This window comes from Desulfofundulus sp. JL263-se (assembly GCF_056316025.1).
Map to the genome: position 1 here is coordinate 2105001 of NZ_CM149993.1, position 57671 is coordinate 2162671.

The window sequence follows — 57671 nt, forward strand, 5'->3', positions numbered from 1 at the left end:
ACCACGGATCTTTGCACTCGCAGTCTGACTCCCAAGGTCCAATATCCGGCATTCGGAGTTTGATTGAGTTCGGTAACCCGTGAAGGCCCCTAGCTCAATCAGTGCTCTACCTCCGAATATCACCCCTTGAGGCTAGCCCTAAAGCTATTTCGGGGAGAACCAGCTATCTCCGGGTTCGATTGGCATTTCACCCCTACCCACACCTCATCCACCGCCTTTTCAACGACGGTTGGTTCGAGCCTCCACGCGACTTTACTCGCGCTTCACTCTGGACATGGGTAGATCACCCGGTTTCGGGTCTACTCCGGCGGACTTATGCGCCCTCTTAAGACTCGCTTTCGCTGCGGCTCCAGACCTCTGGCCCTTAACCTCGCCCGCCAAACGTAACTCGCCGGTCCGTTCTACAAAAAGTACGCCGTCACCCAGCACTCAACCCAACACTTAAGTTGAGTGCCCGGGTTTGGTAAATACTCCCCAAATCAACACTCTGTTCCCTTAAATGCTTGGTTGAGTGCTGGGCTCCGACTGCTTGTAGGCATACGGTTTCAGGTTCTCTTTCACTCCCCTCCCGGGGTGCTTTTCACCTTTCCCTCACGGTACTATCCGCTATCGGTCGCTAAGGGTATTTAGCCTTGGGAGGTGGTCCTCCCCGATTCCCGCGGGATTCCCCGTGCCCCGCGGTACTTGGGATCCTCTCCAGGTTAATTCGCCCTTTCGCCTACAGGGCTTTTACCTTCTCCGGCGGAACGTTCCAGTCCACTTCGGCTAGAACTCCTTAACCCCTTCGGAGAGTCCCGCAACCCCGGCAGCTGCATGCCGCCGGTTTAGGCTGGCCCCCTTTCGCTCGCCGCTACTCAGGGGATCGCTCTTGCTTTCTTTTCCTCCGGGTACTTAGATGTTTCAGTTCCCCGGGTGCCCCTCCCGCACCTATGTGTTCAGTGCGGAATGATACCGGTTTGCGGTACCGGGTTGCCCCATTCGGAAATCCACGGGTCTTCGCCTGCTTGCGGCTCACCGTGGCTTTTCGCAGCTTGCCACGTCCTTCTTCGGCCCTTAGCGCCCAGGCATCCACCGTACGCCCTTATTAGCTTGACCTACGGTATCTTACCTTCTCTACTGTGCAGTTCTCAAAGAGCATTTGGTCTCTCAAAACCGAACAGTGAACCCCGGTCTCTTAAGCCCCCCTCTGTTTCCCGCTCTTTCGCAAAAACTCCTTAGAAAGGAGGTGATCCATCCCCACCTTCCGGTAGGGATACCTTGTTACGACTTCACCCCAATCACCAACCCCACCTTCGACGGCTGCCTCCCTTAAAAGGGTTAGCTCACCGGCTTCGGGTGTTGTCGGCTTTCGTGGTGTGACGGGCGGTGTGTACAAGGCCCGGGAACGTATTCACCGCAGTTTGCTGACCTGCGATTACTAGCGATTCCGCCTTCATGCAGGCGAGTTGCAGCCTGCAATCCGAACTGAGACCGGCTTTTTGGGATTCGCTCCGCCTCGCGGCTTCGCTGCCCTCTGTACCGGCCATTGTAGCACGTGTGTAGCCCAGGACATAAGGGGCATGATGATTTGACGTCATCCCCACCTTCCTCCGTCTTGTCAACGGCAGTCCCTCTAGAGTGCCCACCCTCCCGTGCTGGCAACTAGAGGTAGGGGTTGCGCTCGTTGCGGGACTTAACCCAACATCTCACGACACGAGCTGACGACAACCATGCACCACCTGTCTCCGCGCCCATAGTATCACTATGGAAAACCGTATCTCTACGGCTGTCGCGGGATGTCAAGCCCTGGTAAGGTTCTTCGGGTTGCGTCGAATTAAACCACATGCTCCACCGCTTGTGCGGGCCCCCGTCAATTCCTTTGAGTTTCAGTCTTGCGACCGTACTCCCCAGGCGGGGTGCTTATCGCGTTAACTACGGCACTGATGCCTCAGCGACACCAACACCTAGCACCCATCGTTTACAGCGTGGACTACCAGGGTATCTAATCCTGTTCGCTCCCCACGCTTTCGCGCCTCAGCGTCAGGTCCAGGCCAGAGAGCCGCCTTCGCCACTGGTGTTCCTCCCAATATCTACGCATTTCACCGCTACACTGGGAATTCCACTCCCCTCTCCTGCCCTCAAGCCGAGCAGTTTCAAGAACACTCCTGCGGTTGAGCCGCCGGCTTTCACCCCTGACTTGCTCGGCCGCCTACGCGCGCTTTACGCCCAGTAATTCCGGACAACGCTCGCCCCCTACGTGTTACCGCGGCTGCTGGCACGTAGTTAGCCGGGGCTTCCTCCAGGGGTACCGTCACCTCTTCTTCCCCCTGGACAGAGCTTTACGACCCGAAGGCCTTCTTCGCTCACGCGGCATCGCTCCGTCAGGCTTTCGCCCATTGCGGAAAATCCCCCACTGCTGCCTCCCGTAGGAGTCTGGGCCGTGTCTCAGTCCCAGTGTGGCCGGTCACCCTCTCAGGCCGGCTACCCATCGTCGCCTTGGTGCGCCTTTACCACACCAACTAGCTAATGGGACGCGGACCCATCCAGAAGCGGCGCTCCCGCACCTTTCCTTCTACTGCCATGCAACAGTAAAAGCTCATCCGGTATTAGCACCGGTTTCCCGGTGTTATCCCGGTCTTCCGGGTAGGTTATCCACGCGTTACTCACCCGTCCGCCACTAGGCACTCCCCCGTCCGTCCCGAAGGACTTCCAAAGGCTGCCCCGTTCGACTTGCATGTGTTAGGCATGCCGCCAGCGTTCGTCCTGAGCCAGGATCAAACTCTCCATTTATTTATCCGGAAAGTTTAATCTCTTACCTCCAAGGGCTCTATCAAAACCAGGGTCACTGTTCAGTTTTCAAAGACCTTTTCCCTCCCCTGCCGGCTTGCCGCCGGCAGTAATATAATTTATCAAAATCTTCTTCTTTAATCAAGTGGTAATTTTTGTTTGAGCTACTTGCTTTGTAAAACACTTCGGGCGTCTGGCAAGATAAGATTGGCAACGGGCCAAAGTAATTTGAGCCCTGATAGCACAGGACGCTTACCTGATATTAGTTCAATTGACACAACCCCCCATAGAATACCTAAAAAAGGACGCACTTACCCTTCTTTTGCTATCCCTTCTTTTTAAAATTTTAGATTTCTTAACTGGGAACCCGGTCAGGCCACTTTGACCAGGCTGCGCAAATTTATCCCGCGTTTTTCCCGTATCTGCCTCATGGCCAGCGCCAGCATTACCGCCAGGGCCAGCGAACAGCGTAAATTCATTTTTGCAAACCCCGAATAAAATACTTCTAAAACCCAAAGGCTTCATCCAGGCGTGCATTCACTCTTTCTACAGCCGTACGTTTTTTGTAGGTTGCCTTCCGGTAGAAACGGCTGTATACGTAAGACGGCGGAACCGCCCGTTCTCCCAGCCACGGGTCAAATCCGCAAATCTCCCGCAGCTGCGCGTTCCGCAACAGCTCGCACCGCAGGCTCTCTATGGACGGGTGCTGGTATATAATCCCTGCTATTACTGAATTCCAAACTGCCCGTATCGGATAATCATCCCGGCCATTACCGCGTTCCTGCTCCAGTTTGCACATTAATTCTTCATCGGGCAGGTTGCGAAAGACCAATACCAGCCGCTTTAAATCACCAAGTTCTTCTATTTCCTGCTTTTCTTTGTTTTGCTTTTTGTTTCTTCTTTTCTCTTTAATTTCCTCCTCTGGGGTCAATTTTGGTATTTCTACTCCTAACCATTCCAAAAACCCGCTTATATCCTGGATTGGGTTGGAGTAAAATGTTTTGTTTGATACCCTAAAACTGACTATTTGTGCTTACTTCCGGACAGCGCAATTGGCTCTTTTCCTAACCTTAACCTTAGCTTAATCAAAAAGAAGCCGGAACATCGGCTTCCCGAAAAATTCTACCTCGAAATTATAACGGCCTCATCAGGATATTGGCTAAGACGTTTTAGTCCCTGGGAGGTAATCACAAAGGTATTTTCTATACCCACAGCTCCCTCATTGGGGAAGATAAACTTTGGTTCCAAAGCAATCACCATTCCCTCTTCTAAAATCATATTCACCCCCCGGGCAATAACCGGCAACTCATTCAGCTCCAGGCCAACTCCATGAGCAATAAAAGAAACCTGCTCTTTGCATCCCATAAAGTATTCCTGCAGGTGATACTTACGTGCAATGTTATAAGCCATCTCATATATTTTGCTACCCAAGACGCCCGGTTTAGCCGATTCCGCCACCGCTTGTTGAATTTCCAAAGCTACCTGGTGGGCCCTGTTTAACCTCTGATTCAATTTTCCTAAAACGTATAATCTGGTCATATCCACCGCATAACCGTACATCGCTCCCACGTAATCTACTAATATGGGTTCGTTTTCTTGCACTACCCGGGCACCCGTACCAAAGGGAAAAGCGGGATAAATACCCGGTCCACCCAAAGGGCCGTCAAAGAAACTGGGTATACCTCCACTTGGGCCGGAAAGTAAACAACCGTAGTGAAAATCCTGATTAAAACCACGCACCCGAACCAGCCCTTGATGTCCTTCCCTTCGCAACCTAGCTTCCAATTGGCCAGCCAAATTAACCTCAGTTAAGCCCGGGCATATGAAATTGGGGATTGTAGCAAAAACTTTATCCATCATAGCATTGGTTTCTTGTAGTAATTTAATTTCAAAATTGGATTTGATTGCCCGTAATTTCTTTATTAAATACGAGCAATCCATTAATTTTGCAGATGGAAACAACTTTTGCAATTTAAAATAAATAGATGCCGGTATTACATCCATTTCTATTCCTAAATAACTTATATTCTTGTGACCACTATCCTCCATTACTGAAGGCACCTGTTTAATGCTTTTAACGGGTACCACCTTATCTAGAGGAGTTATTCCTTTAACCCTTTCCATGCTGCGACGAACCATTAAAAGGGGCTCACCTTGTACCGGAATATAAAGAAAACTATTTTGAAACGTACCCGTAAAATAAACCAGATCAGAAGATTGCATTATAAGCGCCCCGTCCATTTCGCTTTTTGCCAGTTGTCCTTGAAAGGCAGTAATACGTCTATTTATTTCTTTCCGAGAAATAATTTTGTTAACCAGCATGTGCCACCACCCCTTATACTTAAGAAAACATAAGGACGACCTTAAAGGTCGCCCGGCAACTGTATCGAAAATGTTCATTACCGGCCCTTAAATTCCGGTTTTCTCTTGGATAGAAACGCCGAAATTCCTTCATCCCTGTCTTCTGTGGTAAACACGGCGGCAAATAAATTTGCCTCGTGAATGAAAGCTTTTTCCAGATCCATTTCCAAGCCCTCATTAACGGCTTCCTTGCTTAACTGTACGGCAATAGGCCCGCGGCTGGCAATTTTCTTAGCCATATTAGTGCAGAAATTCATAAGTTCTTCCGGCGCCACTACATGGTTAACAAGCCCCATCCGGAAAGCAGTATCAGCATCATACATATCAGCAGTAAACAATATTTCCTTTGCCCGGCCGGGCCCCACCAACCTTGTCAACCTTTGGGTACCACCAAACCCAGCAATAAGACCCAGGTTGACCTCCGGCTGCCCAAACTTGGCAGTTTGGGATGCAATGCGAATATCACACGCCATGGCCAATTCACAGCCACCGCCGAGGGCAAATCCATTAACGGCAGCAATAACCGGTTTGGGCAAATTCTCAATTTTACTGAAAACGGACTGTCCCAGGCGGGAAAACTTTCTTGCCTCCATGGGAGTTAAATTTTGCATAAATGCAATATCTGCACCGGCCACGAAGGCCTTTTCTCCGGCACCGGTAATAATAACAGCCTTAATTTCATCATCACTTGCCAGTTGGTCCAAGGCTTCATCCATTTCCCGCAGCGTCTCTTCATTCAAAGAATTAAGAACCTTGGGACGATTAATGGTCAGAACAGCAATATCCTCTTTCTTTTCTAATAATATATTATTCCATGCCATTAAGCGACACCTCCGGAACTAAACATGAAATGCTTATTCGTATACATAAAACCCGCGTCCGGTTTTACGCCCCAGCCAACCGGCAGCTACATATTTACGCAAAAGCGGACAAGGACGATACTTACTGTCACCAAATCCCTTATGCAGCACTTCCAAAATATAAAGGCAAGTATCCAGGCCGATAAGGTCTGCCAAGGCCAGGGGGCCCATAGGATGGTTCATGCCCAGTTTCATAACTTGGTCAACTGCTTCCGGAGTAGCAATACCTTCCCATACACAGTAAATGGCTTCGTTAATCATGGGCAGCAGAACCCTGTTGCTTACAAATCCCGGAGCATCATTGACCTCCACGGGTACCTTACCCATTTTTTCACTCATACTCTTTACCACGTTAAATGTCTCATCAGAAGTGGCAAGACCACGGATAACTTCAACCAGTTTCATTACGGGAACGGGATTCATAAAATGCATACCTATAACCTTTTCCGGCCGTTTGGTTACTGCGGCTATTTCGGTAATAGGCAAGGACGAAGTATTAGTGGCCAGAATGGCATGAGCAGGAGTAATTTCATCCAAGTCCTTGAATATTTTACTCTTGACATCCATGTTTTCCACGGCAGCCTCTATTACCATATCTACATCCTTAGCGTCCTGAAGGCTTGTTGAGGGCTTGATACGCTTCAAAATAGTATCTTTTTCTGATTCTTCAAGCTTACCTTTACTGACACTTTTGGTTAAATTCTTTTCAATAACAGCCATACCTCTATTTACGAACTCATTTTTAATATCATTAAGAATAACCTCACAACCTGCGGCAGAAGCTACCTGAGCGATACCGGAACCCATTTGCCCTGCACCAACAACCATAATTTTTTTAATATCCATTAAATATCCCCCTCCATTTGTCCTAGATTTTTCTATATTATTTTCAACTAATGTTTTCTACAACCATCGCTGTACCCTGACCGCCGCCGATACATAAAGTAGCCAGTCCATACTTACTTTGGCGACGTTTCATTTCATATAATAAGGTAACAAGAATACGCGCTCCGCTGGCTCCTATGGGGTGGCCCAAGGCCACTGCCCCGCCGTTAACATTAACTTTATCAGTGGGAAGCTCAAGTTCCTTTATTACAGCCAGCGCCTGGGCTGCAAAGGCTTCATTAGCCTCAACCAGGTCAAGGTCCTGTACCGTCAGTCCCGCCTTGGCAAGGGCTTTACGGCTGGAAGGTATAGGACCCAGGCCCATATATGCAGGATCTACCCCCGCAGAAGCCGTTGACCTGATGCTGAACAATGGCTTAACGCCCAGCTCTTCTGCCTTTTTAACCGACATAACCACCACTGCCGCAGCACCGTCATTAATACCGGAAGCATTACCCGCAGTGACGGTTCCGTCCTTTTTAAAGACAGGTTTTAACTTTGCCAGTGCTTCCAGCGAAGTATCCCGGCGGGGCCCCTCATCAGTATCGAAAATTACCGGGCCCCCCTTTTTCTTGGGAACACTAATGGGTAAAATTTCATCTTTAAACCTGCCGGCATCAATGGCAGAAATGGCCTTCATATGGCTATCCAAAGCAAAGGCATCCTGTTCTTCCCGGCTTAACCCGTACTTTGCAGCAATATTTTCCGCAGTAATACCCATGTGTACATCATTAAATGCACACCATAGGCCATCTTTTATCATAGCATCTATAAATTGGGTATTTCCCATTCTACAGCCCCACCTGGCCTTCTCCACCAGATAAGGAGCTAAACTCATACTTTCCATTCCGCCGGCAACTATAACTTCGGCTTCCCCGGCCATTATCAGTTGAGAAGCTAACCCCACGGCCCTTAAACCGGAACCACAAACTTTATTTATGGTCATGGAGGGAACTTCTTGTGGAATTCCCGCCTTAATTGCAGATTGCCTGGCCGGGTTTTGCCCTAAGCCGGCTTGCAGCACATTACCCATAATAACTTCATCAACCAACTGGCCATTGATACCAGCGCGGCGAAGGGCTTCCTTAATAATCTCCTTACCCAGTTCAACTGCCGGGATCTGAGCTAAGGCTCCACCAAATCTACCTACCGCAGTTCGCACCGCGCTGACAATTACAGCTTCAGCCACCGTATTCCCTCCCTAGTAGAATAAAAGCTGCCGGAACCTCCGCAGGTACATAAAGAGCCAAAGGAGGGTTAGGGTGCACAGGCCTTCCTTTCCGGGAGAACTCCGGCAGCTTAACTTATGAACTTTTTTCCAGAGACTACCGGAATAAACCCGGTCCCTTATTACTTCACCCCTAACCCATTATTTTCTTAAACTCTTCTGTCAATAAAGGCACCACTTCAAATAAGTCTCCTACAATGCCGTAGTCGGCAACTTTAAAGATATTTGCCTCGGGGTCTTTGTTGATGGCCACTATGCACTTGGACGACCCCATGCCGGCCAGGTGCTGTATGGCGCCGGAAATACCGCAGGCAATGTAAAGAACCGGGGAGACCGTTTTGCCGGTCTGGCCCACCTGCATGCTGTGGGGAACCCAGCCCGCGTCAACCGCAGCCCTGGATGCGCCTACGGCAGCGCCCAGCACGTCGGCCAGCTCTTCTAAAATCTTGAAGTTCTCGGGCCCCTTCATGCCGCGGCCGCCGCTGACTATTATGTCGGCCTCGGTAAGCTCGGGACGCCCCGATACCTGACGCACTATGTCTTTGATTTGCTGGCGAATGTCTCCAACTTTGGGAGTTACTTTTATGATTTCGGCGTCTTTTTTGTTTTCCTGGGCCGTGAAGGCATTGGGGCGGATGGTTGCCATTACGGGACGGGCCTCGGGACAGCGGGCCTTTACGAATGCTTTGCCGGCGTATATGGGACGGGTGAATACCAGCTGCCCGTCTTCCAGGGCCATGTTTATACAGTCGCTCATCAGGCCGGTTTCCAGCCGCTGGGCCACCTGGGCCGCCAGGTCCCTGCCGAATACGGTGTAGCCCAGCAGGAAGGCGTAGGGCTCTTTTTCTTTGATTAAGTCGACAATTACATTGGTGTAGCCGTCGGTGGTGTAGTTTTCAAGGGCATTGTCTTCAAGGAGGAATATTTTGTCCGCGCCGTAGTCGCCAAGGGAAGGGGCCAGGCCGGCAATGTCTTTGCCTGCCAGCACCGCGCAAAGCTCCTGACCCAATTCATCCGCTATTTTGCGGGAAGCGGTTAATATTTCATAGCTAACTTTTTTTATTTTGCCGTCAAGGTGTTCTGCAAATACCCAGATGCCTTTTGCCATTTACATACCCTCCCAGTCTTTGCTTAGATTATTTTTGCTTCTTCATGCAGCAGCCTGGCCAGTTCGCGGGCAGCGTCGGGGGCCTCTCCTTCGATTATTTTGCCTGCCTTGCGGGGCTCGGGCAGTAAGTAGGAGAGTGCCTGTATTTTGCTGGTGACGGCGTCTACCCCCACGCCGGCAGCTGTTTTTTTGTCCATGGGTTTTTTCTTGGCTTTCATGATGCCCTTCATGGAGGGGTAGCGGGGTTCGTTCAGTCCTTTTTGGGCTGTTATGACGGCGGGAAGGGGTACTTCGATTATTTCGCTGCCGCCTTCAATTTCCCGGGTGACAATTGCCTTGCCGTCCGCCACTTCCAGCTTAATTGCCATGTTTACTACCGGAAGGCCCAGTATTTCCGCCGTCCTGCCGGCAACCTGGGCGGAGCCGTCGTCAATGGCCCTCCAGCCGCCGAGGATTATGTCATATTCCATGCTGCTTAAGGTTTTGGCTAAAATGGTTGCCGTGGCGTATTCGTCCATTTCTTCCGCGCCGGGGTCCACCAGCACGGCCTTGTCGGCGCCCATGGCCAGGGCCTGGCGCAGCGCATCCTGCACTTCCGGGCCGCCTATGCTGACTACTGTAACTTCGCCGCCGTATTTCTCTTTGAGCCTGAGGGCTTCTTCCACGGCAAATTCATCGTAAGGATTGATAATTAAGCTTACGCCACTGCGGTCGATCTTACCGTCGCCGGTTAATTTGATTTTTGCTTCGGTGTCAAAGGTTTGCTTGAGGCATACTACGATGTTCATGGGCTTCCTCCTTTGCTTAGTGTATTTGTCTTTTTGTACTGTCCCGCGCAGCTTGACCTGAAAACCAACCTGGCCGCGTTTCACTCTTATTCTTTACGGATAGGGACTTTTTCGGGTTAGTTAATTCATTTCTTACTTTTGGATTATAATTAATTAACTGATAACATTCTTAAAAGCATTATTTATTAAGTAAATTTTTACTTAAGTAAATTACTTGAGATAACTATACGCTGAACTTCACTGGTGCCTTCATAAATTTCAGTAATTTTTGCATCACGCATCATACGCTCCACGGGATACTCTCTGGTATAACCGTAACCGCCAAATATTTGTACAGCCTTGGTGGTAACCCACATGGCGGTTTCCGAAGCATAAAGTTTGGCCATAGCCGCCTCTTTACTGTAAGGCAGATCATTATCTTTCAACCAAGCAGCCTTATAAACCATGAGCCTTGCTGCTTCAATTTGGGTATGCATATCAGCAAGCATCCACTGTAAACCTTGGAATGAGCCGATGGGCCTGCCGAACTGCTCTCGGGTTTTGGCATACTCTAGGGCCTGGTCAAAAGCCCCCTGGGCAATACCTAAAGCTTGGGCGGCAATACCTATCCGACCACCGTCCAGAGTTTTCAAGGCAATCTTAAATCCTTGGCCGTCCGGACCTAACATATTTTCCTTGGGAATACGGCAATTCTCGAAAACCAGCTCGTAGGTATACGATGCCCGGATTCCCAGTTTTTTCTCCTTCTTCCCAAAGGTAAAGCCCGGTGTACCCTTTTCCACGATAAAGGCGGCTGTTCCCCTGTGACCCTTGCTCTTATCGGTGGAGGCAATTATAACATAAACATCGGCCCTCCCACCATTGGTAATAAAAATCTTGGTGCCGTTAAGAACATATTCATTACCATCTAACTTAGCACTTAACTTTACTGAACCGGCATCGGAACCGGCGGAAGGCTCGGTAAGTCCCAGGGCACCGACCTTTTCTCCGCTGGCCAACGGCACAAGATATTTTTTCTTTTGCTCTTCCGTGCCAAATGCATAAATTGGCCAGCAACAAAGAGATGTATGTGCCGAAATGGTTACGCCCGTAGAAGCACATATGCGGGAAAGCTCTTCCACCGCAATGGCATAGGAAAGGTTATCCATTTCCGCTCCACCGTATTCCTCAGGAAAGGGAATCCCTGTAAGACCTATTTCAGCCATTTTATCCCAAAGGCTCCAATCGAATTCCTCTTTTTCATCCATTTCGGCGGCCTTAGGGGCAACCTCTTCTTCAGCAAAATCGCGCACCGTTTTGCGTAAAAGTTCTTGCTCTTCAGTAAGCTTGAACTCCACACCCATTCCTCCTTTCAGTATTTATAGGGACTATTTCTGCCCCAGTTATTGATTTCCTGGCTTTTGCTTAATTAGCTTAGCAAGAAATATACCAACTATTTAGAAAACTTCGAATATAAATATCAGGCCAGATGTACCGTGATTCCTTTAAATAAGGTAAAACCTCATAAAATAAAATTTTTGATTATAAATATAGACAGATTTTTTTACCATTATAGCTTTTCCTTTAATATGAATACCACTGGTAAGCCCTAATAATACTATTCTTTAAATGTCTACATAAAGACACATATAACAACTTACAAAATAATTTTCTCTTAAAATTTTAACTATTACCCCTTATCCTTATTCGGGCTTATAAAACATTTGAACTCGTGGTTTAAGATAACCATTTAATCCTACGTCATAGAAATTCTTAAAAAAAGCAGTGGCTTAAAACCACTGCTTTCCATTTTGCTTGTTATTTCTTTTTACCCCACTCTCTTTCCCTTAACTCAACACGCCGAATTTTTCCGCTAATAGTCTTGGGCAATTCAGAAACAAATTCGATTTTACGCGGATATTTATACGGAGCAGTATTCTTTTTAACAAAATCTTGCAATTCTTTAACTAATTCATCAGAGGGGCTGTAGCCAGGTGCTAAGATTATAAAGGCCTTAACAACCTCACCCCTTACCGGATCGGGACTCGATACCACAGCCGACTCGGCTACCGCCGGGTGTTCCAAAAGGGCACTTTCAACTTCAAAGGGGCCAATACGGTAACCGGAAGAAAGAATAACATCATCAGCACGACCTACAAACCATAAATAACCATCCTCATCCATAATGGCACGGTCACCGGTTACGTAAAAATCTCCCCGGTAGGAAGAAGCGGTTTTCTCGGGATTTTTCCAATATTCTTTAAAGAGTCCCACAGGCCGTTCCGGTTTAACCCTGACAGCAAGATCACCTTCTTGCCCCCGGGGAACCTCATTGCCACCATCATCAATTACCCTGACATCAAATCCGGGACTGGGTTTTCCCATGGAACCCGCTTTGACTTCCAGCGGCGGGAAGGTGCCCGCCAAACAGACACTTTCTGTTTGCCCATAGCCATCTCGAATCTTCAATCCAGTGTGCTTTTCCCAAACCTCAATAATTTCCGGGTTCAAGGGCTCACCCGCAGCTACCACGTGGCGCAGAGCCCTAAATTTATATTTACTTAAGTCTTCGAGCACAAACATCCGGAAAGCGGTAGGTGGACCGCACAAGGTTGTGATGGGATATTTTTCTAAGTGTTCCAAGGTCTTCTTGACATTGAAACCGATAGTATGATGAACAAATAAAGCCGCACCGCAATTCCAGGGCCCGTAAAAACTACTCCATGCCGCTTTGGCCCAACCCGTATCCGAGAGATTCCAGTGCAAGTCATCTGGTCCCAGGTCCAGCCAAAACTTACCCGTAACAATATGGCCGATGGGGTAACTGGCATGGGTATGAACGGTCATTTTGGGGTAACCCGTAGTTCCTGAGGTAAAATACAAAATGGCATTTTCGTCGGATTTGGTATTTTCAGTTTCAAATTCACTGGACGCCTTGGGTACTTCGTCAGCATAACTCAGCCAGCCATCCCTTTTACCCCCAACAACAATAAACGTTTTTAAAGTGGGACATTCATTGCGGACTTCGTCCACCTTGGGGGCATTATTAATATCGGTTATTACACATGTTGCTTCTGAAGTCTCAAATCGGTATTTTAAGTCCTTGGGAGTTAACTGAATGGTACCGGGACTGATTACTGCTCCTAACCGCAAACAGGCAATGTTAACCACCCACCATTCGATGAGACGAGGCATTACCACAATAACAACATCGCCTTTTTTTACCCCCTGGTTCTTAAGGACATTGGCCAATTTTCTGGATTCTTCGCACAACTGGGCGAAGGTTCTTTTTTCTTCGTTACCATCATCATCCACCCAGAACAAGGCCAATTTTTCAGGATCCTTGGCCCAATAATCCAGGACATCCCTGGCAAAGTTAAAGTATTTCGGAACTTCCCACTTAAACTCCTTATATGTTTTGTCATAATCGGTCATTTTTTGAACTTTTAAAAACACCGAAGGCTCCTCCTTTGCTTAAGTTTTTTAAGAGTTATCTGAAAATACTGAAATGCAAAAACTTAACCAGTTTTCAAACTTTTTTCTTTAAATGGCTATACCTCACCTATATAAACCGCTTTTAAAGGTTAGCATAAAATATAACAAAAGAGTATTAGAATAGAATTTGTTTACTAAAATTAACGGATTAGGTCTCAAAATTTTCTTTAAACCAGCATCAAAGCAAGGTTGTAAATTTAGATTGACATGTTACCTGTCGTATACAAACAAATTCAAAAGAGTAGAAAGTAATATAAATTTAAAAATATAAAAAATACCGACAGTAAAACTGACTAAAAAGAAGTTTTTAAGGAGGAAATATTGAAAAAAAATCGAAATGTACAGTATTCCTGTATTCTATGGAACAGGAGAGGAAATATGGGCAAGGATGCTGTCAGTATAAAGGGAACAAAAAGCGGACTGGTGATATTATTGGACTCAAACCGTAAATTCGAAGATTTAAAGCACCACCTCCAGCAGAAAATGGAGTCCTCCAAAGGTTTTTTTTCCGGAGCAAAATTTACTTTTTTTGCCGGACCGTATAAGTTAGTCCCGCATCAACAATATGAACTGGAATCTATTTGTAGGCAATATGGCCTGATACCCAACAAGGGACCGGTAGCACCTGAAATTGAGGCACTATATTCCCCGACCCCCAAAAGGAAAAATTATACTTCCACCCTTAACGCGGAACCCGCCCTCTTAATAAAGCGCACCCTTCGCTCGGGACAGTCTGTATCTCACCCATCCCACATTATAATATTGGGAAATGTACATCCCGGGGCAAAGGTAGAGGCAGGAGGTAACATCTTGGTAATGGGACATTGTGCAGGTACTGTTTATGCCGGCACCAAAGGAGATAAAAAAGCCATTATAACGGCTATTCATTTATCCCCCCAAGTATTAAGAATAACCAACCTTATACATTTAGGCCCCCCTCCCCGCTTAGGGAGCTGTGGACCGCATAAGGCCTTTATCAAAAATAATAAAATCATATTTACCACAAATGGATAATTAAAGCCGGGGTAGTCCCGGCTTTTTATATATCCAGAAAATCTTTGGCTAACAAAATTCCTATAATGGTTTTTGCATCATATATTTTACCTTCTCTTATCATCCGCAGCACCTCTGTAAAGGCTACTTTTTCCACTTCCACAAACTCATCCTCATCTAAATGTTGTTCCTTGAAACTTAGGTTCGAAGCCATAAATAGATGCATTTTTTCAGTAGAAAATCCCGGTGTCGAATAAAAGGTACATAATTTCTGCCATTTCCCTGCTTCAGCACCTGTTTCTTCACTTAATTCCCTTTGAGCACATTCCAAAGGAACCTCCCCTGGTTCTAATTTTCCGGCAGGTATTTCCAAAAATTCCTTTTCAGCAGGATAACGATACTGGCGTACCATTAATACTTCTTTTTCCGGGGTGAGGGCCACAATTGCCACCGCGCCGGTATATTCCACCACTTCCCGCTTACTGTAATTACCATTGGGTAATTGAACGGTATCCACCCGCAGATTTAAAATTTTACCCCGGTAAACTACCTCCGACGATATCTTTTTTTCCATCACTTCACTCAACCTTTCACATCCTTTATATCTTTTTTTTCATTTCGGATAAAACTAACCCAGGTAAAAGGGCATAATCTTCCGTATCCAAGTGGAAAGGAGCTGAACTATCAAAAAGAACGTTGCCCGTAGGAAGAAACTCATCATCCCCTTCCCAAATTACAAATGTTATAGGAATCTTGGGCAAAACCGGTACAGTTACCGCAGCGTCCCCCATATTTCTCCGTTTCCCCCCTAGACTCTCCCCTGCTTCCACCAACTTGGAAGGATTATTGCCAAAAATGCCGACCAATGGACGAATAGCACGGTTTGTAAATGGTTCTACATATATCATTCCTCCGGGAAGTTCTTTGAAGGATATTAATTTATCTTGTACTTGACCCGGTGAAGCATGAGTCAAATAATGCAACAATAATATTTGAACAGTCTGGTCTACTTCTTCTTTTTTTCCTACCATTTCCACAGAACCGTCGGGAAAATGTATATAATAATCTTGTCTTAGAAAGGGTACGATAAATCTTTTACGTTCAGGTTCATAAACAACCATTGAATTCCTAGCCATTTCCTCTGGCACCTTTTCAGCAAATTCCGCTTTAGCAACGGCATGCGCAGGTTCCAAGTTAATTTTAGCCATTCACATCCCTCCGTAATAAAAATTCCATACTCTCTTAAATTAGAGACAAAACGCAATTCACCCCCAATGTTCTCTAAAATAGTTGGGTTTCCTGCCTGCTTTAACAACATAAATTTGTAAAATACACATTATAAGCTAAAAATTCGTAATTCGCGGTTTTTGTTGGAATTTGCAAAAGGATTTTTTTTCAGATCCAAGAATAATTTAGAATATGTTTATATAAAACCTCTTTTAAACTGGGAGGATATGGGTATGGTCAAAATAGGTATACCCAGTGCTCTTTTTTATTATGTCTATTACCCCAAGTGGGAGGCTTTTTTTCGAACACTGGGTGCAGAAGTGATCTCTTCAGGCAAAACAACAAAACAACTCCTGGACGATGGGGTACGAGAAGCCCTGGCCGATGCATGTGTACCGGTTAAGATCTTTTTTGGCCATGCCCTCGCCCTTAAAGACAAAGTGGACTATCTTTTTATACCCAGAATAGTATGTACCAATAAAAAAACAGTTTACTGCCCCAAATTTCTCGGCATGCCCGACATGATTCGTCACGGCTTATCCGATATGCCGCCGCTAATTGACGTTCGGGTAGATACAAGATCACAACGATTCGCCATTTGGAAAGCATATCAACAAGTGGGTAAGTTCTTAGGCGCTAGCAAAAGAAAAATATTTAACGCCTATAGATTGGCAAAAAAGACATATCACCGCTTTAATAAGCTATTACTTTCCGGTTATCAGCCCAATGAAGCAATGTCCATTTTAAAAGGAAAAAATATTAGCTTCACCTTAAAAAAAGAAGAACAAGTTACTTTCGCCCTACTGGGTTATCCATATACCATTTATGATCCTTACATAAATGTACAATTAATTAGAAAACTGCAAAATATGGGTATTAAGGTAGTAACTCCAGAAAATGTTTCTCCCAAGACATTGAACAGGCAGAAAATGGAAATAAAAAAGGATCTATTTTGGACCTTTAGCGAAAAGGTAATGCGGGCAGCAAAATATTATTTTAAATCAGGTCTGATAGACGGTGCCATTCACCTTACAACCTTTGGGTGCGGCCCGGATTCCCTGTTAAACAACTTTATCGCCCGAGAAGCAAAAAAGTATCCCAACATACCCTTTATGACTTTAACCATTGACGAACATACGGGAGAAGCAGGGATTACCACCCGCCTGGAAGCTTTTACGGACATGGTAAAACGTAAAAAGAGAGGGATGTCAGTTGCCCAATAAAGTAACTTTTCCCCACATAGGGGAGTCCTACAGGGCATTTAAAATGTTGCTGGAAGACTTGGGAAATGAAGTGGTTCTACCACCTCGTCCCAGTCGTAAAACATTGAACCTCGGGGTGCAATACGCACCGGAATTTGCCTGTCTTCCCCTTAAAATTCTGTTAGGAACTTACATAGAAACCGCCGAAAAAGGAGCTAATCTTATTGTTACCACCGGGGGAGTAGGGCCCTGCCGGGCAGGACAATATGCACAGCTGCACAAGGAAATTCTCCGGGAACTAGGCTATGACTTTGACTGGGTTGTGTTTGAACCTCCCAAATTATATCCTTTAGATTTTTTACGCAACGTAAAAAAATTAAACGCCGCACGTCTTTCTTACCGGGCAATTTACCAGTGCATAAAAAGAGCATGGAAAAAACTTAAGGCTTTAGATAACTTGGAAAAACTGACTCATATTATCCGCCCCCGTGAACAAAAGCAAGGAACAACCACCCACATCTATAAAAAAGTTCTTACCTGGATCGATCAGGCCTATACCCTAAAGGAAATAGAAGAGGCCGAGGCCGCCGCGTTAAAAGAAATACAAAAAATTCCTCAAGACACCTCCCGCACCATTGTCAAGGTAGGGTTGGTGGGCGAAATTTATGTATTGCTCGAACCGGCCAGCAATCTGGAAATTGAAGAAACCCTGGGCAATTTAGGAGCAGAAGTGGAAAGGTCAATGTTCCTTACCGGGTGGACCAGGGATAATACCATAAAAGAAACGGCAGAAATACTCAGTGTTAAAGATGCTGCCGCTCCTTACCTTCCTGAACTCATCGGAGGACATGGCAGGGATACCATTGGACATACCATACTATATGCCAAGCGCGGCTTTGACGGTGTAATTCAACTGGCACCCTTTACCTGTATTCCTGAAATTGTAGCTAGGACAATTTTACCTGCTGTCAGCAAAAAGTATAATATTCCCGTTCTCACTTTCTTCCTAGACGAACAAACTGGAAAGGCAGGAATGGCAACGCGCCTGGAAGCTTTTGTGGACTTAATGAAAAGGAAAAAAGCTCAAAAGAATTTACGATTAACAACTGCATAATATCGTAAAAAATAAGCAGGAAGGGACCACTATGAAAGGATATCTCGGCATTGACGTAGGCTCAGTAAGTACAAATATTGTTGTTTTAAATGAAAATAACGAAGTAGTAGAAGGTCTTTACCTGCGTACCCGCGGTAAACCTGTGGAAACAATAAAATACGGGATGCAAAAAATAGCTGAGTCTTTACCTGAAGATATTTCCATCTGCGCTGCAGGTACCACCGGCAGCGGCAGGCACCTCGCCGGAGTGATGATAGGGGCCGATGTGGTTAAAAACGAAATCACCGCCCACGCAGTGGCAGCATCAACAATAGTACCCGATGTACAAACAGTCCTGGAAATAGGAGGTCAGGATTCAAAGATAATCATTTTAAGAAACGGCGTTGTAACTGATTTTGCAATGAATACCGTATGTGCCGCAGGAACAGGCTCATTTTTGGACCAGCAGGCTTCACGGCTGAATATTGACATAACAGAATTCGGCAAGTTAGCCCTGCAGTCTTCTAACCCCGTTCGTATCGCCGGGAGATGTACCGTTTTTGCAGAATCGGACATGATTCATAAACAACAGATGGGCCATAACTTAGCTGATATCATTAATGGACTTTGTGAAGCATTGGTACGTAATTACCTTAATAACGTGGGAAAAGGGAAAGAAATTTTACCCCCCGTGGTATTCCAGGGAGGAGTGGCTGCCAACGCGGGCATTAAGGCAGCCTTTGAAAGATTCCTGGGCATGCCGGTGCATGTTCCCAAGCATCACCATATTATGGGTGCCATCGGGGCAGCCCAACTCGCACGGGAAAGTATTGAGCAAAATAAAAATAAAACCAAATTTAAGGGATTTTATATTGCATCCTTGGATTATAAAACCAACAGCTTTGAATGTGATGGCTGTCCCAATGCTTGCGAGATTGCCGAAATTCTTGAAAATGGTAAAGTTATCGGCCGTTGGGGTTCCCGCTGCAATCGCTGGGACATTCTTGAGGTGGAATGATATGAGTTTGGAAGTGAAGACGGCTATTGCTTTAATAACCCAAATCTTCTTTTTGACTTTTATGGCCTGCTCTGGAATTTGGGTTGCCTTGGATGCAAAAAAACATGGCCGCCCTCCCGGTGAAGTTATCATATGGGGTATATTTGCCGCTTGTTTTATCTTTTTAGGAATGTTAGTTTATCTTTTTTGGCGTAAACATTTTTTTAAGCCTGAAAAATAACCCCCCATGGGGGTTTTTTTAATATACATATTTGTCTATATAAGTTTACATTCTCATCCTTTTTTATTTAAAAAAAAACCAAAAAACTTTTTAAACCTGGCTCCTTGGCTAAATGTGTATATTTTTTAATACACTCTAAAAAGTTACTAAATGACTAAAATTTAAAAAATATACTACTATTTGAGTATTTTTACTTACTTTATAACGTAACTGGTATAAATATTGCTGAGAATTTTAAATAGATAAACATTTCTAAACATTTTTAAAATATCAAGTTTAAAATATAAAGGGAGGTGTATATCCGTGTCACGCCCCCGCATTAAACAAGGCTTGGTACAGGTTTATACAGGTAACGGCAAAGGGAAAACTACTGCCTCCCTGGGCCTGGCCCTGCGGGCAATCGGTCACGGCTATAAAGTATTTATGCTTCAATTCATGAAAGGAAGTAAAGAATACGGTGAATTACGGGCCGCAGAAAAGTTTTTACCTAATTTAATTATAGTTCAAAGCGGGCTTGAAACTTTTGTCAGCAAAGAAAACCCCTCCCAATCCGACCAGGATATGGCCCGACAAGGCCTGGAAACTGCTAAAAAGGTTATCAGTGAAGGACACTATGATTTGGTAATTTTAGACGAAGTTAATATAGCCATGGACTACAACCTGGTTCCCGTCGATGAAATGCTGGACATAATCAAAAATAAACCTCCTCACGTAGAATTGGTACTTACCGGGCGATATGTGCCGGAAAAAATTCAGGAAGTCGCTGATCTGGTAAGTGAAATAACATTGATAAAACACCCCTTCTACCAAGGTATAAAAGCAAGGAAAGGTATAGAGTATTAAAAAGGAAGTGGGGATTTAAATGATTAATGTTGATAAGTTGTTGGCCGGAGACCGGCGAATGGCGGCGAGGGCGATCAGTATGATTGAAAATGAAGACGAAAATAAACAAAGTCTCCTTGCTCGAATTTTTCCATATACCGGAAACGCTTTTACCGTTGGTATAACAGGTTCTCCTGGAGCCGGAAAAAGCTCTTTAACTGATGTTCTTACCAAACAGGCACGGAAACAAGGATTTAAAGTAGGAATAATTGCGGTTGACCCAACATCTCCCATTTCCGGAGGTGCATTGCTGGGAGACCGCATTCGTATGCAAGAACACGCCCTGGACCGCGGAGTTTTTATACGTAGCATGGGCACCCGGGGATGTTTGGGAGGATTGGCCAGGGCGACAAAAGATGCCGTAAAAGTGTTGGACGCCTTCGGATGCGAGATTATTTTTATTGAAACAGTAGGTGTGGGACAAAGTGAGCTGGATATAATGCACTATGCCGATACTACTCTGGTAGTACTTACTCCTGGAGCCGGCGATTATGTCCAAACCATAAAGGCAGGTATTATGGAAATTGCCGATATTTTCGTAATTAACAAGGCCGATCTGGCCGATACCGTCAAAATAATCACCGATATAGAACAAATGCTGGATATGAGTCCGTACCATAATAACTGGCGGCCTCCAGTAGTGAAAACGATTGCCATAGAGGGAAAAGGCATACCGGAATTATGGAACATGATCCTAAAACATAGGGAATATATCAAATCAAGTGAAGACCAAAAGGAAAAAGCCCGGAAGAGAATTCAACAAGAAATTATGGAACTTTTAGAGGAAAAAATTCACTCCCAATTAGAGAAAAAATTATTTTCTAACGATAATGTGGAAGAAATGGTAGAAAAAATTTTAGAGCGAAATACAGATCCTTATTCTATAGCTAATCAGTTATTTAACCAGCTAATAAATATTTAGAATTTTAAAATAATAAAGAAAGGGGTTATAATAATGTCTTGTAACAAATTAAATGAAATAAAAAAAGGCAAAGAAAAATGGCTTGAAAAAAGGTCCAAAATGAAAGACCGGAATATTAAATTTGAAACGGTATCCGGCATGCCTGTTAAAGACCTTTATACCCCGGAAGATATCGCAGACTTGGATTACATGCGCGACCTGGGCTTTCCCGGCGAATATCCCTTTACCCGCGGAGTTCAACCCAACATGTACCGGGGACGTCTATGGACTATGCGCCAGTTTGCCGGATTCGGCACCGCAAAAGAATCCAACAAACGTTATAAATTTCTTTTAAGCAAGGGCCAAACCGGCCTTAGCGTGGCCTTTGATATGCCTACCATTATGGGTTATGATAGCGATCACCCCAGGGCCTCCGGTGAAGTGGGGCGCGTAGGTGTAGCTATTGATAGCCTTAAAGATATGGAAACATTGTTTGACGGCATCCCCCTGGACAAAGTAAGTACATCCATGACTACAAACGCCCCGGCAGCAATTCTGTGGTGCATGTATATCGCAACTGGAGAAAAACAGGGAGTATCTTCGGAAAAATTAAGAGGTACCATCCAAAACGATATACTTAAGGAATATATAGCCCAAAAGTCATGGATATTCCCGCCTGAACCTTCCATGAGACTTATAACTGACATTTTTGCTTATGCCAAGGACTATGTACCCAAATGGAACACCATCAGTATCAGTGGCTATCACATCCGGGAAGCCGGTTCCACCGCAGTACAGGAACTGGCTTTTACCCTGGCCAACGGATTTACCTATGTGGAAGCAGGAATCAAAGCTGGTTTGGATGTTGATGATTTTGCACCCAGACTCTCCTTCTTCTTTAATTCCCATATTGATTTCTTTGAAGAAATTGCCAAGTACCGCGCAGCAAGGCGTATTTGGGCCCGCCGCATGAAAGAAAAATACGGGGCCAAGAATCCCAAATCCTGGCTGATGCGTTTCCACACCCAAACAGCTGGCTGCAGTCTTACCGCCCAACAGCCTGAAAATAATATTGTTCGCACGGCCTATGAAGCTTTAGCTGCAGTCCTCGGGGGAACCCAATCTCTGCATACCAACTCCATGGATGAAGTTTTAGCCCTGCCTACGGAAAAGGCAGTACAAATTGCCCTGCGCACCCAGCAAATAATTGCCTATGAAACCGGTGCAGCCAACGTAATTGATCCGCTGGCTGGCTCCTATTACGTGGAAGCACTGACCAATAAAATGGAGGAAGAAGCTGAAAAATACTTTGAAGAAATAGAAAAGCGGGGCGGAGTACTGGCAGCAATTGAGCAAAACTATTTCCAGCAGGAAATCGCCGATGCAGCATATAGGTATCAGACGGAACTTGATAAGAAACAAAAAATTGTTGTGGGTGTCAATGAGTTTGTTGATGAAGATGAAGAATTGGAAATCGAACTCCTTAAAATCGACCCCGAATTGGAACGCCAGCAGGTGGAAAATGTTAAGAAGTTGCGCCGGGAACGTGATAATAACCGGGTTAACGACACCCTGGACGCCTTGAAAAAAGCCGCCGCCGGCACGGAGAACCTGATCCCATATATCCTGGAATGTGTCCGTGCTTACGCCACCTTGGGCGAGATAGTTGATACTCTGCGTGAGGTATTTGGAGAATATAAGGAAAAGCCAACTTTCTAAAAATTGACTATCCGGGAGGGAAAAATATGGCCAGAAAAATAAGAGTATTAGTAGCCAAACCTGGATTGGACGGTCACGATCGCGGTGCAAGGGTTATTGCCCGCGCCCTTAGAGACGCAGGCATGGAAGTAGTTTATACCGGCTTGCACCAAACTCCGGAGCAGATAGTTGAAGCTGCTATTCAAGAAGACGTGGATATAGTTGGTTTAAGCGTTTTGAGCGGCGCCCACATGACTCTGTTCCCCAGGATACGTGAACTTCTGAAGGAAAACGATGCCGAAGACATTATGATTATAGGCGGTGGCATTATACCCGAAGAAGATATTAAAGCCCTGATTGAGGGCGGGTGGGCGTCAAAAATTTTTACCCCGGGTACTCCTATCGAAGAAATCGTTAAATGGATAAATGAGAACGTTAAAGTTGATTAAGTATCAGAGCAGCAAAGGGCAATTGCCCCCTGGGCAGTTGCCCTTCATAATTAACAGCCGCAACCTTCAGCCTGCGGAATTTTAGATCTGGATATTTCTGCCAGTGATTTGAGGGCATAATCCACTTCTTCCGGGGTATTAAAATAAGAAAAACTAAACCTTACCAGTTTTTTTTCAAAAGTACCCAAGGTCTTATGGGCATCAGGGGAACAATGTAAACCTGCCCTACAGGCAATATTAAACCATTTGTCTAAAACTCCTCCCACATCTACCGAATTCTTCCCCTCCAGGGCAAAGGATATTACAGGTGCCTGTTTTTTTGGATCCCTGGGGCCGTAAACGTTAAGCCCCGCTATTTCTTCGGCCCCCTGAAGAAATCTTTTAACCAATCCCTCTTCATGCTCCTTTATACGCTCTATACCCACCTTTATAAGCCATTTTATGCCGGCCCTTAATCCTGCAATCCCAACTGTATTTAAAGTGCCGCTCTCATATTTTTCGGGCAAAACGTCAGGTTGGCCGGAGACATCGGAATAACTCCCCGTACCGCCCTCCCGCAAGGGCTCTAATTCAACATTATCCCCCATTAAAAGTACACCCGTACCCGGAGGCCCCATTAACCCTTTATGCCCGGGAATGGCCAACAGGTCAATGTTCATTTCCGCCATATTAATTTCAAATACTCCCGCCGTTTGGGCGGCATCCACAATGAAAGTTAAGCCCCTTTCTTTGGCAAGCCGGCCTATTTCCTTGATGGGCATTAATGTCCCGGTGACATTGGAGGCATGTAGGATAATGATTGCCTTTGTGCTTTCCTTCAAGGAATTTTCTACATCCTCAAGATTTATGGAACCGTCATTGGCACACGGAACTTTTGTAATGCTTACTCCTTTCTGGGACAATACATGCAGAGGGCGGGTTACCGAATTATGTTCCATAGAACTGGTAACCACATGGTCACCCGGCTTTAAAAGCCCCTTTATAGCCATGTTTAATGCATCGGTTGCATTCAGCGTAAATATTACCCTTTCCGGGCTGCCCGCATTAAATAGCTTGCATAGTAATTCCCGGGTATCTTCCACAACTTTATTCGCTTCCACGGACATCTTGTGCCCCGACCTGCCCGGATTTGCACCAATTCTTTTAAGAAATTTTTCCACAGATTCTATAACTTCCGGGGGCTTCGGCCATGATGTGGCTGCGTTATCAAAATAAATCACCGCAAACACCTCCGTTTAAGATTACTATTTGGTGCTACGGTGATGTTTATACAAGCTAAACGTTTATTAATCCCCGCCGGGCCAGCTTGGCTTTAACACTGGGGAAATAATCTAAATTAGTATGGGGTAAAAACTTGCTGCTTACAAATTTGTTCATAAAGACTTCATTGGCATTTAATTCAAAATATGTTATGTTTTTTGTTATATGTTCCAATTCCCTGCGTTTTTCTTCAGATATCAAAACAAGCCGCGCCCCCTCGCCGGCGCTGTTACCAAGCCTTACTATACGCTCCCGGGGGAGATCCGGATACAACCCTATTATTATGGCTGACTCCGGATCGAGATACTGGCCGAAGGCACCGGCAGCGTAAAAAGCCCCCAAATTTTCCAGGGAACACCCAACGCTCTCCAACAAAAGTTCCAGGGCCGCACTGACAGCTCCCTTGGTACGCATGAGGTTATTAATGTCACGCTGGGTAACAACTATGTCTTCGCCGGTGGCACTTTCTTCTTTGGGAACAACGATAAACCTGTCACCCTTTCTAAATTTCCCTGCCCTGTCCACTATTCCCGCCAAGAACAACTGGGCCAAGCAATCTACCAAACCCGAGCCACAAATTCCCCGCGCTTTCTCATTACCGATTACTCTATAAGAAACGGTCCCGTCCAGGGAAATGTTTACCTTATCCACAGCTCCCGGTCCCGCCCGCATCCCCCATTGGGCCACTCCTCCTTCCAGAGCCGGCCCGGCAGCTCCAGCACAAGCAACAAGCCACTCCTTATTACCCACTATCATTTCCCCATTTGTACCTATATCAACAAATAATGCAATTTCTTCTCGAGTATGCATACCACTCACAAGGACACCTGCCACAGCATCTCCACCAACGTAACTTCCTACACTGGGCAGACAGTATACAGGAGCATCGGGATTAATATTTAACCCGACTTCCCGGGCTTCCAAAAAGCCCGGGTTATTTACTACCGGTATATACGGGGCCATGCATATATTTTTCGGGTCAAGCCCGAGTAAAAAGTGAATCATGGTGGTATTTCCTGCAATTGCGGCACCAGCAATTTTTCGGAGCTTCAACTTATTACGCTTGCAAAGACGTTCATTAAGCCGGTTTAAAGTATGTATTATTGCCTTCCTCATCCTTTGCAGGCCGTCTTTTTCCCTCGTTAAGTATATCCTGGTTAAGATATCTTCCCCCAGGGCAACCTGTCCGTTATAATCAGCCTCTACGTCAATTATTTTCCCGTTTTCCATATTCACCAAGTAAACTACCACGGTTGTGGTTCCCACATCAATGGCCAGCCCGTAAAGGGGAATGCGGAAATTTCCCCTTTCTACACTAATAACTTTCCATCCCCTGCCCATTCTGCCCACAATAACAGTAATTTCCCAGTTTCCCGCCCGGCATTCCCAGGATATTTTATTCATGAGGTGCAGGGGAACATTTACCGTTCCCAACTCCCTTTCCAGCATTTGTCGAACCTTATCCACGTCCGCCTGGTTATTGGTAAGACTGGGCTGCTCAAGGACCAAAGAAATTTTCCGGCTCATGGGCTCCAAAGTAGCCTCTTGTATAAACCTATCCCTTAAAATGGTACTACCATTTTTACCCAAAATAGCACCTCGCAGGTTTAATTTTTTATTTGCATACTTTGATTTTAATTATATCATGTAAGTATTTTCTGTCGATTTTCGGACATCCCCGGCATCTCAAATTTGTAACTTATATTCCAAATCGTATGTATATAATTGTTCGTTTCTTTTTGCACAATATTAACACCTGTATAAAAATATCCCGGTCCTAGAAATCGAGTAGGAGGGGGTGATTAACCCCCGTCCTCTCACACTACCCAGCATGCGGGTCCGCACTGGGCGGTTCACCAAGTGCTACGAATAAAATGATAACGCTCGGTTAAACTTATGAGGCCCTGGGCCTGCCAGTAGGTAGTGTTCAGGGCATTGTTTAATGGGCCGCCGGTTATGCGCCAGTATCCCTTACGGGTGTTCGCCAGCTGGTGTGCAACCCATTCCGGGAGACCGAGGGCCCGCAATTCCCGGTAACGGGTGCGAACCCGTTTCCATTGTTTCCACAGGCACATGCGCAGGCGCCTTCGTAACCAGCCTTCAATATCCATTAATCTGTTGGACATGTCGGCCAGTGCAAAATACCTACCCAACCCATCAGGTACTGGTTAATCCGCTGGATGCGTTCTTCCATGCTTATGCTTTTGCTTCGAGAAGTTAGTTCCCGGATTTTGTCCTTCAGCCGCTTGATGGTTTGAGGGGCCAGGCGGATGCGCACTTGCCCCTTGATTTTGTACATGCTAAAACCAAGGAATTTGCGCTTCCATGGACGGTCTACCGCGCTCTTGGTCTCGTTTACTTTGAGTTTTAACCGTTTCTGCAGGTAGGCGGTTATGCTGGCCTTGACCCTTTCTCCGGCCCGGCGGCTGCGAACATAGATGTTGCAGTCGTCAGCATACCTGACAAAGCAGTGTCCCCGCTTCTCCAGCTCTTTGTCCAGGTCATCAAGTATGATGTTGGCCAGTAGCGGGCTTAGAGGCCCACCTTGTGGTGTGCCCTCGTCCGTTACCAGGACCAAACCATTTACCATGACCCCGGATTGCAGGTATAGCCGGATTAGTTTGAGTATGCGCTTATCTTTGACTTTGCGCGCCGTTTGGAGTTTTCTGCTGTCTTCGCATGTCTCGCGAACTTGCCAAGTTCATCCCTCCACCTGGTGTTCGGTCCTTCCCTGCTTTGACGTCTGGAGCAGGTACTATGACCTCTGCTGACTTCTGCCGGCTCAGCCGAGCCTCTCGACCCGGGTTACCCAGCACTCAAGTTCTGAGTACTGGGCATATCCGGCAGACCTCCCCGGGTTTTGGGGGAAATTTTCCAAGCTGAGTATGGCTTAAAAACGAAAACATTTTCGTGAAAAAATTCCCCCCAAAAAGAGCGATAACTTTCCTCCCACACCCGCCGCGTTTACCGCCATACCCCTTGGCAGCATTGGGCTTTGCCTTGTCTTGCAGGCTCGCCCGAATGTGACGGCCTCGCCCGCGGTTCGTGGTCCTCGGATCGGAATTTTGCCTCGGGCTTCCTTCGGATTCCACGTCGCCGTGGACACCCTTGCCGTTGGCTAGCGGTTGGTGCTGCCAACCCCCGCAGGGGACTTTCACCCCTAAGTTATCGCCCATGCCGGGCGCACAAGCATGAAGGAGATACCTTGAAAGGTATCTCCCGAGATTGCTGACAAACCCGGGTTTTGCCCCGGGTTTAACTTTACATTGCATATTTCAAGCTAAATTGCTTTTGCGAAAACTTTTGTATTATCCGAACCAGCAGTGGTAAAAAAGGAGGGTTACCCCTCTTCCAGAGATAATTTGCCATCTTTTTCATATTCTGACAGGCAGCTGTCAATAAGCACTGCTCCATAACTTTTGCTCTACCCCTATAACGGGCATAGCGTAACCCGTGGAGTTCTTTGGCATCAGCAAAACTCCGCTCAACAGTTTCTTTTCTTCTTTTGTATAAGGCTTTCCCCCGCTCACTGAGGCGGTTCTGTCTTACCCAGTCTTTGCTATCTTCCCAAACGTGTCGAGTAATTACTTTAGTATAGCTTTTGGAATGGGTGCATTTAGATAAATATTTGCAGATTTTGCATATCCGGGGGTCTGAAACATATTCCCGGAACCCCTGGCGGTTGGTGGTACGGTAGGTAAGTTTCTGTTTGGCAGGACATATATAGCAGTCATTTTCCTTATCATATTTGAATTGCCATTTGTGAAATAAGCCTTTCTTAGGATGGTAACGTCGATGGGCTATAACAGCAAAAATATCTCTTTTTTGCAGTTCATGGCATATAGGCATGGTTAAATACCCGGCATCCAGGGCTACTGCTTCCACTTCAAAGCCAAAGCGCTTTATCTGACGGTCCAAACGGCCTATGTAAGGTGCAGAATCATGCACATTTCCGGGGGTAACATATACGTCGGTAATCAAGCTTAGCTTTCCATCAACCGTTACGTGGTTAAGGTAATAAAAACCCTGGGGTTTGCCGTCCCTAACCATGTAGCCACTTTCCGGGTCCGTGGTGCTCACCCGTATTTCTTTGTTTTTTTCAAGTTGTTCTTCTTTTGGTTTCAACGGCTTTTTTCCATGCTTTTTTCTATCATCCTCCACTGAATGCTCCAGTTCTTCCAAATAAGCTTGAGTTGAACGTTTCACTTTTTTGAGTGTGAATTTATTTTTGTTGGCATTGGCCTTTAAATGTGTAGAGTCCGTAAATAACTCTTTTCCATCTATTAGTCCTTTCTTAATTGCTTGCATAACTATTTCATCAAATATTTCCTGACAAATATTTGTGCCATTAAATCTACGCCGCCGGTTCTGGCTAATGGTGGAATGATGAGGAACTTTATCTGTTAGGGAAAGGCCCAAAAACCAACGGTAAGCTATGTTAACCTCTATTTCTTTAACCAGTTGCCGTTCAGATCTTATGCCAAAGAGGTAGCCAATAAAAAGCATTTTAAAAAGCATTACGGGATCTACACAAGGACGACCGTTATCCGGGCAATATAGGTGTTTGACCTTTTCTCTTATGAAGTTAAAGTCTATGAAGCGACTTATTTTCCTCAGCAAGTGATCTTCAGGTACCAGTTGTTCTAGGCAAACAAGTTCCAGTTGTCCTTGGCGGTACTCTGGTTTTTTTAACATGTTTGTTCGCTCCTAATTCTTATTTACTCAATTTTACCATAAAATAAAAGGCTGTTGACTTGTTTTTGTCAACAGCCTCAGGAGATACCTTGAAAGGTATCTCCCTTGTTAAAATACCTGCCCGGTTTTACGATCAAATATGGAACAAAATTTTATAACCAAGCGAACTGCGGGATTTTTAAGCCGTGTCTCTAACCTTTTATATTCATCCCTGGCCCGGTTCAGCTCTTGTTGGGCCATGCGGAGAGATTTCTTAAGTTCTTCATTTCCCTCCAGTGCTCCCTTTAAATCGTTACTTAAAAGGTTAATCTCTTCCCGAAGTTTCTTTTCACCCTGTTCATTTAGTTCCCTGGTACGCTCCAATTTTTGTTTTAATTCCACAATTTCAGTTTGTAATTCCGCCACCCGGGTAGCGTGCATCTCCTTTAATTCAGCTATCTTGGCTTTATTTTCCCTATCCTTTTCCTTATATTTCTGAAGCTTGGTGAAGAGGGATTCTAAACTGGCTTGGCTCTTGACCAAATTTTCCTGTAACCGCTGTTTATCCACCTCCGCTTCCCTGGCCCGCTGCACCCAAAGTTTACATTGGTGAAGAATACTATTTGCTTTTGCCTCCGCCTTTTTAAGATGCTCTTTATACCTATAAATTTCTTTTTTACGCAGGGAAAGCAATAAATCTTTTTCGGCCAACTGTGTCAACAGTTGATTTTGTTGTTCTGATTTCTCCACTTTTTCAGCCAGGGCAACAGCCACTTCCCTATATGCCGAATTTACCTCTTGAAGCTGCTTTTGCAGTATCGCCACCTGATTTTTCCACCGTTCTCTGTCCCGGTGCCATCGCTTCCGCTGTCGCTCCAGGGTAGACAAAAATCGTTTAAGGATACTTTCATAAGCTAAATGAGATTGAGAATTATAACACCAAACCCCTTCCGCCACCTGTTCAAAATAAGGAAACTTTTTTAAAATCTGTTCAACTTCATTGAAATTAACCTCTCTCCAGGACTTTACAGCCTTATAAAGCTGTTGGGAGGACAAGCCGGTGGGGTGCATTTTTAAGGCTTTAATCACCAGCTGTTTGAGGGAATAACTGCTGTTTTCCACTTCCCACTCGGTCAGTCCCCAATAACCGTTATTTAATTGAATAAATCGCCCGTCGGATATCAAAGCGGCCTCTTCAGCCACTGTTTTTTTCTTCTTCTTTTTGCCGTTACCTTTTTGTATCTCTTTTAAACTCAGTGGTTTTTGCTTAGTAAGAAGCATGTTATAAAACTTATCATTTTCCCTGCTGCCATCCAGATTTAAATACCAACGGTTTTGCTCGTCACTATAAAAACAAGAATGTTGCTGCAAACACAATAAAACCTTTTCTGCAACCTGTTCCAGATTATAATCCTTTAACATCTGACGGTGCACATAAGGTGTAATTTCTTCCACCGTCATGGCCTCAAAGAAAAACAATGTCTTTTTTAATACATCCGTAAGAGAATGGAGTTGTCCTTCCAATACGTATCACCTTCCTCTTATTCCAATTAATTCCAAAATTAATATTTTACCTATTCTCGGGATAATATTGTTTTTCCTTCCCAAATATTGAAATAAAATACATTTTGTTTGTTTTTATAAAATTTTGAAAAACAACTTGTGCAATAAAATATTCTTACCATATAATTAATTAAATTGATAATGCTTATATTTCTTTTATCCCCGAACGAAAGTATGAGGGGGCAATGGGGGGATAAGGTGGTTAAGAAAATCCAGGTTAAAAGAGAAAATATTAGAACTAAATTAGGAAACGTTTACATTGAAGGTCCTGTTGATAGTAAATATATAATAAGCATGAATTTTGATGGAGGACTCAATAGTTTCCGTATACCTGAAAAACAACAAAAGGCACTGGCAGAAATTGCGGATTCTCCGGATGGGATAGTGTACATAATTAGAAGTGGACAAACGATTGTAGGATATGTAAGCTTTCACGAACCAGACCCTTTTACTCGGTGGAGCAAACACCCAAAGGCCCTAGAGCTAGGCGCCATAGAAATTAGTCCCAAATACAGAAATAATAAATTAGGGGTAAAATTATTAAAGTTTGCCTTTTCCAATCCCATTATGGAGGAAAAGGTAGTGATTACCACCGAGTACTGCTGGCACTGGGATTTGGAGAATACAGGCCTTGACATATGGTCGTACCAAAAAATGCTGGCAAAGGTTTTTGGCGTGGTAGGAATGGTAAAATTCGATACTGATGACCCCGATATCCGCGAACATGCTGCCAATGTATTGATGGCAAGATTTGGTAAAAATTTAACAACCCATGATATCGAACAATTTAAAAAACTTCAGTTTATTGAAACCTAGCAAATTCTTCCCTATTAAAAAAGGAACTGCCGGCTTTTCATCCGGCAGTTCCTTTTATTTAAGACTGTAATTTGGGGCTTCCTTAGTAACCCATACGTCATGGGGATGGCTTTCCCTGAGGCCAGCGGGCGTTATACGTATAAACTTGGTTTTGGTTTTTAATTCTTGAATATTTCGGGCCCCTACATAGCCCATACCTGCACGCAAGCCACCAACCAGCTGAAAAATGGTATCGGCCAGCGGCCCCCTATAAGGAACCCTGCCTTCTACACCTTCGGGTACCAATTTCTTTTGGTCCTCCTGGAAATACCGGTCCTTACTGCCCTCTTTCATAGCTCCCAGAGAACCCATTCCCCGGTATACTTTATAACTGCGCCCCTGGAATATCTCTATATCGCCGGGACTTTCCTCTACCCCGGCTAGCAAACTACCGAGCATGACCACATCTGCCCCAGCAGCTAATGCCTTAGTTATATCTCCGGAATACTTTATACCTCCGTCTGCAATTATAGGTACACCGTGTTTTATAGCTTCATTAGAACAATCATAAATGGCAGTTATTTGTGGTACCCCGGCTCCTGCAACAACGCGGGTTGTGCAAATTGAACCGGGTCCTATCCCTACTTTAACGGCATCGACACCGGCTTCAATAAGATCACGAGTTCCTTCCGCAGTTGCCACATTTCCTGCTACCAATTGGAGGTCAGGATATTTGTTTTTGATGGCATAAACCGCATCCAATACTCCCCGTGAATGGCCGTGGGCGGTATCTATTACAATGGCATCCACATTCGCCCTTACCAAGGCATCCACTCGGACCATAGTGTCGTCACTGATCCCTACAGCGGCAGCCACAAGCAGCCTACCCCGGGCATCCTTCGCTGAGAGAGGATATTGCTTAGCCTTTTCAATATCCTTAATGGTTATAAGGCCGCGTAAATTAAATTCTTCATCAACTATGGGTAATTTCTCCACTTTGTGAGCTTGAAGAATTTCCTTGGCTTCCTCTAAAGTAGTTCCCACGGGGGCTGTCACAAGATTATCTTTAGTCATTACCTTGCCAACCTGTTTGCTAAAATCCTTTTCGAAACGCAAATCCCTGTTAGTTAAAATTCCCACCAGCTTTCCATTTTCCGTAATCGGGACACCCGAAATCCTGTAGCGCTCCATTAACACCAATGCTTCACTTATGGGACTTTCAGGGGAAAGATAAATTGGATCGGATATTATACCATGCTCCGATCTTTTTACCCTATCCACCTCCAGGGCTTGTCTCTCCACAGACATGTTTTTATGGATTACACCGATTCCGCCTTCCCTGGCCATAGCTATAGCCATTCTTGATTCCGTAACGGTATCCATTCCCGCACTTATTATAGGAATGTTTAACTTAATTTTCTTGGTAAAAAATGAAGAGGTGTCCACATCCCGCGGCAATACCTCACTAGCTGCAGGAATTAAAAGAACATCATCAAAGGTTAACCCTACCCGGGCAAATTTTTCCGGATAAATAGCCTCTCACTCCCTCCTACCAGACTAAAAACTTTAAAATATATTAAAGTATTATAGCATATATAGGGTCTATGAAAAGAAAAAATTTTTTACCACTCTTTAAATCGAAAATACCACCTGCCAAGATGTAGCTGATTAATCAGCCAAACTTTTAAAAGTTCCCGTACCCGCCGCCTGGTAGCAGGGAACATTAATATCAGTCCGCAAATAGCAGTTAAAAAAACCGAGGTTATTAACAAAATACCTCCCAGGAGCACCAAAACCTCGTCTAAAATGGTATCTCCCGGTAAATGTCCCCGCGGGATATCTCAGCCCAGGTTCTGTGCCATACATAAAGCCTTGGTGTTTAATTAAAAATAAATCCAAAACTCCTAACCCAACCACAAAGACCAGAGTTAGCCATACTCCCAGTTCCTAGCCAATCCTCAAAACAACCATTTCCAGTAAAGGTACTAAAATAAAACCAGCCAGCACTTTTTTATACCTTCTTAAAATGTCTAGAAAAATAATAGGAAAATTGCAAATTACAAGTACCATTGTTTGTCAAGGGTCAAGCCTCTGTTTGGCAAGTATAAAATAACGAATTTGGCAATTAAAAAATACACAGTTTGGTTGCCATCACGCAATTTAAAATATATTCCTTGGAGAGCCTTTGAGGCTAAAATCCATGTTAGCAGGCGGCGCCGAAGGGTAGCCTTGACGGCCGGGGCCCCCGCATGTGGTACAATGGTGATTCCGGCGGGGTTAGTTATAATGACATATTCCCCGGAGCCGCCCCGTCAGCACCCAATAATCACCACATGCGGGGTGGCAGTCAAGGCCGCCGCTCCCTTCGAAAAAAGGTTAAATCCCGCGAATTAGTTAAGATAAAATGTTTTTTGTTTGGCTTCTTTCCTCCGGCATGGCCGACAGCGCTTTTTGCAGGCGATAGCTTTCACCTTCAAAGGCCAGTATGTGAGCATGGTGGACCAGCCGGTCAATCAGGGCGGCCGTAAGCCGGTTGTCACCCAGTACTGTATTCCACTGGCCGAATTGCAAGTTAGAGGTAACGATTATGCTCTGGCGCTCGTAAGCCTGGGCCACAACATTAAACAACAGTTCCGCCCCGTCACGGTGCAGGGGCACAAACCCCAGCTCGTCAATTATGACAAGATCTGCTTTTTTCAAAGCATCCATTGCTTTGCCTAAACGGCCCTGGCGGTGGCTTTCCAACAAGGTGTTTGCAAGGTCAAGACAGCGATAAAAGTAAACCGTTTTCCCTTCTGTGCAAGCCTTGATTCCCAAGGCGATAGCCAGATGGGTTTTTCCCGTGCCCACGGCCCCCAGAGCCAATACGTTTTCGCGGCGTTTAATAAAGCTGAGGTCCGTAAGATCAGTTATGGCGGTATTCTCCGGCAGGGTAACCGGCTGCCAATCAAAATCACCCAGGGTCTTATGCACAGGGAAGCCGGCTTTCTTGACCAGGCGCTTGATTTTGTTGGCCCAGCGCGTCTCCAGCTCGACCTTAAACAGGTCGGTAAGGTACTGTTCCCGGTCACTGTAGGGGATGTCCAGGTAAATCCGGGGCACTTGAGCAAGTTTCAAGGCCTTACACTGTTCTTTCAAAGACGCTCCGGCCATGGGGTTTCACCCCCTTCCTTCCGGGGCACCAGCAGGTCATAGACGTTGACCTGGGGCATATATTGCCGCACGCTGTCCGGTGTATAGTTTTCGTTTAATTGCTCAAGGGGCTTGTCCGGGTTGACAGCCTGGTACAGTAAATGCCGGATAAAGGCCTGGTCTGCCCACCGGTGGCTTTGGGCTTTCTCAAGGGCCCCAGAAATTAGGTCCATGGTGAATTTCTCTTCCAGCAGGGTATGGATGAACTTAAGCCGCTCCCGGTATGCTGAGGGGTTCCCTTGTTCCAGATAGTTGCGTACCGGCTCGGAAAGAAAACGGTACATGGTGGCGTGTCTTGCCCCCCTGGGCTTTTTGATAAAGATGCTGAAGTATCCCCTCCAGTCAATTGGCTTGGTTTTCATGGTGTACTCCCGGGGAAAAGTGCCCAGGCACTGCTGGTTCCGGTCCAGGATCTCTACCCGGTCCCACCACAGCTTTAGCAGGACCGTATCCCCAATCCGGGCACTAGGGATGTTGTAAACTTCGCCCTGACAGGTGATCTTGCCGTATTTGCCCACCCGGGCGGTTTCAATCTCCACCGCTTCAAAGGGAACCGTGGGCAGGGGCAAAAGGGCCTTTTTTTCTTCTTCCCAAAGCTCTGCTATGGGTACGCCCTTGGCGTAATGGGTGCGGTTCAGGTCTTCCAGGGCTTTTTTGTAAAGTTCCCGGGTTAGTTGTTCGAAGCTTGATATTTCCCGGTAGGGTACCAGCCAGTTGCGGCGGGTGTAACCGACCTTGTTTTCCACATTGCCCTTTTCGTTGCCCTTGCCCCTGCTGCAGAATTCCGGCTCAAACCGGTAGTGGAGCATGAACCTGGTGAAGGCTTCGGTTAGTTCCCGTTCTTCCCCCTTACCAATTCGAACAACGGCCGCCGGGAGGTTGTCAAAGCGAATGCGCTGGGGAACACCGCCAATCATTTCAAAAACCTGGATCATGGCGTGGAGAAAACACTGGGTATTCTCGCTGGGTACCGGAACGCAGAAGCCGGCATTGCTGTAGGGAAAGGAAAAGGCAAGGTACTTGATTTCTTTTAATTCCCCATTCCAAACCACGTGGACCGTCCCAAAGTCCACCTGGGCCCGTCCCGGTGGGTGTTCCAATTTCAAATACTTTTCTTCCTGTTCTGCCCGCAGCTCTTTCTTTCGCTGGGAAACGTAATGCCGCACGGTCCTCCCTGAGCCTTCAAAGTCGTGTTCAGCTTTAAGCTGGCGATAAATGGCGGCCGCGGTGCGGCGCTCCTTGCGTGGTTTAAGCATGTCTTCCATGAGCCACATGTCAACGATTTCCGCGTAAGGTTCCATAACCGGCCGGCAGCGCTTTTGTTTCTTATACGGTTCGTTCCAATCGTCCTTTTTGGCATACTTGGCAGCGGTCCGCCAGTTGACTCCAACTCTTGAGCTAATTTTGGCAATGCTGCAATCTTCTTTTTCGTAGAGGTATTTGATATACTGTTGTTGTGGCATTGCTAACACCTCTCGTCATCCCTCCTGTCTTAGTCCGACAGAAGGTTTTATTCGGGAGCGTGATGGCAATGCCCTCTTTGTTTAGCTATGTATTTTTTATTGCCGTTTTCTGTAGTTTTATTATGCCAAAAACACAAGCCTGACAAAGCTACCTTAATTAATACAACATATGCATTAAACCCGGGGAAAAAATAATACTGGAGGTGTTAATTATGACTCGAAATAACAATGCCCTAATTTCATCATCAGCCTCTGAGCTAAATAATTTTAAATATGAAGTGGCTACTGAACTAGGTTATGGTAACATTGTTGGACAACCTGTGGTAACTCCCCATAACTTTAACCAAATTACTTATAACATGAAGTATAAAATAGCCAATGAACTGGGGCTAACACCCCAAATTGAAAACAATTATTGGGGCAATGTATCATCCAGGGCTTGTGGTGCGGTAGGCGGCCGCATCGGCGGGAAAATTGGCGGAAACATGGTACGCAAAATGATACAATATGTAGAACAAAACCTATTTCGTTAAACAAGGAGGGTAAAAGCCCTCCTCGTTCTCAATCCTGACCCATTATGGAACCTAACCCCCGGCGTATAAAATGATCCTTCAAATGCATAATTACCTTTGAGGAAACACCAAATTCCCGGGCCATTTCGATATCCGATTTATTGTTTTTAAGCCCTTCAATAAAGGCATCAAAGTCAATTCCTACTTCTTCAGTTTTAGTTTTCAGGTTAGGCTCAGTACTCCAGGGAACCCGGGAACGGATGAATTCTTCCATTGCGCCCCACTTCCTTTGGTTTTTTCTTAGTGTAACCAACCTCCAATACTTTATGATATTATTCTGCACTTTCTACAACGGGTTTTGCTTCCAAATAAATAATTACTGTTTTTGTAATTACTACCATTTTAACCTTAAGATTAAACTTTCTGCCTTCTACATCTATTTCCCTGTTATCAATAATTTTAGGAATCAACATATAATCCAAATCATCTATTTCTTGTCCTTTAATTACCTCCAACCACTCCTCCACTCTCTTTTCCGCCATTAATCTGGCAGCGCTTTCCTCGTACCCTATTAATTTTTCCCCGATAAAATCAACTTTGACCTCTATCCCCGTTATAATTTGTTTTTTCTTTTCAGCAAGGCTTTCTTTTAAGGCCTGGAGTTCCTTTTCACTAACCGACAATTGTTGCTGGAGAGCCTGATTGCTCATATGCAAATTATCAATTTGTACCCCTATAATTATATTGGTCAGGGAAGCCCCCGCCAATACTCCGATAATAAAGGTAGCAAAAAATCTGCCCCAGCTTCTCATCCTTTATCGCCAACCAGGGCCATCAATAAATAATACCCCACTTGGGTACCCGCAATTGCACTTATTACATAACACAACTGCTTTATCATAGCCCTTATTTCACCCTGAAACAAACCGGACTCCAAAACTTCTAGAAACGAAAAAGTCCCGCCAAGGGCGGCGGCAACCGCCCATATTTTTATCTCTCTGGCCAATTTTAACATTATAGCCACCGGTGGTTCTTTTGCTATAAGAGCCGCTAACGAACCGATTAAAGCGGCTCCCAGCATCATGCCAAGAGCCGTAAAAAAAATTAAAAGTAATTTATGTTGAAAAGCCTCCATTTATCTCTCGCCCTTGTCCTTTTTGCTTACATTATATGAATCCAGGTACCCATAAAATGCCAGGAGTTAAAACAAAAATGGCAGATCCCGGGATCTGCCCACAAATAGTAGTTTGATGGTTAGTGATTAATGACGATTTATTTCATTCTTTAAAGAATAATTTTGATTTTCGGAGCTATTTTACTACCAGCAGGTAAAAGAAACTCTTAACTATGATATTCAACGGTAAATGCTCCTGGATTAGAATAAACTTACGGAATATATTTAGCTGGGGAGATTCTGCAAGAAGGAGTGAATCAATATGGAGCAATTCACGCAAGCATTAACCGAGCAACTTAACCTTTCCCATCTAATGACGGTTTTATCTGATATAAACTTTTTAAACATTGTTCAAGGGGCCATATATATTACACTTATAATTTTTGCCACGTATCTGTTGTTACGTATACGTTACAAGATCATTGTTCGCGCTTTCCGCCTCGCCCGTTTGAACGAAAATAAGAAGGAAACGTTAATTTCCCTTCTTATGTCAACCACCAAATATATTTTATTTATCATATCGGCCTTGCTTATAATTACTGTATTCATACCCATGAAACAAATTACGCCTATTCTTGCAGGAGCCGGCGTAGTGGGCCTAGCTATAGGTTTTGGCGCCCAGAGTCTGGTAAAAGATATCATTACCGGATTTTTTATTATGTTTGAAGACCAGTTTCACGTGGGCGATTTTGTGGAAGTAAATAATTCAGTAAGAGGTACCGTTGAAGAAATGGGCTTGCGTATGACAACCATAAGGGAATGGTCGGGAAAAAAGTTTTACATTGCCAATTCTAAAATTGAAACTGTTCGTAACTATAACAGAGAGGAACTCCGGGCCATCGTTTCTGCTACCTTTCCCTACGAAGAAAACCCCAAAAGGATTCGCAGTTTATTGGAAGAGGTCTGCCGTGAATTCGAACAAAGTTATGGAGAACACCTACTCAAGGATCAGCAGGGCCGTTATGTTGAACCACCACAAGTTTACGGAGTATCAGATATCGATAACAATGACCGAGGAGGTACTTTTATAATTATTGCAAAAACTTTACCCGCCTCCCTTTGGACAGTAGAGAAAGTAATCAAAGAACTTATATGGCAGAAATGTTATGAAAAAGGTGTTAAATTAGCCTACCCCAAAAGAATTCTGGAGAACGCCCAAATACCGGAGGCCGATAACACGGCTGTAATGGAAGAGCATCACTAGGTAAACCATGGAGGTTACTCTTTATCGAGATGACTGCAATCATTAAAGAGCTCCAAAATACCTTTTCCCCATTCGGGGAAAAAAATTATATTCAATGCTAAATTATCTTGCCGTAGCCGCCAATATTCATTTAAATCCATCCCCAGCACACTGCTGATTATGGATCTGATGACACCTCCATGGGAAACAATTAATATATTATGGCCCCTATGCTTGTTGCAGATATTGTACAGTGCAGTCATACTTCTGTTTACTACTTCTTCCAGGGACTCTCCGCCGGGGACAGGAGTTCGCAGGGGTTTTTCCCACCATTTTGCAGCGGTTTCGGTATATTTTTTGCGAATTTCCTGAAAAGTAAGTCCTTCCCAAAAACCAAAATTTATTTCCCTGAATCCCGGTTCCCGCTGAACTTCCAAATTATGAGGGCGGGCTATTATCTTTGCAGTTTCATAAGCCCTCTCAAGGTCACTTGCATAAATACCGTTGAAATCTTCCTTTTTCAGTCTATCGGCAAGGGCACGAGCCTGCTGCCTGCCCTTTTCATTTAAAGTAACGTTGGAATGACCCTGGAATCGCATTTCCGCATTCCACGCTGTCTCCCCGTGCCTTACCAAATAAACACGGCAATTCATGACCTCTCTCCTTCCAAAACCTTTGCCAATTCGGCAATAAGATGACGGTTTTCCGCCCTGGTTTTTACCGCCACCCTAATATAATCATCACCAAGCCCGCTAAAACTGCTACAATCTCGCACCAACACTCCCCTTTGCCCCAGCAATTTTGTAAGCTCACCACATTTAAAGCCTGTGTCCTTTATATTTACCAAAAGGTAATTAGCCTCTCCGGGGAAAGGCTTAATCCCGGGCAAATCAACCAGTCTGTTATATAGATATTCCCTTTCCGTTTTAACCAATTCCCTGGTTTTTTTCATATGCTCAACATCTTTTAATGCCGCTACGCCCGCTACCTGAGCAAACAGATTAACATTCCAGGGGTCCTTCGCTGCCACCATTTTTTCAACCAGCTGGGAAGGCCCAATCATAGCCCCTAATCTCAACCCCGGAATACCAAAAAACTTAGTTAGGGAATAAAACACAATTAAATTGGAACTTTTTACAACCCGGGAAACCATGCTATGACCTTTAACGTCACTGACGAAATCTATGAAAGCTTCATCCACCACCAAATATGCATCCTTTGCTTCCACATTTTTTAAGAGATATAAAAGGGCGCTTCGGGGATATAAGTTCCCGGTCGGATTGTTAGGGTTACATACAAATATTAAATCGCCGGGAGATAACTGAGAAATTACTTTATCAGCATCCAGGCGGAAACCGTCTTCGGGTTGCAGAGGAAACTCATTTACAACCCCTCCAGCGGTAATTACCGCTATACCGTATTCCGTAAAGGTAGGTACCGGTATTAAAGCCCGCCGGCAGTTTAATACCCGAACCAGGAGATAAATTAACTCGGAGACCCCATTGCCCACAATGATGTATTTTTCCTTTATTTCTAGATATTGGGACAAGGCCCCTTTTAACTCCCGGCAATGGGGATCCGGATAATGCACAATCATATCCATACATTTGGAAATGGAATCAAACACCCCTGGTGGTGGGCCCAGGGGATTTATATTAGCACTAAAATCAATAATTTTTGATTGTTCCAAACCCAGGGCTTTTGCCGCCCCTAAAACATCTCCTCCGTGGATATGCTCGACATGCATTTTTCTCACATCCTCTTCAGCCATTCATAATATCAGGTAGACCAGCCACCCCAGAAAAGCAGCCAAAAATGAGGTTAAGAGCATTAAATCCACAGCCGGCCTGATGTGGCTGGGCAGGACCATTGCATTTCCTGATCCCATGTAGGCTTTAAAGGAAGGCTGTCCCCGATAATAGTTCAATCCTCCCAAGCGCACCCGCAAGGCCCCGGCAATCACCGATTCAGGTATACCGGCATTTGGACTCGGGTGTTTACAGGCATCCTTTAATAAGGCCTTAAGACCTCCTTTAACATCGCGGTTTGTCATCCAGACAGCAACCAGCATCAATAACCCCGTAAGCCGCGCAGGTATATAGTTTATAATATCATCAAACTTTGCCGAAGCCCACCCCAGATATAAGTACCTGTTGTCTCTGTATCCGAGCATGGAATCTAAGGTATTCGCGGCACGGTAAGCCATTGCCCCGGGGGGGCCGGCAATAAATGCATAAAATAAGGGGGCCACTACGGCATCTACTGTATTTTCCGCCACCGTTTCCACTGTGGCCCTGGAAATTTCCGAAGCATTCATTTGGGCACTGTCCCGTCCCACTACCATTCCCACCTGCTGCCGTGCAGACTGTAAACGCCCCTGAGTCAAACTGAGCCGAATTTCATGGGCTGCCTGAGAAAGACCTCGAGCGGCAATGGTGGTGGAGATTAACCATGTTCCCGCCGCATAGGCCAAAAACGGATGAATAAGAGCCAGTAAGTGTAACAATATGGCCGTAACAATATAACTTCCCCCTGCAATTACGATAACTATCCCTGCGCCTGCAAGCTTTAAACCCCGAGGGGAATGCACAAAACGCCTGATAATTAACTCCATCAATGATATACATTTTCCCATTAACACTACTGGGTGGGGTAAAGGACGTGGATCACCCACAAGTAAGTCAACTATATAGGCAATAAGTACTTGGAAGCCCATTGCTACACTTCCCGGTTTAATATCTTATATAAAAGTTTCATATCCATATTTCCCCGCACCAATTCCGCAAGCCTGTCATAATCCCTTTGCCGCTGGGCCCATATTGAAAAAGGACGTGTTTCTTTTAAGGGCTCCCAACCTTTTAACAGACGCAGGGCGTTAATAACTCCCCTCCTAAAATGATCATTGTCAAATATGCCGTGAATGTAAGTTCCCATCACTCTCCCATCGAGACTTACGGCACCGTCTGGATCACAAACATTCTGGCCGGATCTTTGCCAAATTGTAAAAGCCGGTTTTACCTCAGGCCCCAACTCTGTACGACCCATGTGGATTTCATAACCGGTAAGGTAATTTTCATTCAGCCCTTTGGTCAATATTCCTTGGTGGGCCACCCGGGCTTCAACTTGGTGAGTCACCTTATCCGCTGAAAAGATAGTAACAGTATTTAAAAGACCGAGGCCTTCCGTTACGGGAATTGCAGATTCCACACGTTCCGGATCACGTAATTCCTTCCCCAGCATCTGAAACCCACCACAAATACCTATTACAGGGATTCCTTGGAAAGCCAGGGATAAAATTTCCCCGGCAAGTCCGGATTGTTTTAAGTAAATAAGATCTTCAATGGTATTCTTACTTCCAGGTATTATAATTAAGTCAGGATTCCCTAGCCGGCTTCCTCTACCTACATATCGAAGGTAAACGTCGGGCTCTTCCTCCAGGGGATCGAAATCGGTAAAGTTGGATATGTGCGGCAAGTGAATTACTGCTACTTCTATACAGTTCCCGTCCTTACTCTCTTTAAAATTGGCCCGGTCCTCGGGCACTGTATCCTCCTCTTGAATACGTAATTGCTTAAAATAAGGAATTATTCCCACCACTGGTTTCCTTGTTTTCTCTTCTAAAAAATCAATGGCCGGCTTGAAAAGGGAAATATCCCCCCTGAATTTATTTATAATTATCCCGGCCACCCTTTCCCTGTCTTCCGGGGGTAATAATTCCAAAGTCCCTACAATTGAGGCCAAAGCCCCTCCCTTATCTATATCTGCAACCAATAATACGGGTGCCCCGGCAAGCTTGGCCACTTTCATGTTAACAATTTCATATTTCTGCAGGTTAACTTCAGCAGGACTTCCCGCACCTTCTATCACTATCACGTCGTATTGTTTTTTAAGGTAGTTAAAAGCTTCACAAATAGCTTCCCAAGCCTCTTTCACATATTCCCGGTGATAGAGATATGCTGATTTATTTCCTACAGGTTTACCCATCAAGATAACCTGAGAAGATGCGTGTCCCGTAGGTTTTAAAAGAACCGGATTCATATTTACCGTTGGCTCAACTCCCGCCGCCTCGGCTTGTACTACCGTTGACCGGCCCATTTCCCCGCCATCACGGGTAACAAAGGAGTTAAGAGCCATATTTTGAGACTTAAAGGGAGCTACTCTATACCCATCCCGGTAAAAAATTCTACATAGGGCGGTAACTAATATACTTTTACCCACATGGGAGGCCGTCCCTTGAACCATAATAGTTTTAGCAGTCATATTCGGCACCCCCCTTTTAATGTTCCTGTCCCTGGTAATTCAACAGCCAAAGATTTTATCTCAACAGGTAATCCAGCCACAGTAAGATAAACACGGGATGCATACCTTGCACATAATTGATTCACCCTGCCGATAATATCTCTGTACGTCCTTGCCAGAGAATTCTCCGGAACTATACCCCACCCCACTTCATTGGATACCAATATTGCACTGGTATTGTTGCTACGCAATAATTCCAACAATTTCTCTACCTTTTTCAATATATACTTTTCTTTCTCATCGGTCCCTGCTCCCCAATAAGGTAATTTTCGGTGCAGTAGGAGATTTGATACCCATAACGTAATGCAGTCAAACAAAATAATCTTTGACGGTCCCACAACCTTGCTAATTTCCTCTTCCGGGGCAAAGGGCTCTTCCACCGTTCGCCAATGAACCGGCCTACGGTCCCGGTGCTTTTTTACCCGTAAAGCCATTTCTTCATCACGCACTTCAGAAGTTGCTACATAAACAACCTCCAAACCCGAATTTTGGGCTATCCTTTCAGCAAAATAACTTTTGCCGCTGCGAGCGCCGCCAAGTACCAAAATTATACCCAGTTTTTCCATATTGCCACCCTTTCAAAAAATAAAAAACCCCAGCCCTCCCGGACCGAGGTTTTGCCTTTAACTTAACAAGCCATACCCTCTTCTTAACAGAGGGATACACATTTTTAAGCTACACTCCTTAATCTCCCCCGGAGGGGACACTGGAAATTAAAATATTTGATTTTACTTTAAAAAATTCTACATCTAAAATTAAAATCCTTCACCAACTATAAATTACCCTTCTATTAATAATTTCTTTATTTTGTCCACCAGCTCATCAATAAGATGAGGCAAGGGCTCGGACCTTACACCTACAATTTCTACTTCTGATTTGGTTAAAGGAAGTAATATCTTTTTAGCCGGGCTGGATGCTATGGCCTCGGCCATTTTAGGAGTTAATTCTCCTGACATGGAATTTGCGCACATGATACTAACCGGCCCTACAATAATATCTACCCTGGGTGCATTATAAACTATGGCATTTTCCCCACTAGCACCTTCATTGGCGCCGGCCTTTAACATAACGGAAGTAGCCAATGCATTGGTACCCAGGGCAAGTAAATATATACCTTCAGGGCTTATTTTACGTATTCTTTCCATAATATGTTTTCCAATCCCGCCACCCTGCCCATCAACCACAGCAATACGCATAAACATCTCCCCGAAAGCTCCAAGTGAGATTACTAATTGACTGAATTCCCTGATTTATACTGGTTCAATTGAGCCTCCAACTCAACAATGCGCTTATTTTTATGCATAAGCCGTTTAGCATAATTGTAATTGACCCGGTGTAACCTTTTATTTTCTTTCTCTAAACGTATCCAAAATTGCCATTTTTCTTTTTCCAAGCGCTCCAAAAGGTTCATTAATACCCTTCTACTTAAGCGCAATTGGGCCACCTTTTCTTCCAGCTCCCTAACCCGACGCCGGAGATAAAGAATTTCTTCACTACCTTCCACAACACCACCACCTTACCACAGATGCTAATTTTTAATATATGCCGGTGGTGTTGTTAATAGACATAATCATATAATTGGTAACAACAACTAAAATTTATAGGCTTTTCCTATGCGCTCCACTGCTTGTTGCAAGAACTCCTCCTCCTGCACCAATCCGATGCGAACATAACCCTCACCCCTTGAGCCAAATGCCACGCCCGGAATCACCAACACTCCTGTCCTTTCCAGTAATTCAAAGGCAAATTCTCTCGAAGATGTCCTGCCTCCCGGCAAAGGTGCCCAAACAAACATTGATGCCCGGGGCTTTGGCATATACCATCCTAATTTTGCCAGCCCGTTAACCAATACATCTCTCCTGGACTGGTAAGTGAGAGCATTTTGGCTAACACAATCCTGAGGCCCTTCAAGAGCAGCTATACCTGCCTCTTGAACTACCCTGAATACCCCATAATCGATATTTGACTTAAATCTTCCCAGCACTTCAAGGATCTCAGCATTACCTACCACAAAGCCTATTCTACATCCGGCCATATTATATGTTTTGGATAGGGAGTAAAACTCCACACCTACATCTTTCGCTCCCGGAACTTCCAAAAAACTCATAGGCTTAAAACCATCATAAGCCAGTTCACAGTAGGCAGCATCATGGCAAACAATAATATCATATTTTTTTGCGAAATCGACTACTTTTTCAAAAAAAGGCCTATCAGCAGACACAGCTATGGGGTTATTGGGATAATTTAGCCACATAAGCTTTGCCTTATAGGCCACATCTTCCGGAATTGCATCTAAATCAGGTAAAAACCCATTTTCTTTTAATAAGGGCATAGAATATATTTGGCCCTCCGCCAAGTGTATACTACATGAATAAATGGGATAAGAAGGATCGGGGACCAAAGCTACATCTCCCGGATTTATATAGGCCAGGGCCAGATGTGCCAAGCCATCCTGAGATCCCATCAGTACCAGCACTTCCCTTTCCGGCTCAATCTCTACACCAAAGCGTCTTTTATACCATTTGGCAACCGCTTGGTACAAACGCGGTAATCCTTCCAAAGGATATCTGAAGTTAACGGGATTCTCCAGGGCCTTGCGCATGGCATCAATTATATGGGGAGCAGGAGGTAAATCAGGGCTCCCTACACCTAAATTGATTACGGTTGTTCCCCTTGCTTCTACCTTCTTTTTTACCTGTTCCATTTCATTGAATATTGCCGACGTTAAATTTTGAATTCTACGAGCCACTTGCACAGCTCCATATCCCCCTAAAATCATTTATAGTTAAATAATTAATTGATTAAATTCATTTTTTATTAGCCTTTTGCTAAACGATATAATTCTTCTACCACTTGATATCGTACAGTGGCCGTACCCAGTGCTTCATGCCCTCTAGCATCTTTCCCGTGATAATCAGATCCACCGGTAACCAATAAGTTCCAACGCCTGGAAATACTTAAGTAATGTTTTATATCAGTTTGATTATGCTGGGGATGATAAACTTCAATTCCCTGTAACCCTTCCTTAACAAGATAAGGAATATATTGATCTATGTCAGCCAAACCCGGATGAGCCAACACTGCCACACCTCCAGCCCCGCGGATCAAATTAACCGCATCAACCGGGGTACACTTGTCCCGGGGCACAAAGGCAACCCTGCCTTGTCCAATATACTGGTCGAAGGCTTCCCCTATAGAGCTGACGATCCCTTTTCGCACCAAAACCCTAGCCACGTGCGGGCGCCCTATAGACCCGTCACCTGCTTCCGCCAATACATCTTCAAAGGATATGGGGAAATTTAATTTTCGTAACTTTTTTACAATCTTAAAGATGCGCTTTAACCGGGATTCCTTGGAATTAGCCAGGTAAGTTAATAACCTGTCATCTCTGATATCTATTAAATATCCCAGTACATGAACTTCCATACCCTGGTATTCAGTACTTAACTCAATACCGCTTAAAACTTCCACGCCCGTTTCTCCGGATACCTGTAAAGCTTCTTTTATACCGCCAATGGTATCATGGTCGGTAATGGCAATAGCCTTAAGCCCGAGTTTTTTAGCTTTATAAACAACCTCCTTTGGACTATCTGAGCCATCGGAAGCGGTTGTATGCACATGTAAATCCACAAACATTTTTCCACCCGTCTCTCTTTCTACATAAACTCCTAATTTTCCTTTTTTCATTTGTCCAGTTTGCCTAAACCTCTGTTAATTCCATACCTGTTTTATTACCCGTAAAAAATTCTTTCCTAAAATTTTTTCCACATCCTCCTCACAATACCCTCTATTTATAAGCGCATGGTACAAGCCTGAAAATTTAGTTACATCCTCCAAACCTTTAATGGTTTTTTTAACCCCGTCAAAATCCGAGCCAAAACCCACGCAATTGGTACCTGCCAGGGCAACTATGTGGTCCAAGTGGTCTAAAAGGCGCGATATATCAGGATTTTCCGGATCAACAAACTCAGGTACAAAGGTTAAACCTATTACCCCGCCTTTTTCAGCCAGAGCCTTTATTTGCTGGTCAGAAAGGTTTCTCGGATGGCCGCATATGGCCCTGGCATTGGAATGGGAAGCAATAACGGGTTTAGTGGATACCTCTAAGACATCCCAAAAACCCTTTTCCGAAAGATGGGATACATCTACTAATATACCCAAGCGGTTCATTTCTTTTACAACTTGCACCCCGAAATCCGTTAGCCCCCCCTTGCTGTTTTTCTCCCCAACCCCATCCGCCAGCTGGTTTCGGTTATTCCACGTTAACGTTAAGCTACGTACCCCAAGTTTATACAATGCTCGAAGCACCGATATATTTCCGCAAAGAACCTCCCCGCCTTCTACAGCCAGTACGCCTGCCCGCCGCCCTGACTTAATACAATTCTCCAACTCATAAACACTTGTTACCGGCTCAATATCGGCCTCTCTTTCCAATTCCGTATAAAACATGTCTATTTGCTCCATAGCCCTCTCCAACTCACGGCCCTTACAACCGGAGGCAACAAAAATAGCAAAAAATTGTACTACTACTCCTCCTTCCCGCATCCGCTCAAAGTCAAATTGTCCATTGGTTTTCCTAAGGGTTTTATTACCCGGTACAGATAGGACATCGCAATGAGCATCAACAATTATTTTATTAAATTTTGACTTTAAACTGGGTATCACCATAAAAAATTAAATCCTCCAATAAATTTTTATTTATTTAATTTATAAATTAAAAAACCTGTTTATTCTATTTAAAGAATAAACAGGTCAATAAACTAAATATATTTATATATCTTTAACGGGGCTCAACAATTAACTTTATAGCTGTCCGTTCCTCACCATCAATTATAATGTCTGTAAAGGCAGGTATACAAATTAAATCTATTCCACTAGGTGCTACAAACCCTCTCGCAATGGCAACTGCTTTAACAGCCTGGTTGAGGGCCCCTGCTCCAATGGCCTGAATTTCGGCACATCCTCTTTCGCGCAATACTCCAGCCAGGGCCCCTGCTACGGAATTTGGGTTAGACTTTGCTGAAACCTTTAAAACCTCCATTTTCCGAACCTCCTTCTAAACTGGAAGACCTATTACTTCATAATATTCCGTATGAATATTTTATTCGCCGAGGGTTAAAAAATTCCTTTTTTCTATCCTAAAGAAAATTTTAAAATATTTCCTTATTTTTAGAAATGATTGTGTATTATTCATAATTTTGGACGCGGCATATATCCTTAGCCTGTCCCGTATCATCGTCAATATCTATAATAACGGCATTAAACTGATATAATCCCCCCCCCACCTCAAACCTTCGAGGCAACTGAGTTATAAATTTTCCCAAAACAATATCAGTTTTAAAACCAATCACCGAATCCCTGGGCCCTGTCATACCAACGTCTGTTATATACGCCGTTCCCCCGGGTAAAATACGCTCGTCGGCAGTCTGCACATGGGTGTGAGTACCGCAAACTGCTGTAACACGTCCGTCAAGGTACCAGCCCATGGCCACTTTTTCGGAAGTAGCCTCAGCATGAAAGTCTAAAATTATTACCCGAACATGCTCAGCTATCTCCTGCAACAATTCATCTGCCCTGCGAAAAGGACAATCAAGGGCATCCATAAATACACGCCCTGAAAGATTTAAAACCGCCACTTCAACCTCATTTTTAGATTTAACAATCTGCCAACCTCTTCCCGGAGTGCCAGGCGGATAATTAGCCGGCCGAATAATTCTATCTTCTTGGGAAATAAACTCAAATATCTGTTTTTTATTCCAAACATGGTTACCCATAGTAATAATGTCAATACCATATCCATGAAGTTCTTTAACGATATCCTTAGTTATACCATTACCCCCAGCAGCGTTTTCTCCATTGGCTATTACCAGGTCCAGATCGAATTCTTTTACCAGATTTTGGAGGTTTTCTCGCAGTGCCCTACGTCCCGGGCGACCAACCACGTCCCCAATCATTAAAATACGCAATTAAAATCCTCCTGTTTAGAAATGGCGCATTTTATTATTAATAATTATACCGAATTCCATATCTCATATAAAAGTATTTTTTCTTTTAGCTAAAATATTAGTATTTACTTATATACACATAAAAATCTTACCACTTTTCTTTCAATTCCCTGTAAATATTAAAAATCCTGCTTTCCGATCCTGAAAATGTACCGTTCTACTCCACTAAATAAATTACGGCATCTAATCACAGCAGAAAATTTATTCCTTTTGAAATTATAAAAACGGCCCGGCAAGGGCCGTTTTTGTCCAACCTAATTTTTTATTTTGCATAATCAACTACCCTGGTCTCTCTTATTATCATTACTTTTATTTGTCCAGGATAGTCGAGCTCATTTTCAATCTTTTTGGTAATTTCCCTAACCAATTTAACTGCTGCTAGGTCATCAACTTTATCAGGCCTCACCATTATACGTACTTCTCTTCCTGCTTGAATAGCATAGGACTTTTCAACACCTTCAAAGGAACAGGCAATTTCCTCTAGCTTTTGCAGTCTTTTAATATAAGCTTCAATGGTTTCCCTGCGGGCACCTGGCCTTGCAGCAGATATGGCATCAGCAGCCTGTACAAGTACAGCAATAATAGTTTTAGGTTCTTCATCACCATGGTGAACAGCAATGGCATGCAATACTTCTTCGCATTCATTATACTTTTTCGCCAGCTCAACTCCAATGCTAACGTGGGGCCCTTCAACCTCATGATCTACAGCCTTACCGATATCGTGGAGTAATCCGGCTCGCTTAGCCAACTTTACGTCAACGTTCAACTCTGCTGCCATCAAACCTGCCAGGTAAGCTACTTCAATGGAATGTTTCAAAACATTTTGCCCATAACTGGTACGGAACTTAAGTCGTCCCAACAGCTTAACAAGTTCAGGATGAATCCCATGTACACCCGTTTCAAAGACAGCCTGCTCACCTGCATCCCGAATTTGTTGTTCTACTTCTTTTCGGGCCTTACCCACCATCTCTTCAATCCGGGCCGGATGTATGCGCCCGTCAACTATAAGCTTTTCCAAGGCAATCTTGGCAATTTCCCTTCGAATAGGATCAAAGCCTGATAAAACAACTGCTTCAGGAGTATCATCAATAATCAAGTCAATTCCTGTAAGGGTTTCAAATGCTCTGATATTCCGGCCTTCCCGCCCGATAATCCTTCCTTTCATTTCATCGTTGGGCAAGGGAATAACGGCAACCGTGGTCTCTGCCACATGGTCCGCAGCACATCTTTGAATAGCCATAGATATAATTTCCCGGGCTCTCTTTTCTCCCTCTTCCTTTGCTTTATTCTCCACTTCCTTTATCATAAGTGCTGCTTCATGCTCAATTTCCTTTTCCAATTCAGAGAAAAGGATTTGTTTTGCCTCTTCGGAAGTAAGCCCGGATATACGCTCCAATTCGGCTACCCGCTGGTCATGCAGTTCCTTTAATTTTACCTTTGTTTCTTCGATCTCGGCTTCCTTTCGCGCCAAAGCCTCCTCCTTTTTTTCTACCGATTCAACTTTTCTATCCAGAAATTCTTCCTTTTGAACCAACCGTCTTTCCAGACGTTGCAACTCCAATTTTCGCTCTCTATTTTCCTTCTCCACCTCATTGCGGAGTTTTAAAACTTCTTCCTTCGCCTCCAATATTGCCTCGCGCTTTTTAGACTCAGCCTCTTTTTTTGCCTCATCAATAATTCTACTGGCCTGTACTTCAGCGGATTTTATTTTTGCTTCGGCCAGGAATTTTCTCGTAAAATAACCGGCACTAAAGGCAATTAGCGTCACAATTATAGAAATAATAATTATATTACCTTCCATTCTGTTTCCCCCCCTTCATTAAAAAGTCCATAGCCCCAGTCGGCAAAAAAAAGACCGAGGGGCACTCGGCAAAAATAGAATAATGGACACTACTCTTATTATGGTAACGGGCAAATTAACATTAAATATTCTTTTATAGTAAAAAATTTACTTTAAAGCTATATTATGGAGACTCATTAACCAAAGTCTTAATATGGAATACCTTAAAAGCAAGCCACCCAAACAATACGGGCAGGACAACAAATGTTCTAAGGCAGAGCATAACTTTAAGGCAATATCACCCCTGAAATTACTAACTAAATTATACCTCTATAACTAATATAACTAAGCAGAAGCCAATTTACTTTTTCAATAATTTAAGTGAAGGTAAATTACTCCTTTTAAATTACCTATAAATTACATATATTAATAAAAATGAGAACTTGCCCGTTCCCAAGTAGTATCCAATTCTATTTTCTCCCAATTACTTATTCTATAAATTTTATGTCAAAATGTCAAGTTTCTTCATCCATGGACTCTCCGGTTAAAAAACGGTAAACTTTATATATAATCTGGTCTGAAAAGCCCTGCCTTTCTAGATAACGTCTCACCGCAGACCAAGAACAACCTTTTTTCAGTTTGCTCTTTGCCTGATGCACAGCAATATTATATTCTTCCTCATCGGAAACAGAATTTACCGCCTGGGCGGCTAATTTACTAGATACTCCCTTATTTATAAGCTCTAAATATAAATATCGCCTGCCTTTTGGTCTGTTTTTAAGCCTGAAACGCACCCATTCCTCGGCAAAAGCCCGGTCATCCACCAAATGATATTTTCTTAAAAACCCCATCAATTCAGCTATTACCTTATCAGAAAACCCCGACTGCTTTAAACGCATAATAATTTCAAACTCAGTACGTGATCTATAAGATAGTAAACGGAAGGCCTTCTTTTTAGCCCGCTCCAGCTCTTTTGACGCCATAAATTACCACCGGTCATCTTTTTCTCTCTTTCAGTTCCACCTTCTCTTCTTTTACGTGAGCAACTTCCATTATATTCACCCCGCCCATGTTCAATGCTTGCCGGGCCTTCTTTTCAATTTCATTGGTAAGCTCCGGGTGTTGGCGTAAAAATTCCTTCACATTTTCCCTTCCTTGTCCCAGTCTTTCTTCCCCGTAAGAGAACCAAGCTCCGCTTTTATTAATTATATTTAATTGAACTGCAACATCTAAAATACTTCCCTCCCTGGAAATGCCGGTTCCGTACATGATATCAAATTCAGCTTGCTTGAAAGGAGGAGCCACTTTATTTTTTACAACCTTAACCCGGGTTCTGTTTCCGATTATTTCTGTACCTTGCTTTAAAGGTTCAACCTTTCGTACTTCCAGTCTTAAAGAAGAATAAAACTTAAGCGCTCTCCCGCCAGTAGTGGTTTCCGGATTTCCAAACATTACCCCGACCTTTTCACGCAATTGGTTAATAAAAATGGCAATACAGCGGGATTTACTAATGACACCTGTAAGCTTACGTAATGCCTGAGACATTAACCGGGCCTGCAGCCCCACATGGGAATCGCCCATTTCACCTTCAATTTCCGCCCTGGGAACCAGGGCGGCCACACTATCCACCACCACCACATCCAGAGCTCCACTACGTACCAGTACTTCAGCTATCTCCAAAGCTTGTTCCCCGGTATCAGGCTGCGAAACCAGCAGGTTTTCGATGTCAACTCCAATCTTTTTGGCATAAGTAGCATCGAGGGCATGCTCTGCATCAATAAAGGCTGCCATACCACCCATTTTTTGGGCCTCGGCAATAATATGCAAGGCAACGGTGGTTTTGCCGGAGGACTCAGGGCCAAATATCTCAATTACTCTTCCCCTGGGAACTCCCCCCACCCCCAAAGCTACATCCAGAGCCAGTGACCCCGTGGGAATTACTTCAACATTCATCTTGCCGGCATTTTCACCCAGCCTCATTACAGAACCTTTACCATACTGCTTTTCAATTTGGGAAAGGGCAGCCTCCAACGCCTTTTGCTTGTCATTATCAATAGCCAACATGTATACCTCCCGAAAAACACTTGTTCGAAGTAAATTTTAATGCTTGTTACAGCCAGTTGTCAATAATTAGTTAAATAAAATTATTAAGTTGCTATTGAGCAAGTAAGTAAAGCCTAATCATATTTAACCCGGCATTAGCGGCTCCCCAACGGACCCCGTGCCTTTGTCCAGGAAACCGAAACTCTCGGCAGCAAGTACCATCGGAGGCAGCCAGGGCAATATAAACCAAGCCTACGGGCTTTTGAGGAGTTCCCCCCAAAGGCCCCGCAATACCGGTCACAGCCAACCCCAGGCTTGACCCTGTTACTTGACAAATGCCTTCAGCCATGGCTATTGCAGTTTGCCGGCTTACAGCACCATGAGTTTGGAGGATTTCTGAAGGAACTCCCAGTAACTTGGTTTTTATGGAATTATCATAAGCCACTATACCTCCCATAAAATACCGGGAACTTCCAGGGACATCAGTAAGCCGCTTGGCAATCAATCCTCCGGTACAAGATTCAGCCACGGCAATGGAAACTTTCTTTTCCGCAAGGAGATTACCTACTATTTCTTCCAAGACTTCATCATCCGTACCAAATATGTAGCCTGCCATACGGTTTCTTACTTTGTCGGCCAATTCATTAACCATAGCCTTTGCCTTAGTAATTTCAGATGACCGGGCACTTATTCGAACGTGAACTTCCCCTGGTTTGGCAATGTAAGCAAGGCCGGGATTTCCCTGTCCTCCTATGTTGGCTAATCTCTCTTGAACGGCAGATTCTGAAATGCCGGTTAATTTAAATACTTTGGAAAAAGTTACTTCTCCCTTTGGTCCCAGGTTGACCAGGTAAGGTTCCACGGAATTTTCAAATATTGAACGCAATTCCCGTGGGGGCCCCGGCAACATGAAAATAATTCGGCCTTCATGCTCAAGCATTATTCCCGGAGCAGAGCCTTCAAAATTGGGCAATGCCTTTGCACCTTTAGGGATATATGCTTGCTTAATCACAATTTCCGGCATAATAACGCCCCTGCGGCTAAAAAACTCCCGCATTGAATTTAAAGCGCCCTCATCAAGAACCATTTCCAACCCCAATAAATCTGCAACTGTTTCCTTGGTAATGTCATCAGTTGTCGGCCCCAACCCCCCAGTAGTTATAATAAGATCTGATTTTTTAAAGACCTGGTAAAAAACTTCTTTGAGATTGTTCGAATTATCACCAACCACTATATGCATAATTACTTCAATACCCAGGGCGGATAATTTACGCCCCAAATATTGCCCGTGAGTATTGGCAACTTGTCCGAGCAATAGTTCGGTACCGGTAAAAATAAGCCCAGCACGCACCTCAAACACCTCATTTCCAATTGATAATTTCTTTTCGGGAAAGAAAAACTGCCCAATAAAGGTTATTAAAGGCCGCAAAAGCCAGCATTCCATTATTGTACGATGCTGACCAATTGCGACCACAGCTAAATTATCATCAGGCAACTTGCTTGGCAATGATTGAACGGAAATGTTCGCCGGATATTCTCTCCTTTTGTAACAACAAGTTAACAACTTCATTTAAAGCTACTTCATTTTGCTTAAGGTAGTTCCGAACTCGCTCTTCTTGTTCCCGGATAATCTTATTTATTATGCGGAAACGCGTCCCTATTGGAACTATATCCATGGATACTACTCCCAATTCAGACATTCCCGACTTAATAATTTGCTCTGCCATTTTGACCGCCTGCTCAAAATCATTGGATGCACCAGTACTTCTATTACCCAGTACAATATCCTCCGCCAGTGCGCCGGCAAGCATTATTGCTATTTGGTTCTCCAAGTATTGACGGGTATGGAGGTAGCTATCATCTTCCGAGGTTTGACGTACATATCCTAGTGCTTTTCCTCTGGGAGTAATGGTCAAGGTAGAAACCGAGCCAGCACGAACATGTTCACTCATTAAGGCGTGACCGGTCTCATGAATGGCCACCCTGCGTAATTCTTCCCTCGAAGGCTTTCGGTTCAATTTATCCCCCATCATTACTTTGTCCACCGCTTCATGAAAATGTTTATGACTTATTTCAGTACACCCTTCCCGCATGGCCAAAATGGCAGCTTCATTGGCAACGCTCTCTAAATGAGCTCCGCTAAAGCCAAAAGTTTCCTTGGCAATACTTTCCAGACACACATTCTTTGCCAAAGGCTTATTTCTGGTATGCAGCCTTAAAATTTCCAGCCGACCATTCTTATCAGGAAGGTCCACGGTTACCTGCCGGTCAAAACGTCCCGGCCGGAGCAATGCAGGATCCAACATATCCACCCTGTTTGTGGCTGCTATTACCAATATACGCACCCCGTCATCTATTTTTAAACCATCCATCTCAACAAGTAATTGATTTAAAGTTTGGTCATATTCATGATGACTGGCATTCTGCCCCCGCTTTCCACCAAGGATGTCAATCTCGTCAATAAATATCACTGCATTATTTTTTCTCTGCCGTATAGCCCCTTCCCTTGCCGACTTAAATAATTGCCTCACCCTTTGGGCCCCGACTCCGGCATACATTTCTATAAATTCGGAACCACTGCAAGAAACAAAAACAGCATCTGTATAATTGGCGGCAGCCCTGGCCATTAATGTTTTGCCGGTTCCCGGGGGGCCGGTAAGCAATATCCCCTTCAAAGGCCGAATCCCTAATCTTTTCACTTCTTCATGGTTCCGAATGAACTCTAAGGCTTCTTTAAGCTCATTAATTGCTGAGGATTGTCCTCCAATATCGGAAAAAGAAACCTCTTGCCTTGAACCCGGTTGTACATAATTGAAGCTTTTACCGAACATCCCCCTGGAACGGGTCATAAGGTATAATAATACACCGGCTGCCCCCAGGAAAATTATGGGTATTATATCATATCCTACTATGGCCAAAAATATTATCGCAGCCAGTCCGAGACCAACGCTGATTTCTTTAATCATAATTTATTCCCTCCCCGGCCGTTACGGAATACATCCCGGGTTTCTATTGTTGCGGGGAATAACTTCATATAGGTAATGGTTCCCATGTTCCATTTGCAGGTAAATATTCCGGGAACCCACATAAATTTTTGCCCTCCCCCTCACAGCTTCAGCTGAATCATGAACAACATCAGCCATTTCTCTAAAGTTACCCCGGATAATGGCTTCATGAATAACGAACTGACTATTATAATAAGCTTCCTGCAAAGCAGAATCCGGGTTATCAATTAAATCGATGCGGAATGCACGTTCATTCACAATCCTTCGGACTATATTATTAATCTTCTGATATTCCTCCATAAGATTATCAGGATTACTTAATTTCAACTTTATAACCAGTACCTCATCATCGTCATTTATTGAATAATCCGCTACGGTATCCACTTCCTCCAGCGCTTGTTCGAGAGGCTTCTGGTAATTGTACTTATTATAGGCCCATTGGCCTCCTAAAAGGACGGTTAGCCCCACTATTAAAGCAAGGAGAACAATGGGTATCCTGAAGCCGTGCCACTGCATTATACCATCCTTCCCTCACCAACTCAAGGCAGCTGAAATGCAAATTGGGAGAAGCTTATATGTTATACAACTCATAATTATAACACAAAACCCCATTGATACATTAGGTAACTGTTGGTATAACAAATTAATTCTCTTCCTTGTTAAGTAAAACCCATCCCTTTTGAAAGTAGTCAACCCCTGACCAAACGGTAAAAATAACAGCCACCCCCATGGCAATATTTCCAAAGGGAATATTTACCAGGTTGAAGGGATAATCACGTAAAAACATGGCCACTATAGCCACAATTTGAGAAATAGTCTTAATTTTCCCTAACCAACTGGCTGCAATTACAACATTCTCCCCTGCCGCCACAGAACGGAGGCCTGTTACGGCAAACTCTCTGCCAATAATCAAAACCGCAATCCATCCCGACAAGCGCCCCAGTTCCACCAGGGCGATGAGGGCAGCAGAAATCAATAACTTATCGGCCAAAGGATCCAATAACTTCCCTAACCTGGTAACCAACTTTTGCTTACGGGCAATATAACCATCCAGCCCGTCGGTACAGGCAGCGAGAATAAAAACTCCCGCGGCAACATAATCGCCGTATGGAACTTTTAAGGAAACAACTACTAAAAACACAGGCACAAGAAAAATCCTTGCAAGGGACAGCTTATTTGGCAAATTCATGGACTAACTCTCCTGTAAGATCATATTCGTCGGCCTGAATTATCCGTACTGGAACCAATAAGCCGGGTGTAAGACACCGGGAAGAAGTAAAAAATACCTGTCCGTCTATTTCAGGTGCATCGGCCTGGGTGCGTCCTACGTACATCTGACGGGTTTCATCAAATCTTTCTACCAAAACCTCAACCATCTGTCCTAATTTAGCCTGGTTATTGGTATACGATATCCGTTGCTGAAGTAACATTGCTTCCTGTACCCTGGCCTGCTTTATATCTTCCGGAACCTGGTAGGACATTGATGCCGCAGGAGTATCTTCTTCCCTGGAATAGGCAAAAACTCCCGCCCTTTCAAACTTAACCTCTTCCATAAATTCCAGGAGTTCTT

Annotated in this window: 54 protein-coding genes, 2 rRNA genes and 1 pseudogene (2 of these 57 cut by a window edge); 12 read left to right on the top strand and 45 right to left on the bottom strand. The window is 44.5% G+C overall.

The genetic code is table 11. The features are described 5' to 3' along the window. From ACX4JR_RS10785 to ACX4JR_RS10835, 11 genes are all read right to left on the bottom strand, one after another. Positions 1–1095 (bottom strand): 23S ribosomal RNA (locus ACX4JR_RS10785); it reaches 1945 nt to the left of the window's first position. A 123-nt stretch (positions 1096–1218) separates the two neighbouring features. Further along, positions 1219–2769: ribosomal RNA gene (locus ACX4JR_RS10790) — 16S ribosomal RNA — on the bottom strand. The 16S and 23S rRNA genes sit together here, the layout of an rRNA operon. Before the next feature lie 502 nt (positions 2770–3271). Beyond that, positions 3272–3727: a hypothetical protein gene (locus ACX4JR_RS10795; protein WP_476058067.1), complete on the bottom strand. Its 456-nt coding sequence runs from the start codon at positions 3725–3727 to the stop codon at positions 3272–3274. 161 nt (positions 3728–3888) lie between these two features. Next, positions 3889–5088: a M24 family metallopeptidase gene (locus ACX4JR_RS10800; RefSeq protein WP_476058068.1), complete on the bottom strand. Its 1200-nt coding sequence runs from the start codon at positions 5086–5088 to the stop codon at positions 3889–3891. A gap of 77 nt (positions 5089–5165) precedes the next feature. Next, positions 5166–5948: a short-chain-enoyl-CoA hydratase gene (locus ACX4JR_RS10805; protein ID WP_476058069.1), complete on the bottom strand. Its 783-nt coding sequence runs from the start codon at positions 5946–5948 to the stop codon at positions 5166–5168. Between the two features lie 33 nt (positions 5949–5981). Then, positions 5982–6833, bottom strand: coding sequence for a 3-hydroxybutyryl-CoA dehydrogenase (locus ACX4JR_RS10810; protein ID WP_476058070.1), 852 nt, complete (start codon positions 6831–6833; stop codon positions 5982–5984). Positions 6834–6876: 43 nt separating this feature from the next. After that, complete coding sequence (locus ACX4JR_RS10815; protein ID WP_476058071.1) at positions 6877–8061, bottom strand: acetyl-CoA C-acetyltransferase; 1185 nt, start codon at positions 8059–8061, stop codon at positions 6877–6879. A gap of 172 nt (positions 8062–8233) precedes the next feature. Beyond that, positions 8234–9208 carry an electron transfer flavoprotein subunit alpha/FixB family protein gene (locus ACX4JR_RS10820; RefSeq protein WP_476058072.1) on the bottom strand — a complete coding sequence of 325 codons (975 nt, stop codon included), beginning with the start codon at positions 9206–9208 and terminating at the stop codon, positions 8234–8236. A 23-nt stretch (positions 9209–9231) separates the two neighbouring features. Beyond that, positions 9232–9996 carry an electron transfer flavoprotein subunit beta/FixA family protein gene (locus ACX4JR_RS10825; RefSeq protein ID WP_476058073.1) on the bottom strand — a complete coding sequence of 255 codons (765 nt, stop codon included), beginning with the start codon at positions 9994–9996 and terminating at the stop codon, positions 9232–9234. Positions 9997–10193: 197 nt separating this feature from the next. Further along, positions 10194–11333, bottom strand: coding sequence for an acyl-CoA dehydrogenase (locus tag ACX4JR_RS10830; protein ID WP_476058074.1), 1140 nt, complete (start codon positions 11331–11333; stop codon positions 10194–10196). Between the two features lie 460 nt (positions 11334–11793). Then, positions 11794–13410, bottom strand: coding sequence for an AMP-binding protein (locus ACX4JR_RS10835; protein WP_476060534.1), 1617 nt, complete (start codon positions 13408–13410; stop codon positions 11794–11796). 438 nt (positions 13411–13848) lie between these two features. On the opposite strand from ACX4JR_RS10835, the gene ACX4JR_RS10840 reads away from it, so the two are divergent. Next, positions 13849–14484 (top strand): septum site-determining protein MinC, encoded by a 636-nt coding sequence (locus tag ACX4JR_RS10840; protein WP_476058075.1) that lies wholly within the window; start codon positions 13849–13851, stop codon positions 14482–14484. A 25-nt stretch (positions 14485–14509) separates the two neighbouring features. Here ACX4JR_RS10840 and ACX4JR_RS10845 read toward each other — a convergent pair whose 3' ends face one another. Then, positions 14510–15040: an NUDIX domain-containing protein gene (locus tag ACX4JR_RS10845; RefSeq protein ID WP_476060535.1), complete on the bottom strand. Its 531-nt coding sequence runs from the start codon at positions 15038–15040 to the stop codon at positions 14510–14512. 22 nt (positions 15041–15062) lie between these two features. Further along, positions 15063–15671, bottom strand: a complete 609-nt coding sequence (locus tag ACX4JR_RS10850; RefSeq protein WP_476058076.1) for a DUF3786 domain-containing protein — start codon at positions 15669–15671, stop codon at positions 15063–15065. A 252-nt stretch (positions 15672–15923) separates the two neighbouring features. On the opposite strand from ACX4JR_RS10850, the gene ACX4JR_RS10855 reads away from it, so the two are divergent. The 8 genes from ACX4JR_RS10855 (at position 15924) to ACX4JR_RS10890 (ending at position 23153) form a co-directional block, all read left to right on the top strand. After that, positions 15924–16913, top strand: a complete 990-nt coding sequence (locus ACX4JR_RS10855; protein ID WP_476058077.1) for an acyl-CoA dehydratase activase-related protein — start codon at positions 15924–15926, stop codon at positions 16911–16913. Continuing rightward, the gene (locus tag ACX4JR_RS10860; RefSeq protein WP_476058078.1) at positions 16903–18006 is read left to right on the top strand and encodes an acyl-CoA dehydratase activase-related protein; all 1104 of its coding nucleotides are present in this window, start codon (positions 16903–16905) and stop codon (positions 18004–18006) included. The genes ACX4JR_RS10855 and ACX4JR_RS10860 overlap by 11 nt, the downstream gene beginning before the upstream one ends. A 31-nt stretch (positions 18007–18037) precedes the next feature. Beyond that, positions 18038–19003, top strand: coding sequence for an acyl-CoA dehydratase activase (locus ACX4JR_RS10865; RefSeq protein ID WP_476058079.1), 966 nt, complete (start codon positions 18038–18040; stop codon positions 19001–19003). A 1-nt stretch (position 19004) separates the two neighbouring features. Next, complete coding sequence (locus tag ACX4JR_RS10870) at positions 19005–19223, top strand: hypothetical protein (RefSeq protein ID WP_476058080.1); 219 nt, start codon at positions 19005–19007, stop codon at positions 19221–19223. Positions 19224–19526: 303 nt separating this feature from the next. Then, positions 19527–20066, top strand: coding sequence for a cob(I)yrinic acid a,c-diamide adenosyltransferase (gene cobO, locus ACX4JR_RS10875; RefSeq protein ID WP_476058081.1), 540 nt, complete (start codon positions 19527–19529; stop codon positions 20064–20066). Positions 20067–20085: 19 nt separating this feature from the next. Continuing rightward, positions 20086–21027 (top strand): methylmalonyl Co-A mutase-associated GTPase MeaB, encoded by a 942-nt coding sequence (meaB, locus tag ACX4JR_RS10880; protein ID WP_476058082.1) that lies wholly within the window; start codon positions 20086–20088, stop codon positions 21025–21027. Between the two features lie 99 nt (positions 21028–21126). Further along, complete coding sequence (locus ACX4JR_RS10885) at positions 21127–22725, top strand: acyl-CoA mutase large subunit family protein (protein WP_476060536.1); 1599 nt, start codon at positions 21127–21129, stop codon at positions 22723–22725. A 26-nt stretch (positions 22726–22751) separates the two neighbouring features. Next, positions 22752–23153, top strand: coding sequence for a cobalamin B12-binding domain-containing protein (locus ACX4JR_RS10890; protein ID WP_476058083.1), 402 nt, complete (start codon positions 22752–22754; stop codon positions 23151–23153). Between the two features lie 50 nt (positions 23154–23203). Here ACX4JR_RS10890 and ACX4JR_RS10895 read toward each other — a convergent pair whose 3' ends face one another. The 5 genes and pseudogenes from ACX4JR_RS10895 to ACX4JR_RS10915 form a co-directional block, all read right to left on the bottom strand. Continuing rightward, positions 23204–24373, bottom strand: a complete 1170-nt coding sequence (locus ACX4JR_RS10895) for an aminotransferase class V-fold PLP-dependent enzyme (RefSeq protein WP_476058084.1) — start codon at positions 24371–24373, stop codon at positions 23204–23206. Between the two features lie 55 nt (positions 24374–24428). Continuing rightward, positions 24429–26003, bottom strand: coding sequence for an ASKHA domain-containing protein (locus tag ACX4JR_RS10900; RefSeq protein ID WP_476058085.1), 1575 nt, complete (start codon positions 26001–26003; stop codon positions 24429–24431). Positions 26004–26266: 263 nt separating this feature from the next. Beyond that, positions 26267–27072: pseudogene (locus ACX4JR_RS10905) on the bottom strand (group II intron maturase-specific domain-containing protein); the annotation flags it as partial. Between the two features lie 602 nt (positions 27073–27674). Continuing rightward, positions 27675–29108: an IS1182 family transposase gene (locus tag ACX4JR_RS10910; protein WP_476058086.1), complete on the bottom strand. Its 1434-nt coding sequence runs from the start codon at positions 29106–29108 to the stop codon at positions 27675–27677. Between the two features lie 108 nt (positions 29109–29216). Further along, a complete protein-coding gene (locus ACX4JR_RS10915; protein WP_476058087.1) occupies positions 29217–30611 on the bottom strand; it encodes a phage-shock protein in 1395 nt (464 codons plus the stop codon). Positions 30612–30848: 237 nt separating this feature from the next. Here ACX4JR_RS10915 and ACX4JR_RS10920 point away from each other — a divergent pair, with 237 nt between their 5' ends. Next, positions 30849–31466 (top strand): GNAT family N-acetyltransferase, encoded by a 618-nt coding sequence (locus ACX4JR_RS10920; RefSeq protein ID WP_476058088.1) that lies wholly within the window; start codon positions 30849–30851, stop codon positions 31464–31466. 54 nt (positions 31467–31520) lie between these two features. Here the strand turns inward: ACX4JR_RS10920 and guaB are convergent, their stop codons facing one another. The 4 genes from guaB to istA form a co-directional block, all read right to left on the bottom strand. Next, complete coding sequence (gene guaB, locus ACX4JR_RS10925) at positions 31521–32978, bottom strand: IMP dehydrogenase (RefSeq protein WP_476060537.1); 1458 nt, start codon at positions 32976–32978, stop codon at positions 31521–31523. A gap of 89 nt (positions 32979–33067) precedes the next feature. Next, entirely contained in the window at positions 33068–33283 is a 216-nt protein-coding gene (locus tag ACX4JR_RS10930) for an FxsA family protein (RefSeq protein ID WP_476060538.1), read from the bottom strand. 556 nt (positions 33284–33839) lie between these two features. Then, positions 33840–34598, bottom strand: coding sequence for an IS21-like element helper ATPase IstB (gene istB / locus ACX4JR_RS10935; protein WP_476058089.1), 759 nt, complete (start codon positions 34596–34598; stop codon positions 33840–33842). Then, positions 34580–36100, bottom strand: a complete 1521-nt coding sequence (gene istA / locus ACX4JR_RS10940) for an IS21 family transposase (protein ID WP_476058090.1) — start codon at positions 36098–36100, stop codon at positions 34580–34582. The genes istB and istA overlap by 19 nt, the downstream gene beginning before the upstream one ends. 212 nt (positions 36101–36312) lie before the next feature. Between istA and ACX4JR_RS10945 the strand changes: the two genes are divergently transcribed. Further along, positions 36313–36633: a small, acid-soluble spore protein, alpha/beta type gene (locus tag ACX4JR_RS10945; RefSeq protein ID WP_476058091.1), complete on the top strand. Its 321-nt coding sequence runs from the start codon at positions 36313–36315 to the stop codon at positions 36631–36633. Between the two features lie 28 nt (positions 36634–36661). Here ACX4JR_RS10945 and ACX4JR_RS10950 read toward each other — a convergent pair whose 3' ends face one another. The 3 genes from ACX4JR_RS10950 to ACX4JR_RS10960 are packed head-to-tail and all read right to left on the bottom strand — an operon-like array spanning position 36662 to position 37747. Then, positions 36662–36886, bottom strand: coding sequence for a helix-turn-helix domain-containing protein (locus tag ACX4JR_RS10950; protein WP_476058092.1), 225 nt, complete (start codon positions 36884–36886; stop codon positions 36662–36664). A gap of 58 nt (positions 36887–36944) precedes the next feature. Further along, on the bottom strand, positions 36945–37424 hold the full coding sequence (locus ACX4JR_RS10955; RefSeq protein WP_476058093.1) for a sporulation membrane protein YtrI: 480 nt from the start codon (positions 37422–37424) through the stop codon (positions 36945–36947). Further along, on the bottom strand, positions 37421–37747 hold the full coding sequence (locus ACX4JR_RS10960; protein WP_476058094.1) for a YtrH family sporulation protein: 327 nt from the start codon (positions 37745–37747) through the stop codon (positions 37421–37423). The genes ACX4JR_RS10955 and ACX4JR_RS10960 overlap by 4 nt, the downstream gene beginning before the upstream one ends. 301 nt (positions 37748–38048) lie before the next feature. On the opposite strand from ACX4JR_RS10960, the gene ACX4JR_RS10965 reads away from it, so the two are divergent. Then, positions 38049–38990 carry a mechanosensitive ion channel family protein gene (locus ACX4JR_RS10965; protein WP_476058095.1) on the top strand — a complete coding sequence of 314 codons (942 nt, stop codon included), beginning with the start codon at positions 38049–38051 and terminating at the stop codon, positions 38988–38990. Between the two features lie 14 nt (positions 38991–39004). On the opposite strand, the gene cobC is transcribed toward ACX4JR_RS10965, so the two are convergent. From cobC to rimO, 20 genes are all read right to left on the bottom strand, one after another. Further along, on the bottom strand, positions 39005–39622 hold the full coding sequence (cobC, locus tag ACX4JR_RS10970) for an alpha-ribazole phosphatase (protein ID WP_476058096.1): 618 nt from the start codon (positions 39620–39622) through the stop codon (positions 39005–39007). After that, positions 39619–40740, bottom strand: a complete 1122-nt coding sequence (gene cobD, locus ACX4JR_RS10975) for a threonine-phosphate decarboxylase CobD (RefSeq protein ID WP_476058097.1) — start codon at positions 40738–40740, stop codon at positions 39619–39621. Before cobD ends, cobC begins: the two co-directional genes overlap by 4 nt. Further along, the gene (gene cbiB / locus ACX4JR_RS10980) at positions 40741–41685 is read right to left on the bottom strand and encodes an adenosylcobinamide-phosphate synthase CbiB (RefSeq protein WP_476058098.1); all 945 of its coding nucleotides are present in this window, start codon (positions 41683–41685) and stop codon (positions 40741–40743) included. A gap of 2 nt (positions 41686–41687) precedes the next feature. After that, a complete protein-coding gene (locus ACX4JR_RS10985) occupies positions 41688–43229 on the bottom strand; it encodes a cobyric acid synthase (protein ID WP_476058099.1) in 1542 nt (513 codons plus the stop codon). Then, on the bottom strand, positions 43226–43834 hold the full coding sequence (cobU, locus tag ACX4JR_RS10990) for a bifunctional adenosylcobinamide kinase/adenosylcobinamide-phosphate guanylyltransferase (RefSeq protein WP_476058100.1): 609 nt from the start codon (positions 43832–43834) through the stop codon (positions 43226–43228). Before cobU ends, ACX4JR_RS10985 begins: the two co-directional genes overlap by 4 nt. A gap of 213 nt (positions 43835–44047) precedes the next feature. Continuing rightward, a complete protein-coding gene (locus ACX4JR_RS10995) occupies positions 44048–44464 on the bottom strand; it encodes a DUF3842 family protein (RefSeq protein WP_476058101.1) in 417 nt (138 codons plus the stop codon). 32 nt (positions 44465–44496) lie between these two features. Beyond that, the gene (locus ACX4JR_RS11000) at positions 44497–44772 is read right to left on the bottom strand and encodes a translation initiation factor 2 (RefSeq protein ID WP_476058102.1); all 276 of its coding nucleotides are present in this window, start codon (positions 44770–44772) and stop codon (positions 44497–44499) included. Between the two features lie 87 nt (positions 44773–44859). Continuing rightward, positions 44860–46023, bottom strand: a complete 1164-nt coding sequence (locus ACX4JR_RS11005; RefSeq protein WP_476058103.1) for an LL-diaminopimelate aminotransferase — start codon at positions 46021–46023, stop codon at positions 44860–44862. A 62-nt stretch (positions 46024–46085) separates the two neighbouring features. Beyond that, the gene (locus ACX4JR_RS11010; protein ID WP_476058104.1) at positions 46086–46955 is read right to left on the bottom strand and encodes a PHP domain-containing protein; all 870 of its coding nucleotides are present in this window, start codon (positions 46953–46955) and stop codon (positions 46086–46088) included. Positions 46956–46979: 24 nt separating this feature from the next. Next, a complete protein-coding gene (locus tag ACX4JR_RS11015; RefSeq protein WP_476058105.1) occupies positions 46980–47936 on the bottom strand; it encodes a dipeptidase in 957 nt (318 codons plus the stop codon). Between the two features lie 112 nt (positions 47937–48048). Then, on the bottom strand, positions 48049–48309 hold the full coding sequence (gene spoVS, locus ACX4JR_RS11020) for a stage V sporulation protein SpoVS (RefSeq protein WP_476058106.1): 261 nt from the start codon (positions 48307–48309) through the stop codon (positions 48049–48051). 145 nt (positions 48310–48454) lie between these two features. Further along, positions 48455–49234 carry a TIGR00282 family metallophosphoesterase gene (locus ACX4JR_RS11025; protein WP_476058107.1) on the bottom strand — a complete coding sequence of 260 codons (780 nt, stop codon included), beginning with the start codon at positions 49232–49234 and terminating at the stop codon, positions 48455–48457. Between the two features lie 301 nt (positions 49235–49535). Next, positions 49536–51074 (bottom strand): ribonuclease Y, encoded by a 1539-nt coding sequence (gene rny / locus ACX4JR_RS11030; protein ID WP_476058108.1) that lies wholly within the window; start codon positions 51072–51074, stop codon positions 49536–49538. Positions 51075–51568: 494 nt separating this feature from the next. Then, positions 51569–52036 (bottom strand): regulatory protein RecX, encoded by a 468-nt coding sequence (locus tag ACX4JR_RS11035; protein WP_476058109.1) that lies wholly within the window; start codon positions 52034–52036, stop codon positions 51569–51571. 13 nt (positions 52037–52049) lie between these two features. After that, positions 52050–53108, bottom strand: a complete 1059-nt coding sequence (gene recA / locus ACX4JR_RS11040; RefSeq protein ID WP_476060539.1) for a recombinase RecA — start codon at positions 53106–53108, stop codon at positions 52050–52052. A 100-nt stretch (positions 53109–53208) separates the two neighbouring features. Further along, complete coding sequence (locus ACX4JR_RS11045) at positions 53209–54447, bottom strand: competence/damage-inducible protein A (protein WP_476058110.1); 1239 nt, start codon at positions 54445–54447, stop codon at positions 53209–53211. A gap of 136 nt (positions 54448–54583) precedes the next feature. After that, complete coding sequence (locus ACX4JR_RS11050; protein ID WP_476058111.1) at positions 54584–56062, bottom strand: AAA family ATPase; 1479 nt, start codon at positions 56060–56062, stop codon at positions 54584–54586. A gap of 21 nt (positions 56063–56083) precedes the next feature. Continuing rightward, a complete protein-coding gene (locus ACX4JR_RS11055) occupies positions 56084–56617 on the bottom strand; it encodes a hypothetical protein (RefSeq protein WP_476058112.1) in 534 nt (177 codons plus the stop codon). A gap of 127 nt (positions 56618–56744) precedes the next feature. Then, entirely contained in the window at positions 56745–57290 is a 546-nt protein-coding gene (pgsA, locus tag ACX4JR_RS11060; protein ID WP_476058113.1) for a CDP-diacylglycerol--glycerol-3-phosphate 3-phosphatidyltransferase, read from the bottom strand. Then, positions 57274–57671: the 3' portion of a 30S ribosomal protein S12 methylthiotransferase RimO gene (rimO, locus tag ACX4JR_RS11065; RefSeq protein WP_476058114.1), read on the bottom strand. It continues 946 nt past the right edge of the window; 398 of the gene's 1344 nt are visible here — the last part of the coding sequence; the start codon falls outside the window, past its right edge — the gene reads right to left on this strand; the stop codon is at positions 57274–57276. The genes pgsA and rimO overlap by 17 nt, the downstream gene beginning before the upstream one ends.

Excerpts from the sequence above, each read along its gene's own strand:
- ACX4JR_RS10800 (WP_476058068.1), bottom strand. The coding sequence starts at position 5,088 with ATGCTGGTTAACAAAATTATTTCTCGGAAAGAAATAAATAGACGTATT.
- ACX4JR_RS10805 (WP_476058069.1), bottom strand. The coding sequence starts at position 5,948 with ATGGCATGGAATAATATATTATTAGAAAAGAAAGAGGATATTGCTGTT.
- ACX4JR_RS10810 (WP_476058070.1), bottom strand. The coding sequence starts at position 6,833 with ATGGATATTAAAAAAATTATGGTTGTTGGTGCAGGGCAAATGGGTTCC.
- ACX4JR_RS10820 (WP_476058072.1), bottom strand. The coding sequence starts at position 9,208 with ATGGCAAAAGGCATCTGGGTATTTGCAGAACACCTTGACGGCAAAATA.
- ACX4JR_RS10825 (WP_476058073.1), bottom strand. The coding sequence starts at position 9,996 with ATGAACATCGTAGTATGCCTCAAGCAAACCTTTGACACCGAAGCAAAA.
- ACX4JR_RS10835 (WP_476060534.1), bottom strand. The coding sequence starts at position 13,410 with ATGACCGATTATGACAAAACATATAAGGAGTTTAAGTGGGAAGTTCCG.
- ACX4JR_RS10840 (WP_476058075.1), top strand. The coding sequence starts at position 13,849 with ATGGGCAAGGATGCTGTCAGTATAAAGGGAACAAAAAGCGGACTGGTG.
- ACX4JR_RS10850 (WP_476058076.1), bottom strand. The coding sequence starts at position 15,671 with ATGGCTAAAATTAACTTGGAACCTGCGCATGCCGTTGCTAAAGCGGAA.
- ACX4JR_RS10855 (WP_476058077.1), top strand. The coding sequence starts at position 15,924 with ATGGTCAAAATAGGTATACCCAGTGCTCTTTTTTATTATGTCTATTAC.
- ACX4JR_RS10865 (WP_476058079.1), top strand. The coding sequence starts at position 18,038 with ATGAAAGGATATCTCGGCATTGACGTAGGCTCAGTAAGTACAAATATT.
- ACX4JR_RS10870 (WP_476058080.1), top strand. The coding sequence starts at position 19,005 with ATGAGTTTGGAAGTGAAGACGGCTATTGCTTTAATAACCCAAATCTTC.
- meaB (WP_476058082.1), top strand. The coding sequence starts at position 20,086 with ATGATTAATGTTGATAAGTTGTTGGCCGGAGACCGGCGAATGGCGGCG.
- ACX4JR_RS10885 (WP_476060536.1), top strand. The coding sequence starts at position 21,127 with ATGAAAGACCGGAATATTAAATTTGAAACGGTATCCGGCATGCCTGTT.
- ACX4JR_RS10890 (WP_476058083.1), top strand. The coding sequence starts at position 22,752 with ATGGCCAGAAAAATAAGAGTATTAGTAGCCAAACCTGGATTGGACGGT.
- ACX4JR_RS10910 (WP_476058086.1), bottom strand. The coding sequence starts at position 29,108 with ATGTTAAAAAAACCAGAGTACCGCCAAGGACAACTGGAACTTGTTTGC.
- istB (WP_476058089.1), bottom strand. The coding sequence starts at position 34,598 with ATGGCCGGAGCGTCTTTGAAAGAACAGTGTAAGGCCTTGAAACTTGCT.
- istA (WP_476058090.1), bottom strand. The coding sequence starts at position 36,100 with ATGCCACAACAACAGTATATCAAATACCTCTACGAAAAAGAAGATTGC.
- ACX4JR_RS10945 (WP_476058091.1), top strand. The coding sequence starts at position 36,313 with ATGACTCGAAATAACAATGCCCTAATTTCATCATCAGCCTCTGAGCTA.
- ACX4JR_RS10950 (WP_476058092.1), bottom strand. The coding sequence starts at position 36,886 with ATGGAAGAATTCATCCGTTCCCGGGTTCCCTGGAGTACTGAGCCTAAC.
- ACX4JR_RS10955 (WP_476058093.1), bottom strand. The coding sequence starts at position 37,424 with ATGAGAAGCTGGGGCAGATTTTTTGCTACCTTTATTATCGGAGTATTG.
- ACX4JR_RS10960 (WP_476058094.1), bottom strand. The coding sequence starts at position 37,747 with ATGGAGGCTTTTCAACATAAATTACTTTTAATTTTTTTTACGGCTCTT.
- ACX4JR_RS10965 (WP_476058095.1), top strand. The coding sequence starts at position 38,049 with ATGGAGCAATTCACGCAAGCATTAACCGAGCAACTTAACCTTTCCCAT.
- cobC (WP_476058096.1), bottom strand. The coding sequence starts at position 39,622 with ATGAATTGCCGTGTTTATTTGGTAAGGCACGGGGAGACAGCGTGGAAT.
- cobD (WP_476058097.1), bottom strand. The coding sequence starts at position 40,740 with ATGGCTGAAGAGGATGTGAGAAAAATGCATGTCGAGCATATCCACGGA.
- cbiB (WP_476058098.1), bottom strand. The coding sequence starts at position 41,685 with ATGGGCTTCCAAGTACTTATTGCCTATATAGTTGACTTACTTGTGGGT.
- ACX4JR_RS10985 (WP_476058099.1), bottom strand. The coding sequence starts at position 43,229 with ATGACTGCTAAAACTATTATGGTTCAAGGGACGGCCTCCCATGTGGGT.
- cobU (WP_476058100.1), bottom strand. The coding sequence starts at position 43,834 with ATGGAAAAACTGGGTATAATTTTGGTACTTGGCGGCGCTCGCAGCGGC.
- ACX4JR_RS10995 (WP_476058101.1), bottom strand. The coding sequence starts at position 44,464 with ATGCGTATTGCTGTGGTTGATGGGCAGGGTGGCGGGATTGGAAAACAT.
- ACX4JR_RS11010 (WP_476058104.1), bottom strand. The coding sequence starts at position 46,955 with ATGAAAAAAGGAAAATTAGGAGTTTATGTAGAAAGAGAGACGGGTGGA.
- ACX4JR_RS11015 (WP_476058105.1), bottom strand. The coding sequence starts at position 47,936 with ATGGTGATACCCAGTTTAAAGTCAAAATTTAATAAAATAATTGTTGAT.
- spoVS (WP_476058106.1), bottom strand. The coding sequence starts at position 48,309 with ATGGAGGTTTTAAAGGTTTCAGCAAAGTCTAACCCAAATTCCGTAGCA.
- rny (WP_476058108.1), bottom strand. The coding sequence starts at position 51,074 with ATGGAAGGTAATATAATTATTATTTCTATAATTGTGACGCTAATTGCC.
- ACX4JR_RS11035 (WP_476058109.1), bottom strand. The coding sequence starts at position 52,036 with ATGGCGTCAAAAGAGCTGGAGCGGGCTAAAAAGAAGGCCTTCCGTTTA.
- ACX4JR_RS11050 (WP_476058111.1), bottom strand. The coding sequence starts at position 56,062 with ATGATTAAAGAAATCAGCGTTGGTCTCGGACTGGCTGCGATAATATTT.
- ACX4JR_RS11055 (WP_476058112.1), bottom strand. The coding sequence starts at position 56,617 with ATGCAGTGGCACGGCTTCAGGATACCCATTGTTCTCCTTGCTTTAATA.
- pgsA (WP_476058113.1), bottom strand. The coding sequence starts at position 57,290 with ATGAATTTGCCAAATAAGCTGTCCCTTGCAAGGATTTTTCTTGTGCCT.